This window comes from Sphingobacterium sp. MAE, from assembly GCF_056711605.1.
In genome coordinates this window covers 922,745-980,415 of record NZ_CM160044.1, presented here as the reverse complement: position 1 = coordinate 980,415, position 57,671 = coordinate 922,745, and the positions used below count along the sequence as shown (strand labels likewise).

The 57,671-nt window shown below is 35.9% G+C and carries 51 protein-coding genes (2 of these 51 running past the window's edge); 22 read left to right on the top strand and 29 right to left on the bottom strand.

All coding sequences use genetic code 11. The annotated features are described in order from the left end of the window. Both AC06G9_RS04210 and serS read right to left on the bottom strand, forming a co-directional pair. On the bottom strand, positions 1-787 hold the 5' end (the start) of the coding sequence (locus tag AC06G9_RS04210) for a SusC/RagA family TonB-linked outer membrane protein (protein ID WP_480957562.1). The gene continues 2,423 nt to the left of window position 1, outside the view; the window shows 787 of its 3,210 coding nt (coding positions 1-787); its start codon is at positions 785-787; its stop codon lies off the left edge, out of view. A 566-nt stretch (positions 788-1,353) separates the two neighbouring features. Then, entirely contained in the window at positions 1,354-2,625 is a 1,272-nt protein-coding gene (serS, locus tag AC06G9_RS04205; RefSeq protein ID WP_045752814.1) for a serine--tRNA ligase, read from the bottom strand. 297 nt (positions 2,626-2,922) lie between these two features. Here serS and mgrA point away from each other — a divergent pair, with 297 nt between their 5' ends. The 5 genes from mgrA to AC06G9_RS04180 all read left to right on the top strand — a co-directional run bounded on the left by mgrA (position 2,923) and on the right by AC06G9_RS04180 (position 8,258). After that, the gene (gene mgrA, locus AC06G9_RS04200) at positions 2,923-3,915 is read left to right on the top strand and encodes an L-glyceraldehyde 3-phosphate reductase (protein WP_480957561.1); all 993 of its coding nucleotides are present in this window, start codon (positions 2,923-2,925) and stop codon (positions 3,913-3,915) included. Between the two features lie 139 nt (positions 3,916-4,054). Beyond that, positions 4,055-4,720, top strand: coding sequence for a 16S rRNA (cytidine(1402)-2'-O)-methyltransferase (rsmI, locus tag AC06G9_RS04195; RefSeq protein ID WP_248754674.1), 666 nt, complete (start codon positions 4,055-4,057; stop codon positions 4,718-4,720). Between the two features lie 34 nt (positions 4,721-4,754). Next, complete coding sequence (locus AC06G9_RS04190; RefSeq protein WP_480957560.1) at positions 4,755-5,450, top strand: PH domain-containing protein; 696 nt, start codon at positions 4,755-4,757, stop codon at positions 5,448-5,450. 2 nt (positions 5,451-5,452) lie between these two features. Then, on the top strand, positions 5,453-7,081 hold the full coding sequence (gene lnt / locus AC06G9_RS04185; protein ID WP_480957559.1) for an apolipoprotein N-acyltransferase: 1,629 nt from the start codon (positions 5,453-5,455) through the stop codon (positions 7,079-7,081). Positions 7,082-7,130: 49 nt separating this feature from the next. Further along, the gene (locus tag AC06G9_RS04180; RefSeq protein WP_094773026.1) at positions 7,131-8,258 is read left to right on the top strand and encodes a cysteine desulfurase family protein; all 1,128 of its coding nucleotides are present in this window, start codon (positions 7,131-7,133) and stop codon (positions 8,256-8,258) included. A 48-nt stretch (positions 8,259-8,306) separates the two neighbouring features. Here the strand turns inward: AC06G9_RS04180 and AC06G9_RS04175 are convergent, their stop codons facing one another. Continuing rightward, positions 8,307-8,726: a copper resistance protein NlpE gene (locus tag AC06G9_RS04175; protein ID WP_094773027.1), complete on the bottom strand. Its 420-nt coding sequence runs from the start codon at positions 8,724-8,726 to the stop codon at positions 8,307-8,309. An 85-nt stretch (positions 8,727-8,811) separates the two neighbouring features. Continuing rightward, positions 8,812-9,147 (bottom strand): tetratricopeptide repeat protein, encoded by a 336-nt coding sequence (locus AC06G9_RS04170; protein WP_248754678.1) that lies wholly within the window; start codon positions 9,145-9,147, stop codon positions 8,812-8,814. Between the two features lie 328 nt (positions 9,148-9,475). Between AC06G9_RS04170 and AC06G9_RS04165 the strand changes: the two genes are divergently transcribed. The 4 genes from AC06G9_RS04165 to AC06G9_RS04150 all read left to right on the top strand — a co-directional run bounded on the left by AC06G9_RS04165 (position 9,476) and on the right by AC06G9_RS04150 (position 13,443). Beyond that, the gene (locus AC06G9_RS04165) at positions 9,476-10,213 is read left to right on the top strand and encodes an electron transfer flavoprotein subunit beta/FixA family protein (RefSeq protein WP_480957558.1); all 738 of its coding nucleotides are present in this window, start codon (positions 9,476-9,478) and stop codon (positions 10,211-10,213) included. 21 nt (positions 10,214-10,234) lie between these two features. Continuing rightward, the gene (locus AC06G9_RS04160) at positions 10,235-11,209 is read left to right on the top strand and encodes an electron transfer flavoprotein subunit alpha/FixB family protein (RefSeq protein ID WP_480957557.1); all 975 of its coding nucleotides are present in this window, start codon (positions 10,235-10,237) and stop codon (positions 11,207-11,209) included. A 192-nt stretch (positions 11,210-11,401) separates the two neighbouring features. Beyond that, positions 11,402-12,025 (top strand): bifunctional nuclease family protein, encoded by a 624-nt coding sequence (locus tag AC06G9_RS04155; protein WP_045752804.1) that lies wholly within the window; start codon positions 11,402-11,404, stop codon positions 12,023-12,025. A 44-nt stretch (positions 12,026-12,069) separates the two neighbouring features. Then, positions 12,070-13,443: a nucleoside permease gene (locus AC06G9_RS04150; protein WP_045752803.1), complete on the top strand. Its 1,374-nt coding sequence runs from the start codon at positions 12,070-12,072 to the stop codon at positions 13,441-13,443. A gap of 383 nt (positions 13,444-13,826) precedes the next feature. Here the strand turns inward: AC06G9_RS04150 and AC06G9_RS04145 are convergent, their stop codons facing one another. The 3 genes from AC06G9_RS04145 to AC06G9_RS04135 all read right to left on the bottom strand — a co-directional run bounded on the left by AC06G9_RS04145 (position 13,827) and on the right by AC06G9_RS04135 (position 16,683). Further along, complete coding sequence (locus tag AC06G9_RS04145) at positions 13,827-15,407, bottom strand: calcineurin-like phosphoesterase C-terminal domain-containing protein (protein ID WP_480957556.1); 1,581 nt, start codon at positions 15,405-15,407, stop codon at positions 13,827-13,829. Positions 15,408-15,514: 107 nt separating this feature from the next. Next, on the bottom strand, positions 15,515-16,027 hold the full coding sequence (locus AC06G9_RS04140; RefSeq protein ID WP_244914488.1) for a hypothetical protein: 513 nt from the start codon (positions 16,025-16,027) through the stop codon (positions 15,515-15,517). Positions 16,028-16,125: 98 nt separating this feature from the next. Continuing rightward, entirely contained in the window at positions 16,126-16,683 is a 558-nt protein-coding gene (locus AC06G9_RS04135) for a C40 family peptidase (protein ID WP_411028110.1), read from the bottom strand. Between the two features lie 122 nt (positions 16,684-16,805). Between AC06G9_RS04135 and AC06G9_RS04130 the strand changes: the two genes are divergently transcribed. Next, the gene (locus AC06G9_RS04130) at positions 16,806-17,702 is read left to right on the top strand and encodes an EamA family transporter (RefSeq protein ID WP_045752801.1); all 897 of its coding nucleotides are present in this window, start codon (positions 16,806-16,808) and stop codon (positions 17,700-17,702) included. A 60-nt stretch (positions 17,703-17,762) separates the two neighbouring features. Here AC06G9_RS04130 and mtaB read toward each other — a convergent pair whose 3' ends face one another. Next, positions 17,763-19,082, bottom strand: coding sequence for a tRNA (N(6)-L-threonylcarbamoyladenosine(37)-C(2))-methylthiotransferase MtaB (mtaB, locus tag AC06G9_RS04125; protein ID WP_248754682.1), 1,320 nt, complete (start codon positions 19,080-19,082; stop codon positions 17,763-17,765). 334 nt (positions 19,083-19,416) lie between these two features. Between mtaB and AC06G9_RS04120 the strand changes: the two genes are divergently transcribed. The 3 genes from AC06G9_RS04120 to AC06G9_RS04110 all read left to right on the top strand — a co-directional run bounded on the left by AC06G9_RS04120 (position 19,417) and on the right by AC06G9_RS04110 (position 22,088). Then, a complete protein-coding gene (locus tag AC06G9_RS04120; protein WP_045752799.1) occupies positions 19,417-20,238 on the top strand; it encodes a thymidylate synthase in 822 nt (273 codons plus the stop codon). A gap of 37 nt (positions 20,239-20,275) precedes the next feature. Next, positions 20,276-20,770 (top strand): dihydrofolate reductase, encoded by a 495-nt coding sequence (locus tag AC06G9_RS04115; protein ID WP_045752798.1) that lies wholly within the window; start codon positions 20,276-20,278, stop codon positions 20,768-20,770. 133 nt (positions 20,771-20,903) lie between these two features. Next, positions 20,904-22,088: a serine hydrolase gene (locus AC06G9_RS04110; protein WP_346570538.1), complete on the top strand. Its 1,185-nt coding sequence runs from the start codon at positions 20,904-20,906 to the stop codon at positions 22,086-22,088. A gap of 61 nt (positions 22,089-22,149) precedes the next feature. Here AC06G9_RS04110 and AC06G9_RS04105 read toward each other — a convergent pair whose 3' ends face one another. Further along, entirely contained in the window at positions 22,150-23,154 is a 1,005-nt protein-coding gene (locus tag AC06G9_RS04105; RefSeq protein WP_248754684.1) for a D-alanine--D-alanine ligase, read from the bottom strand. 154 nt (positions 23,155-23,308) lie between these two features. Between AC06G9_RS04105 and AC06G9_RS04100 the strand changes: the two genes are divergently transcribed. From AC06G9_RS04100 to AC06G9_RS04075, 6 genes are all read left to right on the top strand, one after another. Further along, complete coding sequence (locus AC06G9_RS04100; RefSeq protein WP_094773031.1) at positions 23,309-24,127, top strand: PASTA domain-containing protein; 819 nt, start codon at positions 23,309-23,311, stop codon at positions 24,125-24,127. A gap of 2 nt (positions 24,128-24,129) precedes the next feature. Beyond that, a complete protein-coding gene (gene mltG, locus AC06G9_RS04095) occupies positions 24,130-25,170 on the top strand; it encodes an endolytic transglycosylase MltG (RefSeq protein ID WP_480957555.1) in 1,041 nt (346 codons plus the stop codon). A 1-nt stretch (position 25,171) separates the two neighbouring features. Further along, positions 25,172-25,579, top strand: coding sequence for an acyl-CoA thioesterase (locus tag AC06G9_RS04090; protein ID WP_248754686.1), 408 nt, complete (start codon positions 25,172-25,174; stop codon positions 25,577-25,579). A gap of 2 nt (positions 25,580-25,581) precedes the next feature. After that, positions 25,582-26,553 carry a YihY/virulence factor BrkB family protein gene (locus AC06G9_RS04085; protein WP_248754687.1) on the top strand — a complete coding sequence of 324 codons (972 nt, stop codon included), beginning with the start codon at positions 25,582-25,584 and terminating at the stop codon, positions 26,551-26,553. 419 nt (positions 26,554-26,972) lie between these two features. Further along, on the top strand, positions 26,973-28,907 hold the full coding sequence (rpsA, locus tag AC06G9_RS04080) for a 30S ribosomal protein S1 (protein WP_293924529.1): 1,935 nt from the start codon (positions 26,973-26,975) through the stop codon (positions 28,905-28,907). Positions 28,908-29,011: 104 nt separating this feature from the next. Beyond that, positions 29,012-29,845: a sulfurtransferase gene (locus AC06G9_RS04075; protein ID WP_480957554.1), complete on the top strand. Its 834-nt coding sequence runs from the start codon at positions 29,012-29,014 to the stop codon at positions 29,843-29,845. A 166-nt stretch (positions 29,846-30,011) separates the two neighbouring features. Here AC06G9_RS04075 and AC06G9_RS04070 read toward each other — a convergent pair whose 3' ends face one another. The 4 genes from AC06G9_RS04070 to gyrB form a co-directional block, all read right to left on the bottom strand. Continuing rightward, on the bottom strand, positions 30,012-31,913 hold the full coding sequence (locus AC06G9_RS04070) for a RecQ family ATP-dependent DNA helicase (RefSeq protein ID WP_480957553.1): 1,902 nt from the start codon (positions 31,911-31,913) through the stop codon (positions 30,012-30,014). Next, on the bottom strand, positions 31,910-33,994 hold the full coding sequence (locus tag AC06G9_RS04065; protein WP_346574554.1) for a ComEC/Rec2 family competence protein: 2,085 nt from the start codon (positions 33,992-33,994) through the stop codon (positions 31,910-31,912). Before AC06G9_RS04065 ends, AC06G9_RS04070 begins: the two co-directional genes overlap by 4 nt. Further along, on the bottom strand, positions 33,994-36,042 hold the full coding sequence (locus AC06G9_RS04060) for a ComEA family DNA-binding protein (protein WP_248754691.1): 2,049 nt from the start codon (positions 36,040-36,042) through the stop codon (positions 33,994-33,996). The genes AC06G9_RS04065 and AC06G9_RS04060 overlap by 1 nt, the downstream gene beginning before the upstream one ends. A gap of 504 nt (positions 36,043-36,546) precedes the next feature. Continuing rightward, on the bottom strand, positions 36,547-38,505 hold the full coding sequence (gene gyrB / locus AC06G9_RS04055; RefSeq protein WP_045753176.1) for a DNA topoisomerase (ATP-hydrolyzing) subunit B: 1,959 nt from the start codon (positions 38,503-38,505) through the stop codon (positions 36,547-36,549). 190 nt (positions 38,506-38,695) lie between these two features. On the opposite strand from gyrB, the gene AC06G9_RS04050 reads away from it, so the two are divergent. Both AC06G9_RS04050 and AC06G9_RS04045 read left to right on the top strand, forming a co-directional pair. Continuing rightward, positions 38,696-39,307, top strand: a complete 612-nt coding sequence (locus AC06G9_RS04050; protein WP_045753175.1) for an OmpH/Skp family outer membrane protein — start codon at positions 38,696-38,698, stop codon at positions 39,305-39,307. Between the two features lie 114 nt (positions 39,308-39,421). Continuing rightward, complete coding sequence (locus AC06G9_RS04045) at positions 39,422-40,324, top strand: CorA family divalent cation transporter (RefSeq protein ID WP_045753174.1); 903 nt, start codon at positions 39,422-39,424, stop codon at positions 40,322-40,324. On the opposite strand, the gene tsaB is transcribed toward AC06G9_RS04045, so the two are convergent. The 5 genes from tsaB to mscL form a co-directional block, all read right to left on the bottom strand. Then, complete coding sequence (gene tsaB, locus AC06G9_RS04040) at positions 40,319-41,026, bottom strand: tRNA (adenosine(37)-N6)-threonylcarbamoyltransferase complex dimerization subunit type 1 TsaB (RefSeq protein WP_045753173.1); 708 nt, start codon at positions 41,024-41,026, stop codon at positions 40,319-40,321. The genes AC06G9_RS04045 and tsaB overlap by 6 nt on opposite strands. A 16-nt stretch (positions 41,027-41,042) precedes the next feature. Next, entirely contained in the window at positions 41,043-41,297 is a 255-nt protein-coding gene (gene yidD / locus AC06G9_RS04035; RefSeq protein ID WP_045753172.1) for a membrane protein insertion efficiency factor YidD, read from the bottom strand. Further along, a complete protein-coding gene (locus AC06G9_RS04030; RefSeq protein WP_045753171.1) occupies positions 41,260-41,685 on the bottom strand; it encodes a ribonuclease P protein component in 426 nt (141 codons plus the stop codon). Before AC06G9_RS04030 ends, yidD begins: the two co-directional genes overlap by 38 nt. 66 nt (positions 41,686-41,751) lie before the next feature. After that, positions 41,752-41,910: a 50S ribosomal protein L34 gene (rpmH, locus tag AC06G9_RS04025; RefSeq protein ID WP_045753170.1), complete on the bottom strand. Its 159-nt coding sequence runs from the start codon at positions 41,908-41,910 to the stop codon at positions 41,752-41,754. A 186-nt stretch (positions 41,911-42,096) separates the two neighbouring features. Next, positions 42,097-42,504, bottom strand: a complete 408-nt coding sequence (gene mscL, locus AC06G9_RS04020; RefSeq protein WP_045753169.1) for a large-conductance mechanosensitive channel protein MscL — start codon at positions 42,502-42,504, stop codon at positions 42,097-42,099. 252 nt (positions 42,505-42,756) lie between these two features. On the opposite strand from mscL, the gene AC06G9_RS04015 reads away from it, so the two are divergent. Next, entirely contained in the window at positions 42,757-43,398 is a 642-nt protein-coding gene (locus AC06G9_RS04015; RefSeq protein ID WP_045753168.1) for a response regulator transcription factor, read from the top strand. Between the two features lie 22 nt (positions 43,399-43,420). Here AC06G9_RS04015 and AC06G9_RS04010 read toward each other — a convergent pair whose 3' ends face one another. From AC06G9_RS04010 to AC06G9_RS03960, 11 genes are all read right to left on the bottom strand, one after another. Further along, positions 43,421-44,563 carry a sugar phosphate isomerase/epimerase family protein gene (locus tag AC06G9_RS04010; RefSeq protein ID WP_346570551.1) on the bottom strand — a complete coding sequence of 381 codons (1,143 nt, stop codon included), beginning with the start codon at positions 44,561-44,563 and terminating at the stop codon, positions 43,421-43,423. Between the two features lie 183 nt (positions 44,564-44,746). Further along, positions 44,747-46,438 carry a cell division protein FtsZ gene (ftsZ, locus tag AC06G9_RS04005; protein ID WP_346570552.1) on the bottom strand — a complete coding sequence of 564 codons (1,692 nt, stop codon included), beginning with the start codon at positions 46,436-46,438 and terminating at the stop codon, positions 44,747-44,749. Positions 46,439-46,578: 140 nt separating this feature from the next. Next, positions 46,579-47,943, bottom strand: coding sequence for a cell division protein FtsA (gene ftsA, locus AC06G9_RS04000; RefSeq protein ID WP_045753165.1), 1,365 nt, complete (start codon positions 47,941-47,943; stop codon positions 46,579-46,581). Between the two features lie 24 nt (positions 47,944-47,967). Next, a complete protein-coding gene (locus AC06G9_RS03995) occupies positions 47,968-48,810 on the bottom strand; it encodes a cell division protein FtsQ/DivIB (RefSeq protein ID WP_346570553.1) in 843 nt (280 codons plus the stop codon). Next, the gene (gene murC, locus AC06G9_RS03990) at positions 48,803-50,158 is read right to left on the bottom strand and encodes a UDP-N-acetylmuramate--L-alanine ligase (protein ID WP_346574566.1); all 1,356 of its coding nucleotides are present in this window, start codon (positions 50,156-50,158) and stop codon (positions 48,803-48,805) included. The genes AC06G9_RS03995 and murC overlap by 8 nt, the downstream gene beginning before the upstream one ends. A gap of 5 nt (positions 50,159-50,163) precedes the next feature. Beyond that, the gene (murG, locus tag AC06G9_RS03985) at positions 50,164-51,267 is read right to left on the bottom strand and encodes an undecaprenyldiphospho-muramoylpentapeptide beta-N-acetylglucosaminyltransferase (RefSeq protein WP_480957552.1); all 1,104 of its coding nucleotides are present in this window, start codon (positions 51,265-51,267) and stop codon (positions 50,164-50,166) included. A gap of 13 nt (positions 51,268-51,280) precedes the next feature. Continuing rightward, positions 51,281-52,489 carry an FtsW/RodA/SpoVE family cell cycle protein gene (locus tag AC06G9_RS03980; protein ID WP_045753161.1) on the bottom strand — a complete coding sequence of 403 codons (1,209 nt, stop codon included), beginning with the start codon at positions 52,487-52,489 and terminating at the stop codon, positions 51,281-51,283. A 34-nt stretch (positions 52,490-52,523) separates the two neighbouring features. Then, positions 52,524-53,897, bottom strand: coding sequence for a UDP-N-acetylmuramoyl-L-alanine--D-glutamate ligase (murD, locus tag AC06G9_RS03975; RefSeq protein WP_094773039.1), 1,374 nt, complete (start codon positions 53,895-53,897; stop codon positions 52,524-52,526). A gap of 5 nt (positions 53,898-53,902) precedes the next feature. Then, positions 53,903-55,147 (bottom strand): phospho-N-acetylmuramoyl-pentapeptide-transferase, encoded by a 1,245-nt coding sequence (gene mraY / locus AC06G9_RS03970; protein ID WP_248754698.1) that lies wholly within the window; start codon positions 55,145-55,147, stop codon positions 53,903-53,905. 4 nt (positions 55,148-55,151) lie between these two features. Continuing rightward, positions 55,152-56,609, bottom strand: coding sequence for a UDP-N-acetylmuramoyl-L-alanyl-D-glutamate--2,6-diaminopimelate ligase (locus AC06G9_RS03965; protein ID WP_346570557.1), 1,458 nt, complete (start codon positions 56,607-56,609; stop codon positions 55,152-55,154). Position 56,610: 1 nt separating this feature from the next. Further along, a protein-coding gene (locus tag AC06G9_RS03960) for a penicillin-binding protein (protein ID WP_293924551.1) crosses the window boundary here: on the bottom strand, positions 56,611-57,671 show its 3' end. Its footprint extends 1,063 nt past the window's final position; only the last 1,061 of its 2,124 coding nucleotides appear in the window; the start codon falls outside the window, past its right edge; the stop codon is at positions 56,611-56,613.

The window sequence follows — 57,671 nt, the reverse complement described above, 5'->3', positions numbered from 1 at the left end:
CGTTAGAGTTATAAGAAATCTGTGGTTTACCTTGCTTCCCTTTACCACTTTTCGTTGTAATCAAGATGACACCGTTAGAAGCACGCATACCGTATAAAGCTGATGCAGCTTGCCCTTTCAAAATGTTGATACTTTCAATATCATTAGGATCGATATCCAATCCTCTTGAAGAGTAATCTGACCCTGTCACACCATTACCTGTTGAAACATCGGAAGTAGAAGAGATAGGCAAACCATCAACTACATATAAAGGAGAGTTATTTCCTGTAAATGAGCGTGCGCCACGGATCGTGATATTAGCAGACGCCCCCGGCATACCTGAAGAAGGAGTTACTTGTACACCTGATACTTTACCCTGCAATGCCGTTGCTAAATTACTATTTGCAGCTTCTGTCAATTTACTTCCCTTAAGCTCTTGCGTAGCATAACTTAAAGATCTTTTCTGACGCGTTTGGCCCATTCCTGTAACAACAACTTCCTCTATCGCATTAGCATTATCTTCCAATGAGATATTAAAAACTGAAGTATTGTTGTTCACTAAGATTGTTTTTTCGCCAAAACCAATTGAACGAAATACAACTACTTTACCTGCAGGCACATTCAAAGAATAGTTACCATTTGCATCAGTTTGGGTAGCTTGATTAGTTCCTTGCACAACAACAGTAACTCCTGGTACCGCTTGGCCAGTTGTTGATGTAACACGTCCACTAATCTTCTTCTCTTGAGCGAATGCTACTGATGATAGAATCATCCCCCCAACGAGAAAACTAAGTAATGTTTGTTTCATGTTATTTAGTTTGTTAATTAATTTATGTAATATGTTTATGTCCATAAAATAAGATGTGCATTTAAAATGTCTAAACTTTAATTGTCTAAACAATTCAAAAAACACAAATCAAAACCTCCTTCACCTTGACGGATAGCTTTTCATTTGCAAACAGATTTAACAAATTGTAGATCCAACAAATAGTGATAACAATAAGTTCACTATGCTGATCTTAAAAGAATCTGTAAATTTTCTTTTTAAAATTTACGATAAATAACGTGGTAGTATGATCTTTATAGACATTACATCTGTAAAGCGGGTAGCAAATATATATAGACAAAGTTGCTATTACAAGTATTTTAACAAAAAAGTTTTTTTTACATCACAAATGTAAATAAGAGTAATGTATATTATAAAAAACGCAAAGAGCTTGAAAGGAAATTATATTTTCCTAAATCCGAATTAAAACAGAATTTTATACGGCATAACACTATATTAACAAAATTTTAACAGTAAAAGAGAATTTTACTAAACAAAAAAAGGTTGTAAAAAAATTTACAACCTTATCCTAATTTTTATCAATAATATTAATCAATATATTCAAATCCTGTATAGGGAACCAATACCTTAGGTATTTTTATACCCTTATCTGTTTGATTATTCTCCAACAAAGAAGCTACTATACGTGGTAAAGCTAATGCAGATCCATTTAATGTATGCGCCAATTGCATTTTACCCTCTTGGTTTTTAAATCTTACTTTCAGACGGTTAGATTGATAAGTTTCGAAATTTGAAACTGATGACACTTCTAACCAACGTTTTTGAGCCGCACTAAATACTTCTAGATCGTAAGTCAACGCAGCAGTAAAACTCATATCACCACCACATAATCGCAGCACACGATAAGGTAATTCCAATTTTTGTAATAAACTTTGCACGTAAGTACTCATTTCTTCCAATGCAGTATACGATTGATCAGGGTGCACAATCTGCACCGTCTCGACCTTATCAAATTGGTGTAAACGATTCAATCCGCGCACATGCGCACCATAGGAACCTGCTTCACGACGGAAACATGGTGTATATGCACAGTGTCTAATCGGAAATTGCTCTTCTTTCACAATCACATCCCGATAGATATTCGTAACAGGTACTTCCGCAGTAGGAATTAAGTAAAGATCATCATGAGTTACATGATACATCTGGCCCTCTTTATCAGGTAACTGACCTGTAGCAAATGCAGACGCCTCATTAACCATAATTGGCACCTGTACTTCTTCATAACCTACTTTTGCAGCTTCATCTAAAAAGAAGTTGATCAAAGCTCGCTGCAATCGAGCTCCTTTACCTTTATATACAGGAAAACCTGCTCCTGTTACCTTAACACCAAGCTCTAAATCTACAATCCCATATTTTGTTAATAAATCCCAATGAGAAACAGCATCATCAGCTAGTGTAGGAATAGTTCCATGCTCTAAAACAACTTCATTATCGTCAGCTGAAACACCTACAGGAACTGATGTATGAGGTAGATTGGGAAGTTGAACTATTTTTGCATTTAGATCTTGTTCCACAATAGCTAATTCATCAGTCAGGTGTTTAACCTGTTCCTTATATCCTGAGGACTGGGATTTTACGGCTTCAGCTTCTTCCTTTTTACCTTGACGCATCAATTCTCCGATTTTCTTTGCGGATGAATTTGCTTCTGCTGAAACGGCATCTGACTCGGATTGAATTTTGCGACGTTGTTCATCTAAATGGATGATTTCATCAACTAATCCAATTTCCTTGAAATTTTTGACACCTAATCTTTCGATTACTTTATCCCTGTTTTCACGGATATAATTCAATTGCAACATAATTATGTGTATTTTTAAAGAAACAAACTTAGATAAATTTGTTTTATTTACAATTTTAATTGTGTCATTTATACAACAATTTTATTCGTTTGAGTCTTTTTTATGGAGCTCTATTCAAGCTATCCACTTTGCAATCTCTCCCCTTTAGTCAGCTAGTAGTATATAATAGAAATAAAACAAAAGCAGACCATTTGTGAGTATCCTGTAAATATTCAAGTCATTTTTAGTCACATATGTTAAAATATTTAAGATAACTTGTAAATTGCCTTTGTAAACTTTTAAAAGCATAATAACTCCATGCACTATACACCAGATCACAATCGATATCAAGAAATGGAATACCGTCGTTCGGGTCATTCTGGAATTAAATTACCTGCGATCTCATTGGGATTATGGCAAAATTTTGGTCATATCAATGATTTTGAAAACAGCCGCAAACTTATCCAGACCGCATTTGATTCTGGCATCACACACTTTGACCTTGCAAATAATTATGGTCCGCCTCCAGGTTCTGCAGAAGAAAATTTCGGGAAAATACTAAAAACTGACTTTAAAGGATACCGCGATGAAATGATCATCTCTTCCAAAGCTGGCTACACCATGTGGGATGGTCCATACGGAGATTGGGGATCTAAAAAATATATGGTATCCAGTTTAGATCAAAGTTTAAAAAGGATGAATTTAGATTACGTGGATATTTTCTATCATCATAGACCTGACCCAGAAACTCCTTTAGAAGAAACAATGGCCACATTACACCTGTTGGTTCAACAAGGAAAGGCATTGTATGTTGGTATATCAAACTATAAAACACCTGAAGCCAAGCGTGCTATAGATCTGTTGAAACAGATGGGCACTCCCTGCCTGATTCACCAGCCTAAATATTCCATGTTCGAGCGTTGGGTAGAAGAAAGCCTCTTGGATTTACTCGCACAAGAAACGGTTGGTTGTATCCCTTTTTCACCGCTAGCGCAAGGATTACTAACAGATAAATACCTGCATGGCATCCCTCAAGATTCTCGAGCAGCTTCGGGCAGTATATCATTGCATGAAAGTGATATTACAGCTGATAAAATTGAAAAAATAAAAGCTTTAAATGATCTCGCCATACAAAGAAATCAAAAGTTAGCACAGATGGCTGTATCTTGGTTATTAAACAAACCACAGGTTACATCTGTGCTTATCGGAGCGAGTAAAATTTCCCAGATTGAAGATGCAGTTGCTGCAGTAAAAAATCAGCATTTTTCAGCAGAAGAATTATTACTTATCGATCAGATCTTAGCGAAATAGTATTAATAGCATCATTTTTTATATTCGACCATTCATGCTGATAGATACCTGTTTTTTCAATTACATGACAGGTATGTATCAGAGAGAGTGGTCATATAAAGCTTTGATTGCAATTATCAAAAAAAACTTACCTTTGTAAATGCTTTATTTAGTCCCAACGCCAATCGGCAATTTAGAAGATATGACTTTTCGCGCGATACGTGTGTTAAAAGAAGCAGATCTTATTCTCGCTGAAGATACACGCACAAGCGCACCACTTTTAAAACATTTTGGAATCGAAAAAAAAGTATTTGCTCATCATCAACACAATGAACATAAAGCGATTTCAGAAATCATTAAGTTTTTAAAAGAAGGACAAAATATTGCCTTGATTTCTGACGCCGGTACTCCAGCTATATCAGACCCCGGGTTTTTATTGGTTCGAGAAGCAATTAAAGAAGGGCTTGAAGTACAATGTTTACCTGGAGCAACAGCCTTTGTTCCAGCTTTGGTCAATTCAGGATTACCAAATGATCGCTTTTGCTTTGAGGGGTTTCTTCCGGTAAAAAAGGGACGTCAAACACGTATGAAATTCTTAGCAGAAGAAAAAAGGACAATGATTTTTTATGAATCACCGCATCGCATACTTAAAACAATTGACGAATTCATTCAAGTTTTTGGTCCCGAAAGACAAGCTTCCATATCAAGAGAGTTAAGTAAATTATACGAAGAAAATGTCAGAGGAACACTTGCGGATTTAAAATTACATTTTGAAAACAATCCAATTAAGGGAGAATTTGTATTTTGTGTGGGAGGTTTAGAATAGTTTCGCCTTCGTTTATTTTTAAAATATATTTAATATGAACTTTGAACTTTTTGCCATTGACGGCCAAGATATCAAAATCGTTGAAAAGTTAGTCATCAAATTACAAGATATGATGACCGACGGAGAGCGAATTGATTATATCGCAATACAGAAAAAACCTGCAGTAACGATTCTTCCTGATAGTATCACGATCAGTAATAAACGTATTTTCATGTGCGAATTCACCAAACTGGGTTTAGCTACTGATTTTGAAATATTCAGTTGGAAAGACATCAAAGACATTGCTTTTAAAGAAGAGATCTTTGGTTCCAAAGTCACCGTAATCCCTACAACAGGTGAAAACTTGAGTATTGATTATATTCCAAAAGTGCAAGCAAGAAAATTATATCAATTAATTAAGGGCGCATTAGAATCGTCAAAAATAAAGGAACTTGAACTGGAAAAAGAAAAATTTATAGTAACAGTTCCAAAACAAGCAGCACCATCATTTGAAATACATACACCTGTTGAAGAAGAGGTCGTTAGTAGCAATGATCTAGCTTCACCTAAAATAGAAGAAGTCAAAGAAATTATGATCACACCCATCGTTGAGGAATCAGCTCCTAAAGTAGCGGAAGAAGATGATGAAATGACGCTTAAACTAAGAAAATTGAAAAGCTTATTTGACAAACAATTGATTACACAGGCAGAATACGAAAATAAGAAAAACGAAATTTTATCTCAAATTTAATCGTGAGAAATCAATACTTACTGGCACTTTTAAGTGCCTTTTTATTATGGTTAGGATGGCCACCCGTTCCCTATAGTAGTCCCATTTTACTAATAGCTTTCCTACCACTTTTAATTGCAGTTGAAAATATCATTCGGAATAAACATTTTACGAAGAAAGGAAGAAAAATATTTTTAACGGCAGGATTAACAGCTGTTGTTTGGAATACAGCATCCATCTATTGGGTGTATAATTCAATATCTGCCGTGATGCCTTGGTATATTGCTATCTTTATTTCATTGATCCCTTTCCTCTTGGGATCACTATTGATGGCTCTGACCTTTCGCTTATATTATCAGATGAGAAAAAAAACAGCTATTGGTATTTCTCTGTTTGGACTAATGGCTTTTTGGATATCTTATGAATATTTACACCAAACATGGGACTTAGCATTTCCATGGATGACCTTGGGCAATGGATTTGCCAATTTTCATCAACTTATTCAATGGTATGAAGTCACGGGTGTTTATGGTGGAACCATTTGGATCTGGTTAAGCAATATCTTGGTTTTCTTACTTTATTTAAACAAAAAGCAAATCAATACACTGAGTAAACCGCGATACATTAAAATCACGTTGGCACTAACTTTACTCTTACCATCAACTTATTCTATCATTCGTTATTTAACATTTGAGGAACACTTAAATCCTTCTCAAATTGTAACCGTTCAACCCAATATTGACCCATTTGGAAAATTTGGATCTATCAGCTCTGAAGACCAATTAAATACATTGATGCGGCTTTCAAAATCAGTTGCAAAACCGAATACGGAGTTTTTTATCTGGCCAGAGACAGCTTTATCCCAAAGAGGTGATTTCGATGAAGAAGATTTTAGAAATACCAGCACATTTGATTCACTTATCAATTTTTTAAATGATTATAAGAATGGTAACGTATTAACAGGAATTGAGAGCTATCAATTGTATAATGATCAGAGAACAAGTACCGCAAGAGAAATAGCGCCAAACCTATACAAAGACAATTTTAATGCAGCAACCTTAGTTGATGTTTCATCAAAACTACAGTTTTATCATAAATCAAAATTGGTTCCTGGAGTAGAGCAGATGCCATTTGGCAGTGCTATCAATTTCTTAAAGCCACTATTTAGTGCTTTTGGAGGAACCACAGGAGGATATGGAAAGCAGGACAAACCTTCAGTATTCTATTCTCAAAGTGGTATAGGCGCAGCTCCAGTTATTTGTTACGAGTCAATATGGGGTAATTATGTAGCAGAATATATTCAACAAGGGGCACAGTTTATTGCCATTATTACCAATGATGGCTGGTGGGGAAATACTTCAGGTAAAGATCAGCATTTAGAATATGCTAAATTAAGAGCAATCGAAAATCGCAGATGGGTAGCTCGTGCTGCCAATACGGGTATTTCAGGGTTTATAAACCAAAAAGGCGATATTATTCAGCAAACACAATGGTGGCAGCCCGCAGCCCTAACCCAAGAAATTAATCTGAGTGAAGAACTAACCATCTATACAAAAAATGGTGATATTCTAGCCTATATCGGTATTTTTACCGCTTTACTTGCTTCTTTAACATTTTTCAAAAAATCAAAAACAAGCAATTTTATTAAATAATCCAATTCGCACAGATAAGTAAACTTACTTTTACTTAATTTTGTCCATTATGCAAGTATATTTTGATAATGCTGCAACTACAGCGCTAGATCCAGAAGTCATTCGTGTCATGATAGACACCATGGAAAATAATTTTGGGAATCCTTCTTCCATTCATTCGCATGGCAGACAAGTAAAAACAATTGTTGAAAAGGCGCGTAAGTCAATTGCGCAAATCTTACATACTTCTCCATCTGAGATTTTCTTTACTTCTGGTGGTACCGAAGCCGACAATATGGCAATTGTACGTTCCATAGTAGATTTTGGAATCACACATGCAATCACAACTCCTATTGAACATCATGCTGTATTGCATACGCTAGAAGAAATGCAAAAAACAGGAAAAGTTCATCTTGATTTATTGCATGTAGATGCTCATGGTAATATCGATCTCCATCAATTAGAGGATTTACTATCCAACAATCCGAGAACATTCGTATCCATTATGCATGGCAATAATGAATTGGGCAATTTGAATGATATTGAAAAAATAGCTGAAATTTGCCAAAAATATAATGCGATATTCCATTCCGATACGGTTCAGACCATGGGACATTATCCACATGATTTGAGTAAATTAAAAATTGATTTCATTACTGGAGCAGGACACAAATTTCATGGCCCCAAAGGAGTGGGTTTTCTGTACATCAATGCCAATACAAAAATCAAACCCATGATCTACGGAGGTGCACAGGAACGCAATATGCGTGGTGGAACTGAAAATGTATATGGTATCGCTGGACTAGCAAAAGCACTTGAACTAAGTTATGAGCACATGGAAGAACATGCAACTTATATACAAGGCTTAAAATCCTATATGATTGAACAATTAAAAACTGCGATTCCTGATATAAGATTTAACGGCATAATAGAACCCAATAAGTCCCTTTACACCGTACTAAACGTATCATTTCCATGTACTGAAATGGCAGATATGTTACTTTTCAATTTGGATATTGCAGGCATTTCTTGCTCAGGAGGAAGTGCATGTAGTTCTGGTACAGATATTGGCTCACATGTCCTTGGAGCTATAAGAGCAGATGGTAATCGACCATCCGTTCGCTTTTCATTCTGTCGTCACAATACAAAAGAAGAAATTGATTTCGTAGTAAATCATTTAAAAGATATCTGCAAATAAAAAAAGACCTTAATAGGTCTTTTTTTATTAATGTGATTTTATTTATAATTACTCTTGCATTTTCTCTAACTTATAATTTTCTGCCAACTCTCCAACAATATCATTACCTGATAAATCCAATTGCCAAAGTTTTGTTTTTTCTCCCAACTTGAATTTATAATCTACACCTTCTAAGGTAATAATATCATTTTCAAACTTCCATTTACCATCCTTAACAAATACCTCATCACTTTTATTCAGATACTTAGAAGTGTACCTATAGGAAAAATTTTGATTCAATTTTAATACAGTTTCTATTCCATCACAATCAGCACAAGGCATAATACCAGTGTACGAACCACTCAAATCATGTAAAGTAATATTTGGGTGGTCTTTCTTATCTTTCACTGCTTCCGCTCCCTTACGTTGGTTATCGCATGCAGTAAAAACCAATAAGATACAACATAATATAATAAATAGCCTTTTCATCTTCTATAAAACTCACTCTCGAAATCTCCAAAAACATATAGGCAAAATGAATACCAAAAATGAAATTTACAATGTTAAAATAATGTTAATATTCATCTTCATCATCTCCATCAAGTAAACTCAAAGCTCCTCGCAGTTCATTTAAAGCATGCATATTACGTTTCTGTTGGGTAATGATCATACCATTTTTATAGATGGTGCGTGCGTCATCGGGTCTATTCATTTTCTCATATAGTTTACCTAAGTGATAGTATGTCCCCACATAGTCGGCATGATTGGTTATTAAATCCATATAACCTTCAAGTGCCTCCTTTTGCTTACCTAATTTTAAATATTCGGTTGCCATTGCATATTTCAAAAACGGATCTTGTGGAGAGTCCTTCAAAAATTCCTTCAATTGTTCTAAACGTTCAGACATCATCTATTTTTAATTATATCGGTAAAGCTACAAATAATAGAACAAGCTAAAAAACGAGTCCAGAAAACAATTTACTATGCTAGCATATAAAAATGACAAATAATTGACGAATCTTTCGCAAATCAAATTCTCAAAAAACTCCTAATAAAATTACAGTTAACATAAAAAATACATCAATATTTTACAAAACATATAACACTTGAACTATATTGGGCTTTTTATTTAAGAAAAATGAAATTCAACAATTCCTATGCTGGAGTATGTTACTATCCCAAATTATCTTTACATTTAACTTAAATTATAGTAGGTTTGTATAAAACGGTTATAAATTATGAAAATATTAGTGTGTATAAGTAATGTCCCAGACACTACTTCAAAAATTACATTCACGAATGACAACACCGCTTTTAATACTGCTGGTGTACAATATATTGTGAATCCATATGATGAGATTGCCTTATCAAAAGCAATAGATTTAGCCGAAGGTGGCAAAGGCACTGTAACTGTGATCACCGTAGGAGATGCAAGCACAGATGCAACTATCCGTAAAGCTTTAGCAACCGGCGCTGATAATGCAGTTCGAGTTAATGCTTTACCTAGAGATGCTTGGTTTGTAGCAAATCAGATTGCTAACTATGCCAAAGAAAATAACTTTGATCTCATACTAACGGGTAGAGAATCTATTGATTATAACGGAACACAAGTAGGCGCTTTTATAGGTTCTATATTGAATATCCCATCTGTTTCGATCAGTAAAAAATTAGATATTGATGGTAACGCTGCTAGTGTAGAACGTGAGATCGAAGGTGGAAAAGAAGTATTAACACTAAATTTACCTGCCGTCATCGGTACAGCAGAAGGTGTTGCTGAAACTAAAATACCAAATATGAGAGGTATTATGACTGCACGAACAAAACCATTAGATGTCATTGAACCAATCGAAGTTGCTCAATTGTCACGTATAGTTAAGTACGAGAATCCAGAACCACGTGGCGCAGTGACTTTAGTTGATGCTAGCGATGTGGAAAAATTAGTTGCTCTTTTGCACGAGAAAGCAAAAGTTATTTAACCATCATTAAAACGGAAAAACATGTCAACATTAGTATATGTAGAAAATACAGACGGTCAATTTAAAAAATCAGCTTTTGAAGCACTTTCTTATGCCAAAGCTGTCGCTGACCAATCTGGCAGTCCAGTCATTGCACTATCAATTGGAAATGTAGATGATGATCAGCTACATCTTCTAGGGAAATATGGTGCCAACAAAATTTTAAATGTCAATACAGAACAATTAAAATCGTTTGTCAATCAAGCCTATGCTGCAATTATCGTTGATGCAGCCAAATCCAATGATGCATCCATCATTATTTTATCCAATTCTTTTTCAGGTAAAGGCCTAGCTCCAAGAGTTGCTGCAAAGTTGAACGCAGCCTTAGCAGATGGTGCTATTGAATTACCTCAACCAGTTGGAAACTACTTACAAGTAAAAACTGGTGCATTTTCAGGAAAAGCTTTTGCTCTTGTTGAACTTACATCACCAATTAAAGTCATTGCACTGAATCCTAATTCGTTTGAACTGAAAGAATCCGAAACTTCTGCAACAATTGAAAATTATTCACCAAGTATAGATGCAGGAGATTTTAGCACAATTGTCAAAGATATCATTAGAGCGACAGATAAAATCTCACTACCTGAAGCTGACATTGTAGTATCAGCAGGTCGTGGTCTCAAAGGACCTGAAAACTGGGCTATGATCGAAGAATTAGCTGATGTGCTGGGAGCTGCTACTGCCTGTTCAAAACCAGTTTCTGATGCGGGATGGAGACCTCATTCCGAACACGTAGGACAAACAGGAATTGCAGTAAGCCCTAATTTATATATTGCCATCGGAATTTCTGGTGCTATCCAGCATTTAGCAGGTGTAAGCTCATCCAAAACGATTGTCGTTATCAACAAAGATCCAGAAGCTCCATTTTTCAAGGTGGCAGATTATGGCATCGTTGGAGATGCATTTGATGTTATTCCTAAATTAATTGCAGCGTTAAAAGCTTATAAAGGATTGTGAAATTACTGATTCAGAAACTCCATTCTCAATAAAAATGTGAATGGAGTTTTTTTGTTATTCATTATGCACATCTTTTTTAGTTAAAAACGTCCTATGACTGAGAGAGAACGACAAATTTACCTTTATATCACCAGTATCATATTGCTATTCTAAGCAAATTTATCTAAGTTTGTAAACCGTAAAGGTATCATAATGAAGAAAATCAAGTTAGACATCGTTGGTTTATCCTACAGTCAGACACAATCTGGAGCATATGCACTAGTTCTAGGTGAATCTGGAGGTAATCGCCGTCTTCCTATTATCATTGGAAGTCATGAAGCACAAGCTATTGCGATAAGAATAGAAAAGATGGTTCCCAGTCGTCCACTAACCCATGATTTATTTCAGAATTTTGCAAAAGCTTTCCAAATTAATTTAGAAGAAGTACTGATATATAATTTAATAGAAGGCATCTTTTATTCTAAGATTATTTGTTCAGACGGTCAAAAAACAGTAGAAATAGATGCTCGTACTTCTGACGCCGTCGCATTAGCAGTACGCTTCGGAGCACCTATTTATGCCTACGACTTCATTTTATCTTCTGCTGGCATCGTTATCGAAGGTAACGAATTTGCCTTTCTTGAAAACTTAGAAAATGCCGTATCATCAGAGGTTATCCCTGATGATGTAAAAGAAGAAACGACCAAGCCGCAAATCCAAAATCCTTTCTCAAGTCTTACAGATGAACAATTAAAAACCGTTCTCGAACAATCTCTCCATGATGAAAACTATGAGCAAGCGGCATTAATTCGTGATGAAATCTCACGCAGAAAATAATAATCGAATCCTCGACAAAAAACAAACTCAACTATACATTACTTATGTCTATTAAATTAAGGTTGACCATTATGAACTTCCTCCAGTTTTTTGTGTGGGGAGCATGGTTAATTACAATAGCAAATTACTGGTTTGGTACCAAGCAATGGGACGGAACTCAATTTGGAGCCATCTTTGCAACGATGGGTTTTGCATCTTTGTTTATGCCAACTTTAATGGGGATTATCGCAGATCGGTGGGTCAATGCTGAAAAATTATACTTAGTGCTCCATCTATTGTATGCCGCGGTCATGTTTTACCTACCACAAATAAATGACCCGACAACCTTTTTTTATGCTATGCTTTTAGCCATGTGTTTTTATATGCCTACCCTAGCATTATCAAATTCTATAGCATATACCGTACTTACCCAAGGAAAATATGATTTAGTAAAAGCCTTCCCTCCGATTCGTGTTTTTGGAACTATCGGATTTATTGCAGCGATGTGGCTTGTAAATTTGACAGGAAGCAAAGCATCAGAAATGCAATTTTATATCGCAGGAATTTTTGCATTGGCATTAGGTCTATTTTCATTTTCAATACCAAAATGTCCTCCAAAAAATGTGAAAGATGAAAATTCTTCCTTGGCAAGAACACTTGGCTTAGAAGCTTTTAAATTATTTGGAAACTATAAAATGGCTTTGTTCTTTATATTTTCTATGTTTTTAGGAGCTGCCCTCCAATTGACAAACGCATATGGCGATGTATTTTTAGATGAATTTAAATTTTTCCCTAAATACACCGATTCATTTGTGATCAAATATTCGACAATCATTATGTCGATTTCCCAAATATCAGAAACCCTATTTATCTTAGCCATTCCATTTTTCTTAAAACGATTTGGCATAAAAAAAGTAATGTTGATATCGATGTTCGCATGGGTTTTACGTTTTGGATTATTTGCCTATGGAGATCCATCTTCTGGATTATGGATGATCGTCTTATCTTGTATTGTATACGGTATGGCATTTGACTTTTTCAATATCTCAGGCTCATTATTTGTTGAGACATCTACCAGCCCACAAATAAGAAGCTCCGCACAGGGTCTTTTTATGATGATGACAAATGGATTTGGTGCAGTATTCGGTAGCTTAGTGTCGGGATGGATTATTGACAAATATTATTCCATATCCTTTAATAGCATGGGACAGTTAGCGTCCTTTTTAGATACCGATGTCAACAATAACACGTTGGTTTCGTTTGTTAAAGAAAGGGGATTGTCTATCAGTGAAAATGGATTATTCAATACACAGCTTATCCTCAAAGACTGGCATCATATCTGGCTCGCATTCTCTATTTATACATTGATATTAGCCATTTTATTTGCTATTTTATTCAAACATAAGCACGACAAAAACCTACCATTAGGTGCTAAATAAGAAGAAAAGCATTAAATGCAGATTCGGCGGGGATCGATCAATTCTTTTCAGTGAAAAATATACAATTTGGCTATAAAAGCATATATCACAAAAAGATAACATATCTATAAATAGATTGTATCCAATTACAATTAACAAAAGAAAATGGGCTATCCAAAATTTGGACAGCCCATATCTTTTTAAAAAACAAACTAAATTTTAGACGTGTTTCGCAACAGATCCCACATTAACCTTTTACTATATGAATCAAAAATTACTCTGGTACAAATATAAAGCTGCTATATTAAGCTATTCTTAAGTAATGTTTAACCTTTCAATATTATTCATAAAAAAAGCACCCTATAAAGGTTGCTTAACGGTTTTTATATGGCTATTAACTACTTTTATTTACGGACAACTTGAATTTCTTTAATCGCTGTATGTGTTCTATTGAACATATCGATTGCTTTTACTTCAACTTTATAATTTCCCTCTTTTAACTTTGGTAATTTAAATTTCCATAAATGCGTACTAACTGTTCCATCCGACGGTCTTCTCCCCTCTTTGTATGCTGTTGCTAAATCAAATTGCTGCACGGCATGATCGAAAGATGGATCAATCTCACCAACCTGCTCCATTTCCTTCCATTTACCTTCATTGATACGATACAAAACCTGATCACCTTTTTTACCAATGAAAAAGTTTGCATATACAGGATATCGCTGTGCATATTTTTGATCAATAACAGATGGACCATATAATGCAATCTGATAATTTGCATCCTTACCTACGACCTTATAATCAAAAGAATATTCATTATTCTTAATATTTAAGATGGCATATCCTTTTGGTGTTCCATCTCGCATAGTTGACACAGGTATTCCATTTTCATCCAGTTCTCCAGAGTACCAATCGCCAGAAGTCGTTCCTACATTATATTCATAGTGCGGTTTTGCTTGCTTCCAGCCTTCCTTAGCACCAAAGAAATTTTGTTGCTGGAAATGTGTATGAGCCGATAAAGAAAGTGTATGCGGAAATTCACTTAAAATATCAAATAGTCTATCGCGATCTGCTGTACGGAAAACAGAAGCATCATCGTGGGCTAAAGGAATATGAAAAGCCAAGACAATCAACTTATCTTTGGGTACATATTTCAAATCATTAGCAATAAAATCCAATTGATCTTTCCTCAATCCAGCTTTATATCCTTTTCCTGTATCCGGATTAGGATAAATAATATCATCAATTACTAAAAAGTGAGCATTACCATAATTAAAAGAATAAGTTGCAGGACCAAAAGAAGCTTCAAAAGCCTCATCAGAATAAATGTCTTCCTTGGTGTCAAAATTTAAGTCGTGATTACCGATTACATTAAACCAGGGCAATCCCATTAATGCAATTGTACTTTTATAAGCAGGATGTAACGATAAATCATTTCCAACCAAATCGCCTAAGCTTATCCCAAATACCGCGGCATCTTTATTCGCGATACGATCAATAATTCCACGTTTAAAATAATCCATCTCAACCATATCATATGCTTGTGGATCGCCAAATACAAATGCTGAAAAATCTGTAGACTCTTTCTGAGATGTTAATCCAAAATTGATTTCTTTAGGTAACTTTCCTGTAGGAGAAACACCTTTATAAGTCAACTGTGGACTTCCTTCAGGTTTATGGATATAATAGAATTGTGGCTGATGATTGGTATCTATCGGCAAAGCATAGTTCGCCGGTTTGATGACAAAAATAATATTGTCTTTATTCACAGGCAACTTGTACTGCCCCTTAGCATCAGTTTGGACGACATCTATACCATTACTGACAGAGACATTGGGTAAACCTACTTCTTTTTTATCAATAATTCCATTCTTATTGATATCATTAAAAACAATACCTTTCGCAAATTCTTGAGCACTAAGGCTGTAACTCAAAGACAATGCTGCAGCAACAGCAAAAATATTTTTCATTTGAATGTCTAACATAATTAAGAGCGAAGCTACTGCTCCAATGTGAATCAATAATCACCTTATGTTTAACAAACTGTTAATTGCAATAAAAAAGGGAATCATTTTGATTCCCTTTAATTTCTTTATTTACTAGATCTAGATTGGGCTGCTGCCAAGATCCGATTGACCTCCTCAATCATGGATTTACCCGCATCCCGCATTTTAGGATTACCAGCAAAATCAGCATCCATAGTAACTTTTTTTGATTTATCTTTATAGTTGAATTCTAAATAATAACGAGGTACTGTAGCTGTTTCTATATTTTTTTTCGCCTCAGGACCTGTCATATCATCATCCAAATTCCAAAAACCTAATTCCTGAGCTTTGCGATGCAAATAAAGCAAATCATCTTTAGTCATACGAACGGTATCACGTTCTATTTCATTTGTCTTGGTCACATACTGAAAAATTCCTGTATTTGAATCATAATGATTGTCCATATGATTAGGCTCACCGTATCGAAAGACTACAGATTGAAAATCTGTAAAACGGAAAGGTGCATTGCTGATCATATTACTGTAGTAATAAACACAGTAAATTAGAAACGGTACTACAATACATAAACCCAAAAAAATCTTTTTACCCTTGATACTCATCTTTATTTTAGTTTTAGACAAAAATAAGGATTAAAACAGTTTTATAAAGTTTTATATGTTATTTGACACAAAAAAGGGAATTCAGCTTGAAAATTTGATTAAGATTTCGGTGATCCTGCATTTGTAAAGTATTTAGAATACCACGAATCAGCCAGATCTGAGATGATAACTCCCTTTTTGGTCGAGACATGCACAAATTTATTATTATGAAGATAAACACCCACATGATCAATATTACGGCCACCAAATGAAAAGAAGACCAAATCACCTTCTTTTAACTGCGCTGCTCTTTTATTTTTAACGACCACACTCATATCACGCGACGAACGTGGCAAGTCTTCTTTATATACTTTAAGATAAAGCATACCTACAAAACCAGAACAATCAACTCCTTTCTTTGTGGCACCACCCATACGATGTGGTATCCCCATCCATTCGTCAATAAAAGAGTAAAGATTCGGATTGAGCTCCTTTCTCTTTACATGTAGTAGATCAGCATAACTATCTAAAGAACTTTTACTATAATCTATTCCTCTTGCTTCACTAGCATCGGTCAAAACAGCGTTTCCACGACCATAATTATTCGTCTTTTTCTTTACAGAGCAACTACTAAGTAAAAGCAACAGACTGATAAAAAATAATAAATTTCGTTTCAAACACATAGTGAATAGTTAATGTTACCCAAATGTAATAAAACCAAATTTAACAGACAAACACACATATCGTTCTTATTCTACCTTTCCAAGTTGTAATTTTGTCCGAATTTGAAAAAAGAGATATGGAAAAATTAAAAGGTGCTATTGCGGTTTTTATAGGCGCAAGTAGTTTCGGATTGTTATCTACATTTGTAAAAAAAGCATATGCACAAGATTATACCTTAGGACAAGTAACAGGTGTACAAGCTATTTTTGGTATGATCATCCTCTGGATGGTCTATTTGTTCATACAGCTACTCAATCCAAAAGCCAACGAAAGCTTTTCCAGAAAATCGAATAAATGGAAAATTGTCATTAGCGGTATCTCTACCGGCCTAGTAAGTCTTGTTTATTATAAATGTGTACAATTGGTGCCCGCCTCTTTAGCAATCGTTTTATTGATGCAATATATATGGATTGGTACACTAATCGAATTCATTATATTCAAAAATAGACCTTCTGGTCGTCAATTGATCGGTATTGCGATCGTCCTTATCGGAACTGTATTCGCAACTGGTCTCCTAGAGCACGGGATAGATAAGCTCAACTGGACAGGAATGATATATGGATTGTTAGCAGCTACAGCCTATGCTGTGTTTCTAATCGTCAATGGACGCGTGGGCAATGATTATCCTCCCATTCAGAAAAGCGCACTAATGGTCACTGGCTCCTGTGTTATGATCTGTTGCATCTTTCCGCCAACATTTTTGATTTCAGGCGTTTTGGGAGATAGCATATGGCATTATGGGCTTATTCTTTCATTTTTTGGTACAGTTATACCTCCCTTACTATTTGCCTATGGAATACCTAAAATAGGTTATTCCTTGAGTGGTATTTTAAGTTCAGCAGAATTACCTGTTGCAACTGCAATGTCCTATTTCATATTAAAAGAAGCAGTAAGTCCGATACAATGGGTCGGTGTATTACTGATATTAGCCACAGTTATTTGGTTAAATTCGAAAAAAGAAGAAACCGTATAAAAATTAAAGAGGTCCATGGTAATAACCATGGACCTCTTTAATTTTATATTTAAGTTGCACTTAGTGCACTAAGACCTCTTTTAATTCTTCTATTTCGACCTCACAGCTATCGGTAATCGACAGGTATTTCACATGGGCAACCTCATTGACCAACAATGGATCATAAGGAGTACGCACTTTTACATAATTTTTAGAGAACCCATGCATATATCCATCCTTCTCATCACTTTCAAACAGTACCTCACCAACTTTATCTAATTGCTTTTCATAAAAAGCACGACGTTTTTTTTCCGATAAAATATGCAACATTTTACTACGGTCACTACGCTGAGATCCTGGTACTGCACCTTCCATTTGCGCTGCTATAGTATTCTCACGTTCGGAATACGTGAATACATGCAAATAAGAAATATCCATCTCATTTAGGAAATTGTAAGTGTCGATAAAATCTTCACGCGTTTCACCCGGGAATCCCACAATAACATCTACACCAATACAGCAATCAGGCATTAATTCCTTTATTTTCTCCACACGTTGCGCATAAAGCTCACGTTTATAACGACGACGCATCATGCTTAGCACTTTATTATTTCCAGATTGTAAAGGCATATGAAAATGTGGAACAAACCGTTTAGATTGAGCCACAAACTCAATAATTTCATTCGCTAAAAGATTAGGCTCAATCGAAGAAATACGAATTCGGTCAATTCCAGTAACTTCATCCAAAGCTTTTACGAGATCCAAAAACTTATCTTGTCGTTTACCATCCCGAATACCAAAATCACCGATATTAACGCCCGTTAACACAATTTCTTTCACTCCAGAAGCAGCAATTTCTTCAGCTTGTCGTACAATTTCCTCAATTTTACCAGAGCGACTTGCACCACGCGCAAGAGGAATTGTACAAAAAGTACAGGAATAATCGCAACCATCCTGCACTTTCAAAAATGTTCGCGTGCGATCTCCAATAGAATATGCCGATACAAATTGATTTGTTTCATCAATGGGTGCATTATAAACAACTGCCTTCTCATTTTTTGTCAGATCATTAATGTGCTCAATGATATTAAACTTCTCTGCAGCACCCAATACCATATCTACTCCTGGTATCTCAGCAATCTCCGCAGGTTTTAATTGTGCATAACAACCCACAATGGTGATATAGGCATTAGGTGAATATTTAAGCGCTTCCTTCACCACCTTACGACATTTCTTATCAGCATGATCCGTCACCGAACATGTATTAATTACATAAACATCTGCCGCACTATTAAATGGCGTTGTTTCATAACCCGCGTCTTGAAAGACTCGACCTATGGAGGATGTTTCTGAAAAATTCAATTTACATCCTAAGGTATAGAAAGCTACTTTTTTACTCATAATGATTTTGCAAAAATACAACAAAAAGCTCCAAATGAAAATTCTTAATTCTGATTTACACGCTTTTCAATTAATTATGAGATTTTAATGATTCAAATAAAGGAGCCATGGACTTCATATCACTATTTTTCGCCTATTTATAAGATCTCTTAAAAAGAGCCTATTTCAGTTTTACCCGCACGCACTTTTTAGAATCATAATGTGAATACTTCAAAAATATCTTACCTTCGTATATAATATTATATGTTTATATCATGATCAGCTTTAAAGCAATCATAAATTCAAAAAGCTTCGTCATTTCATAATCACAAATAAATAAAAGCAACTATTTACAATGAAACAATACCTTGACTTACTAGAGCACGTATATACAAATGGGGTCACTAAGACTGACCGTACTGGAACAGGAACTAAGAGTGTATTTGGATATCAGATGCGTTTCAATTTAAAAGAAGGCTTCCCATTGGTGACGACAAAAAAGTTACATTTAAGATCTATTCTGCATGAATTAATCTGGTTTTTGAAGGGAGATACAAACATCAAATATTTAAAAGATAATGGAGTAAGCATTTGGGACGAATGGGCAGATGAAAATGGTAATTTAGGTCCTGTTTATGGCTCACAATGGCGATCATGGCCAACACCCGATGGTGGACATATTGACCAGATTGAAAACATCATCAAGCAATTAAAAACATCACCAGATTCGAGAAGAATAATTGTTTCAGCTTGGAATGTTGCAGAAATCGAAAATATGGCTTTGCCTCCATGTCATGCATTTTTTCAATTCTATGTTGCCCCTGCCGATCCTGAAAATGGAATTTTAAAACCACAGTTATCTTGTCAGCTGTATCAAAGAAGTGCAGATATCTTTTTAGGTGTACCTTTTAACATCGCTTCTTATGCATTGTTAACGATGATGGTCGCTCAGGTATGTGATATGGAAGCCGCTGAGTTTATTCATACATTAGGAGATGCCCATATTTACAGTAATCACTTCGAACAAACAGAACTACAATTAAGCCGTGCGCCCAAGACATTACCTCAATTAAAAATCAATCCAGAAATAAAGGATATTTTCGAGTTCAAATTTGAAGACTTCGAATTGCTAAACTACGAGTCACATCCGCATATCAAAGCACCAGTGGCAGTTTAACAATAATGATTCCTATACTTTTGTGTAAAATATAAATATGAGTAAATTGAAAATAACATTAATCGTAGCCGCAACTGAAAATAACGTCATCGGCAAAGGAAATAAAATGCCTTGGCACTTACCTAATGACCTTAAATATTTCAAAAAAAACACATTAGAACACAGTGTAGTCATGGGTAGAAAAACCTTTGAATCATTAGGAAAACCACTACCAGATCGCAGGAATATCATTTTAACTCGTGATATGACAGCAAAATCCGATGAGGTAGATATTGCCAATAGTTTTCAAGAAGTATTGAACTACTGCAGAGATGAAAGAGAAATTTTTATCATCGGTGGTGGCGAAATATTTAAACAAACACTACCATTTGCCGATAAAGTTTTGCTCACTCGACTGCACACAACTATAGAAGGAGATGCTTACTTTCCTGATTTACCAGCACAGGAATGGGAGCTGGAAAGCGAAGAAAAACATGTAAAAGACGAAAAACATGCTTTTGATTATAGTTTTCAAGTATATGTAAGAAAATAATATGAGGCTTCCTAAATAATAGGAAGCCTTAATCATAAAACTACCTTTCGAAAATTATCAGACCTAAACCGATATGTGTAAATACCTCACTCTTTTATTCATAAGTTTCATACCTTATTCCTTTGCTCAAAAAATGGACACGATTTATCTCGAAAAACTTCTAAGAAGCCATCCCGAACTTTTTCAAAAAATCTTAGATCACCCCAATAAAAATGAAGTTCAGATTCTTTATACGCAGATTGACAGAGATAAAAACAATGTACCGCATTTTAGATCATTCAGCTATAGATTAAACCCCAACTGGTATTTTTATCCTGCCAGCACTGTAAAACTCCCAACAGCAATTTTAGCATTAGAAAAAATAAATGAACTAAACAGGGTAGGATTATCAAAAGACACACCGTTAAGAATAGATTCATCTTATGAAAAGCAAACCGCTGTATCAAAAGACCAATCTGCTAAAAATGGGCTCCCCTCAATTGGTCAATATATAAAAAAAATCCTTTTGACAAGTGACAATGATGCTCAAAATAGACTGTTTGAATTTATTGGTCGAGCCGAATTGAATAGCAAATTGATAAAACATGGTACCAAAAATAGTCGCATTGTCAATAGGCTTGCAATTGGAGATAAAGGTATCTGGGCAAAACATACAAATTCAATAACGTTTTATCAAGGAGACAATCCGGTCTATAAACAAGAGGCACAATATGATCCAAATGATTATCCAATTAAGCTTCAAAATACAGTTCAGGGAAAAGGTTATATGAATGATAAAGATGAAATTATTTACGAACCATGGAGTTTTGAGGGGCTCAATGTATATCCCTTAGATGACCAACAAATGATATTAAAAAAATTATTATTCCCAGAAGCATTTAAGTCGCGTGAAAGATTTCAACTTACCAAAGAAGATTACTCGTTTATATATGACTACATGTCTCGGTACCCATTTGAATCTGATTATCCTAAATACGACACAACAGAATTTTGGCCCACCTACAGTAAATTACTTTTTTATGGTCGCGACAAAGAAGCATCTCTAAATCCAAATATCCGTATCTTCAATAAATATGGCGATTCGTATGGATACAATATAGACAATGCATATATTGTTGATTTTGAGAAAGGAATAGAATTTCTACTTGCAGTAGTTGTACAATCTAATGAAAATGGGATTTATAATGATGGAATCTATGAGTATGACACCGTCACTTATCCATTTCTCAAAAACATAGGTCAGGTCATCTATCAAGAAGAACTTAAAAGAGATAAAAAAGTAAAACCCGATCTCTCAAAATTTGATTTTAGAAAATAAAAAAAAACGCTTTACAACCTATCGTAAAGCGTTTTTTTTTTAAAAATTCATCTTTTATCGATTATCTTTTCAGAGCCACTTCAATTAAAGTACCATAAAACTCTTGTTCAGTCATCCCAGTCGCACGTACTTGCTGCGGAATAAAGCTCTGCGGAGTTTGTCCTGGAATGGTATTGATCTCAATAAAATAAAACTTATCCGTATCGTTTTCCAAAAAGAAATCAATACGGACCATTCCTTTGCAATTCAATCGCACATAAATTTCCTTTAATATCTTTGCAATTCGAGATTGTTGTTCTTCATTAAGATCTGCAGGAGTGATTTCTTCTGTTAATCCAGGAATATACTTTGCCTCAAAATCAAAAAACTCACGTGTAGTTTTCACCTCCGTTGCAGGAAGTACAATCAATTCACCATCTATATTACGATAGATTCCTTCAGAAAATTCACGTCCATGTACAAACTCCTCTATGATCACTTGGCTCCCTGTATTCTCCGCATCAAAAGCCTTATCAATAGCGGCCTGTAACTCTTCAGCAACTTTTACTTTTGTCATACCGATACTACTACCCCCAGCATTTGGTTTTACAAAATACGGAAGTGATAATTTCTCTTCCACTAAGGACACACCTTCTGCACGTTGCGTATCAAATAATAACACCGATTTTGCTAAGTTTATATGTTCAATATCTGCGAGTATTGCTTTTGTATATCCCTTATTCATGGTCAGCGCCGAAGTCAAGGCATCGCAAGAAGTATAAGGTATACCCACTAAATCAAAATAACTTTGCAGACGACCATCCTCACCAGGAGAACCATGTACCATGATAAATGCTAAATCAAACTTCAATATGCTATCATTGAGCAATAAGGTGAAATCTTCTTTATTGATAGGACATTTTATCCCAGAATCACTTACATAAAACCAAGCATCCTGTGTAATCGTAATTTGATAGATATCATATTTGTCATGATCCAACTGTGAATAAACAAATGCCGAACTTTTAAAAGAAACTTCCGCTTCGCCTGTATAACCTCCAGTTATTAATGCTATTTTTGTTTTCATAAAATTATAGTGATTCTTATAGCAAATATAATTTGCGATACACAGAAAAACGAATAATTTTGTTCAATAATTAAATGAAGTGTATTCGAAACAAATAATGGCGCTAAACTTGCTTGAAAAGAATACTATAAAATGATTTTTTAAAGAAATATAAATGTCAAAAATATTACAATATTTAAGAACTAATACGTTTAGAAACAATCTTCTAATTGCCATAGGTTTTGTTTTAGCAATTTTCCTATTCATCTATTTAGGTTTAAAAGTATATACGAAACATGATGAGTCCATCGAAGTCCCACAAGTAAAGGGATTACATGTCAGTGCTGCTATTTCAGCATTAGAGAATGCTAATTTAGAATATCAGATTGATTCTGTGTATCAAATGGATGCTAAACCCGGCTTGGTGATTGAGCAAGATCCTGAACCCAAATTTCATGTAAAAACCGGAAGAACAATTTATCTGACCATTATTACACAAGTAGCGCCTGAAATTGCGTTCCCTAAAATTAAGGATAAAACATTAATTGAAGCTTCTTCCATACTAAAAAATCATAATTTACGTATAGGTGATACAACTTATGTGGCTGATATCGCAAGAGACATCGTATTAGATGCCCAATTTGCAGGACAGTCTATTCGTGAAGGCAGAATGATTACAAAAGGATCTAAGATTGATTTAATACTCGGTAATGGTCAAGGTGCAAATGAAGTTCAAATACCAGATTTGTCAGGGCTTACTGTTGCAGAAGCAAAATTTGCACTTCAAGGAATAGGATTATCCTTAGGGACTGTTACATATGATATTGGTGTTTCAGACACCAGTACCGCGCGTGTCATTACACAATTTCCAGGATTAGAAACAGGTATAACAAGTATTGGTTCTAAAATTGACCTCACTTTGTCAAATAGCATTCCGACTACTCCTACAACAACAAATCCTTCTTCAACACAAAAACAAAAAACAAATCCATAAAAATGGAAAATAAAAAGAAAATACCAAGTTGGTTAAAAATTAGCATTCTCCTGATCTTTGTCGTTGGAGGTTATTTTGGTTGGACGGCTTACAAGACCTTCTTAGCGTCAAATGTTACCGACAATCAAAAATATTTATATATCAATACAGGAGACACTTATGCACAAGTATTGCAAAACATCAAAGAACAAAAAATAGTTTCCGATCCTACTAGTTTTGATAGAGCAGCAAAATATCAAAATTACACCGATAATGTTAAGCCCGGACGTTACGCATTGACACCTGGTATGAACAACAGAAGATTTATTGGTAATTTAAGAGGTGGTTATCAGGAACCAGTTAAGTTTAGGTTTGAAAATATCCGTTTAAAAGAAAATTTCGCCGCAAAATTAGCAGATAATTTTGAAGCAGATTCTGTTACATTTTTGACGTTACTCAATAATGAAGATCTAGCAAAATCGTATGGTTTTACTAAGGACAATTTCATTGCGATGTTTATCCCGAATACATACGAGCTGTATTGGAATACAACACCTGAAAAGCTATTTGCCAGATTTCATGATGAATGGGAAAAATTTTGGACACCGGAGCGTTTGGCTAAAGCAAAAGCAATCAATTTGACACCTCAGCAAGTAAGTTCACTTGCAGCAATTGTAAAAGGTGAAGCATTGCATAAAGATGAAATGCCTGCTATAGCTGGTTTATATTTAAACAGGCTGCAAAAAGGAATGTTATTACAAGCAGATCCAACAGTTATTTTTGCCAATAACGATTTCACTATCCGTCGTGTACTAAATAAACACTTGAGAGTAGATAATCCTTATAACACTTACGTCTACAAAGGTCTCCCTCCAGGTCCGATTATGATGCCAAGTATTGTAGCAATAGATGCGGTGCTGAACTACAAGCACCATGATTATATTTATATGTGTGCCAAAGAAGATTTTTCAGGTTATCATGCGTTTGCCACAAATGTTGCCGAACATCAAATAAATGCACGTAAATTTCAAAAAGCATTAGACGAACGAAATATCAAAAAATAATATGTTTCAATTCGAATATCAAACCCGTGTACGCTATGCTGAGACCGATAAAATGGGATATGTGTACTATGGAAATTATGCCGCATTTTACGAAATAGCACGCACTGAAATGCTTAGAAGTACCGGATTTTCTTATCGAGAATTAGAAGATATGGGTGTGATGTTACCTGTCATCGAGATGAAGTGCAAATACATCAAGCCGGCAAGATATGATGATTTGATAACCATAAAAACAACCATCCGTATCAAGCCTGCTGTAAGAATTATATTTGAATATGAATTATTCAACGAAAAACAAGAATTAGTAAATACGGGGGAGACAACGTTGGTTTTTGTCGATATCGTCAAAAATAAACCGACAATGCCACCCGCCATTTTTTTAGATAAAATGTCGAAATATTTTGATTAATCATGTCAAAGATTCATCACTACTTATTGCAATTAAAACCTTACAATCAAGTTGTTGAATGGAGCAAAGCGGTCATTTTACCTGGATTCGGATCTCTACCATTATATACAGTAGCTGTATTTTTTTTTCAAGAAATATCCCGTGATTCAATCTTAAGTAAGGCATCTTCCCTTTCTTATAGTTTCATGTTAGCCATTTTTCCTGGCATTATCTTTCTTTTTACGTTGATTCCTTATATACCCATAGACAATTTTCAGGAACAGCTTTTAGAGTTTTTAGAAGTTGTGATCCCGCGAAATGCCTATGAAGTCGTCGAAACAACACTAGAAGATATTATCAAGAATCAGAATGGCGGTCTCCTATCTTTCGGTTTTATATTAGCCACATATTTTGCGACCAATGGTATGGCATCCATGATGCGGGCTTTCAATAAAGCATCCCTCATGGCGGAAAAACGAACATGGATCAAGCGTAGAATGATTGCACTTGGACTTGCTTTTTTGATCATCACCGCACTAACAGTAGGAATGACCATATTTACGTATGCCGGCATTATTGTCAATTATTTAAAAGACAGTATCGCGATCACCAAAAGCTTCTGGGCATTCGTTATCAAAGCAGCACGATGGCTTATCATATTTGGAATTTATTTCTTTACCGTAAGCTGTCTTTATAAATTTGCCCCGACATCATCCCGTAGATGGAAATTGTTTAGTCCAGGGGCTACACTGGCAACAATATTAGCCATCCTGACCTTTTCTGGTTTTGCATTTTACATCAACCACTTTGGTACATATAACAAACTATACGGTTCTATCGGCACCTTAATTGTAATTATGATCTGGATGTACCTCAATACATTAATATTGCTGATCGGGTATGAATTGAATGCTGCAATTGCATTATCCAAACAAAGCATTAAAATAGTACGACCAAAATCATACAATTCATTTAAAGGTATTAATGAACAATAATCTCCTATCCATTTTCCCGCTCCATAGTCCGATTAAAAAAATTGGGTTATCCACAACAAGCATCCTTTCGCTATCATTAGCTTACTAAATGATATTTGATACATTAAGTATGTGGAAACGGATCCATCCATCTGTTACAATAGCACAACCTTACAAATTATAAATAACTATTTTACAACAACTTATAAATACACAATAATTGGAGCTCTAAATGATATAGATCGTTTTATTACCTCTATTTTAACACGTATACCTGGATATGTGGTCTACTTAACTGATGGTGTATCTATTTATAATACCCAAGAATAAATGTAATGTGGATAACATTTTAAAAAAAATAATATATAAATACTTGTTAATAAAAGTTTTTCGTATTTTTGCAGTCCCTACAAAGTGGGGAAAAGGAGAAAAAATAATTAATGGCAAAAAAACAAGAAGTAGAAAAAGAGTTAGCAGCGAAAAACGCAGAGCTACAAGGCGCTGACACCAGAGTGGTGAAAGACACAGAAAAAATTGAATCAGAGGCTGATTCAAAACTAATCGAAGAAATCAAATCTAACACATGGATCACTCCAGAAGGTGAATTCGACTGGGATGCTAGTGACAAAGGTTTCGGAAATTACAGCGAGGCTGAGCGCGCTAAATTAGAAGAACAATACGCAGGTACTTTCAACCAAATCAATCAAGGTGAAATTATCGAAGGTACTGTTGTTTCTATCAACAGTAAAGACGTTGTCTTGAATGTTGGTTTCAAATCTGACGGTTTGGTTTCATTATCTGAATTCCGTGACTTACCAGAATTGGCAGTTGGCGATGTAGTTGATGTTTTCGTAGAGTCGCAAGAAGATGCTAATGGACAATTAGTATTATCTCGCAAACGTGCTAAAACTCAAAAATCTTGGGAAGCTATCAATGAAGCATTGGAAAATGATGCTATCATTAACGGTTTTGTTAAAAGCCGTACTAAAGGTGGGCTTATTGTTGATATCAAAGGTGTTGAAGCATTCTTACCAGGATCTCAAATCGATATCAAACCTATCCGTGATTACGATGTTTACGTTGGTAAAACAATGGAATTCAAAGTTGTTAAAATCAACCACGAATTTAAAAACGTTGTCGTATCACACAAAGTTTTAATTGAAAACGACTTAGAGAACCAAAAATCTGAAATCGTATCTAAATTAGAAAAAGGACAAGTATTAGAAGGTACTGTTAAAAATATTACAGATTTCGGTGTGTTCATCGATTTAGGTGGTGTTGATGGTTTACTTCACATTACTGATATTTCATGGGGTCGTATCGAGCATCCAAAAGAGGTATTATCATTAGATCAAACTATCAACGTGGTAGTATTAGATTTTGATGATGAGAAAAAACGTATCGCTTTAGGCTTGAAACAACTTTCTGAGCATCCTTGGGAATCTTTAGATAAAGACTTAGCTGTTGGTTCTAAAGTAAAAGGTAAAATCGTAACAGTTGCTGATTACGGTGCTTTCTTAGAAATCATCCCAGGTGTTGAAGGTTTAATTCACGTTTCTGAAATGTCTTGGTCTCAAAACTTACGTTCTCCACAAGAGTTCTTAAAAGTAAGCGATGAAATCGAAGCTGAGATCTTAACTTTAGATCGCGAAGAACGTAAAATGAGCTTAGGTATCAAACAATTGACTCCAGATCCTTGGAAAAATATCGTTGAGCGTTACCCAGTTGGTTCTAAACAAACTGCAGTAGTTAAAAACATGACTAACTTCGGTGTGTTCGTAGAATTAGAAGAAGGTATCGACGGTTTGATCCATATCTCTGATTTATCTTGGTCTAAAAAAATCAACCACCCTAACGAATTCACTAAAGTTGGTGAAAAATTAGATGTTGTTGTTTTAGAATTAGATGAAGAAAACAGAAAATTATCTTTAGGTCACAAACAATTAGAAGAGAACCCTTGGGATACTTTCGAAACAATCTTCACTATTGATTCAGTTCATGAAGGTACAGTATTGAAAGTTGGAGACAAAGGTGATATCGTTGCTTTACAATATGGTGTTGAAGGATTCTGTCCATCTAAACACTCTGTAAAAGAAGATAATTCTGCACTTAAAGTTGATGAAGTTGCTTCATTCAAAATCATTGAATTCAACAAAGAAAACAAACGTTTAGTAATTTCTCACTCTCGTATTTGGGAAGATGAAAGAGCTGAAGCACGTGTTGAAGAATTCAATGCTCGTAAAAAAGAAGCTAAAGTAGCTAACAATGCTGTTAAAAAAGTGAAAGATTCAGTTGAGAAATCTACATTAGGTGACTTAGACGTTCTTGCACAATTGAAAGAGCAAATGGAAGGTGATGAGAAAAACGGTAAATAGTTTTTAGCATCAACTCAATCATATTAAGCCCTAGCAAATTGCTAGGGCTTTTTTGTTTATATCAAAAACATAATTAAATTTACCTAACGTAAATTTAGTAAAAAATGTATTTTCCATCTTCCCTCATTACCACAGCACAGCTGCAAAAAGAATACGAAAAACCTAATGTCATCTTATTAGACTGCACGATTGACAAAGTGGGACAGTCCTTAAAAGATGCGCAATTAGCATTGATACCAAACTCCCTATTCTTCGATATCGAGAACACATTCTCAGATCACAGTAGTCCCCTACCACATACACTCGTTTCGACAGAAGTATTTACAAAAGGCATTCAAGAATTAGGTATTAACCAAAATAGCATCATTATACTATATGATCGGTGGGGTGTATATTCAAGTCCTCGAGCATGGTGGATGTTCAAAGTGATGGGTTTTGAACAAGTTTATGTTTTAGATGGGGGATTGCCTGCATGGCAAGAAAAACATGAGCCAATAGCTGATCAATACATAAAACCATTAGCTAAAGGCAGCGGTGAAGCACGATTTAATAGAGCATGGTATGCAGATAAGGATTATATATTAACGCAATATCAAAATAGCGGAACACGTATTATAGATGCTCGTAGCCAAGCTAGATTTACCGCATCAGCCCCTGAACCAAGAGCAGGATTAAGAAGAGGACATATTCCATATTCATCTAATCTTTCATTTGATCTAGTACTAGAAGGAAATAACTACCGTTCAAAAGAGGAATTGAAAAAATTATTTGAAACATTCAATGCTACCCATGAACAAATCTTCTCTTGTGGTTCTGGAGTCACAGCATCCATATTAGCTTTTGCTAGTCATTTAATCGGTAATCAAAACATCAAAGTATATGATGGTTCTTGGTCCGAGTGGGGACAAGAAGATCTTGATTTACCTATTGCCCAATAGGTCTACACATCCACAAAAACACAAAACAAATAGAGCGGGAAATGATTAGATCCAAAAAAAAATAAAGCAAAATAATTAAACGCTTAGATTAACGGATAATATGGCTATACAACATAGCTATTTTAATAAATAGCAGGTGAAAAATTAAATAGATTTAGATTTCAAATTAGATCTTCGTATTCCAGAAGTAAAGATCCTCAACTATCCGAATCTTATGGCTGTCGATTAAGCTTCTCACCACATCTAATTTTATCTCATCATCACCAATAGAAATTTGTCCGATCAGATCTTGAATAGTTTGTGGTTTACGCAGTAAAATACGTTCAATCTCTAGCTTAATATTACGGTGCATCATCACCTTATGATTCCGAATAAGACAAAGATCACAAACTTGACAAAACAAGGTATTCTGCTCACCAAAATACTGAAGGAGTGATTGACTGCGACAAGGTGAATGCTCAATATAATTGAGCATGGCTTCCACTTGAGTAATTTTGACCTGTTGCCTTTCTCTAATAAAAACATGATCGACATATAGATTTTTATAATCGACACGATCTTGTAAAAACGATAATTGAGGAGCATCAGTAGGTGGTATATAGCTTGCGATTTCCATTTGTACCAAAGCATGGATTAAGCTGACAATCTGCTCATAAGATACCCCTAATTTCTTAGCAAACTCATATTCATTTATGGTAATATAATCATCAAAAACACCACCATAAGATCGTAAAATTGCTTTTATAAGTTTATCGTACCGCTCGTATTGTACTTGGATCTTGTATAATTCCTGATGATTGACTTCAAATTTAAACCTTGAAGGAATAAAAACTGCTTCCGATACCGCTAACCATCCGTCTTTTTCTAAAAATTTGAGCGCACTCAAAGTCGGTATTGTTTCAATTTTATATTTTTTTATAAAAGCGACAACATCAAAATCAAATGTAAGCCCCTCACCCGCTCCATATGGGATTTGAAAATGATTACATAAATGATGGTATACCTGTTGAATAAAAGCGACAGAAGGAAAACTAAGTTTAACATTTTTTAAAAGACGGTCCTTATCTCCCTGTTGATACAATAAGACAGGAAACGCTTTTTTTCCATCTCGACCAGCCCGACCTGCTTCCTGATAGTAAGCTTCTAAAGATTCGGGAATATCCAAATGAATAACAAATCTGACATCAGGTTTATCGATTCCCATCCCGAAAGCATTTGTAGCCACAATGACACGAGTCCGGTTTTGCATCCAAGCCTCTTGCTTGCTATCACGTTCTTTTCCTAATAATCCAGCATGATAAAAATCGGCACTAATCCCATTATTTACTAAATAACGGGCTACCTCCTGTGTTTCTCTTCTATTACGAACATATACGACACCTGAACCACCCAGCTTTTGAATGATTCGGATCATCCGTCCAGCTTTATTTTCTTCTTCTAGGGCCATATAACCTAGATTATCGCGCAAGAAACTTTTGACAAATACATTATTCTGCTTAAACTGCAGTTTATCTTGGATATCTGCGATGACCGCAGTCGTTGCCGTAGCCGTCAACGCAAGGAAAGGTACATCAGAATGTAATTCCTTTAATTTACCCAGTTGCAAGTAAGGAGGCCTGAAGTCATACCCCCATTGTGAGATACAATGAGCTTCATCAATGGCAAAAAGATTGACAGGCATATGTTTGATACGTTCCTGTACCAATTCACTGTAGAGACGCTCCGGAGATAAATACAGGAATTTGATCTGCCCGAAAATGCAATTATCTAAAATAATATCCACTTCTCTAGGCTTCAGACCCGAGTAGATCGCAACCGCTTGGATACCGATATCTTTAAGATGCTGCACTTGATCTTTCATCAGAGCGATTAATGGCGTTACAACTATACAAATGCCTGGCAGCATCATTGCCGGAATTTGAAAACAAATTGATTTGCCACCCCCGGTTGGCAAAAGTGCCAACGTATCTCTCTTCTCCAGAACAGATTGAATGATTTCTTCCTGTAATGGACGAAAACTATCATGTCCCCAATACTGTTTTAAAATGCTGATGCTATCTAAACTCATAATAACTCCTGATCCCAAACATACGCAAAATTATTTTTTATGCTATAATGAGCCACCCCCAAACTATCCAGTTGATGCTCCCAAATTCTGATATTGGCGTCACTGCTTGTACCATCAAATAAAACAAGCTTCGGGTCAACAAGTTTAATATGATCGACAAAATTCCATTTACTATTTTTGCGTACAACCAAGATATCTGTCGGCTGCACCGCAGGAGATCCATGTTCTAGCATTTGAACGGTAAAATTTGATTTCTGAATGAGATAATTTGTCCTGAGAGAATCACTTGAAGCCAATGAAATAAAATCAATATCTTTCCAGTTTGAAAATCGCGTTAAATCCCGATTGACACTATAGACTAAATTTCTAGAATTTAAGGAATCAAAAGAACTAATTAAAGTAACCTTACTCTTATTTATAAAGGCAAGAGTGATTTCTTTTCTCGTATTATAAATACGAAAACCGCTATAATTTAATTGAACATATTGCTGGTAACTAAATAGTATGATTAAAACAAATAAAAAAATAGTGCTGCAATATAAAGCAGATTTATTTCTCCAGTACCATGCATAGCTACCTACCAATACCACTGCAATACTGAGCAGAACCATAAGCGGAGAAAAAATAAGACCTGTCCATGTTGCAAAGGGCAATTGATCCAAGAACTTCAACATCTCGAACATCATTTGGATACACCATTGCATTATATTTCCTAACCAAACATTCACAATTTCAAACGGACTAAACAGCATTCCTATTCCTACATACATGATGATGGTAACAGGGACGATAACGAGCACATTTGCGATCAAAAAGTAATTCGGAAACTGACCAAAATAATATAGAGCCAAAGGAGCAGTCATTATTTGGGCACTTAATGAAATCATGATACTATCCCAACCTATACGTCCAAAGCGACTGCCATCAAGAAAAATTGGACATTTAAATAATGGAAAAAGTAAAACAATACCCAACACCGCACAATAAGATAACTGAAACCCGATATCAAATAGCATATTCGGCTCCAATAAAAGCAGTACGAATGCAGATGATGCCATCGTATTTAACATATTAGCTTCCCGCTGTATCAATCTAGAAATCAAGAAAAAACTAAGCATTATCGCAGCCCTTAAAATCGAGGGAGCCATACCTGTTAAAATAGTATAAGCCCATATTGATAACAGTAATAAAACAAGCCTAAAAACATTAAAAGCATCATTTCCTTTTAATTGCTTTAATATCCACATCAGAAACAAGAACACAATGCCGACATGCATACCCGAAACACTCAACACATGAATAGTCCCAGTATTGCTAAATGTCTGTATAACCTCAGAAGACATCATCGTCCTATATCCGACGATAAGTGCTACAGCAATTTGAAAAGATTCCTCATCTGCCACATACTTTTTAAATTTATCAACTAAATTTTGCCTTATCTGAAGTGCCAAAGCCTTTATATGCCATCCTTTATTATGATTAATAATCTTATATTCATGAGCATTCAAGAAGATATGAGCATGGATACCTTGATGCATCAGATAATTCTTATAGTCAAATTCAAGCGGATTATAAGATGTAGGTATTTGTTGTATCTTATTGACAAACATGAGCTCATCACCATAACCAATCGATGTAGTACTATCCAATACGATAGTCATCATAAGTTTACCCGTAGCTTTTCTAAAAGATACTCCGATCTGCTGTGCTAGCACTTTAACAGGAAATCTGACTATACCATTTTTCACAATAGGCTCATCATCCACAATCCCGACCAACTGTTCACTTGCCTTCCCGTAAAAATGAGCACGATCAATATCAGCGTATGTCCTCCAAATATTCCACATTCCAAATACAGATAACATGAAATAACCATTGATCATAAATAAAACACCCAATCTCGAACGTTGAAAAAAGAAGATAAAATGAATGATAACACTAATAACAAGTGATATTTGAACCATAATAAAACGACTATCGTCAGCTCTACTAGCATTCGCTATCCATATACCTAAACCGTAAAAAAACAGAAATTTAAGAAAAGGAACTTTCTTCATCTGTTCATAAAAATTAGTTCTCATCAGAATTGGAATCTTAACTGCAATTTAATTTCTGATTTCAGATTACCTTGGATCACATCTAAACCTGATCCTATACTTGCTAATCCAGGATAATAAAATGCCGATACTTTGGCCCATACATCAATACCTTGACCTATCCTATATCGCACATTGTTATAAAAGCGCCAACCTTTTTGATAGTATAATGGAAATGAAGAAGCATATAAAACATCATTCTCATAAGCATATATCCGTGTATTATAACTATCCGTATGAAAATAAGCAATACGTAAATTCGTTGTCATTTTACTTTGATCCGGACTAAAAAACAAATCCTGATAGACCATCCAGCCATATTGTTTGTCCCCCAGCCCCTTCTGGTATTGGGTTCCCTCTCCACGACTACGGATACTCCAAACGTTACTCAGTTTATACCTATATTCCAATCTTAATTGAGCTTTGCTTACCTCTGCTAATCCAGTAGCAGCATCGTTGGTACTTTCAGCATTTTCTTCCTTGACACGATAGCGTACACGTAAAGATAAATGTCCTCTTTTATACCAGATATAAGAAAATTGAGATAAGACATCATACCCCGAAGAAGGTTCCGATACACGATAACGAAGCCATGGAAATTTAAAAATGTCAACATAAGTAGTCCACTGAACTTTTCGAGAAGGATGGTAGACCAATCCTGTATAGAGTCCCTTTTCATTGCGCGCACCCTTCGTTTCACCCATTGATTGCGCAAAAAAACTGTGGTAATTCTTCTGATAATCCCGGTATAACAACACAGTAGAAAACTGAGGAGATATGCCAGTGATCGCACCTGCTAACCAAGCATATCCACTATCGAGACTAGTTGCAAGCTCACCAAAAAAATAAGAATTACGAAACGTATAATTATAATAGACACTTGCATTTCGCAGTAAATTTCCCTCAAAGTCGTACTTATTTTCAGGTCTTTTCCCAAGCAATTTGCTTCCATCAAGATGAGTCGCGACAAAATTGCCCCCAATTTTCAATCTATTTTTGCTATACATGATATTATTCCCGTACACCAGCTGCCCAATAGCCTTTCTATACCCTTGTTCAGTAGGAGTTCGATGAAGACCTGAAATTGCCAATGTAGTTATTGCTCTTTCATCATTAATCACTTTCACATTTCCATCAATGAGCCTATAAGAAATATAAGGTGTAAGTTCAAACCGACCAATAGCTATAGTACCCGATATCCCTCTTAAGAAATTAGCCTCATTCAGTGAAGTATATGATCTCAATCCAGCACCCTGTCTAGCCGCACTTTCAATCATGCTACCCTTACCAAAACTTAAACCATTCCACATCGTCAAACCCTGGCCTATTTGCAAAGCAAAATCGCCAATTACCACCTGCTTTACTTTACCAAGATCACGAATAGACAAACTTGCCGAGTAAAAATCAAAACCATAACGCTGTTTATCCCTAAAAAAAGGTTCTCCAGCATCTTTATCCATATTGATGGACAATCGAATCTTATTATTATAATTAAAACGATACCGTATCAAGTATCTATTGGGATCTCCTAGGTAACGAGACCGAGTCGTATCCCTGATCTGATAACCTTTAGCTTGATGCAGTAAACGACCATAGCGCAACATCACTTCCTGTTCAGCTTTTGTCACTAAATTTTTCAATGTAAAGTCCCGATAGTGGATCGTATTCGAAACAGTAACAAATGGAAGTAAATTTTGAACCGTTCGAACATCAAAACCAGCAATACTTTGCAGCTCTTGCACCGAAATAAAATCGCCAGATTCCTTTCGATGTGCCAACAAATTCTCAATTTGAAGCATACTCAGAAATAATAAGTCCTGCAACTCATCACCATCAGTTGTGTTCAGGTTGATCGGATGCTTGATATAATGGGACCAACGCTCAGATATTTCACTTGCATCTACGTCTTGATCCAATTCTTCCAAAAGCTGTTCAAATAATTGGTCTAAGGTCAATTCAGGATTTTCTTGAGCAAAGATATAGGATGGGTCCAGCAGGAAAATCCAAGATAATAAGTAGAGTTTTAATTTCATAGGCTTTTGCTATACGTAGTTACTCATTAGAAATATTGAAAATAGATGATGCTCCATATGTTAAATTGGCATCATGGATTCAACATTATTTCCCGAAAGCTTTGTAAAAAGCAATCGAAAAAAATTAGAGATATACGTTATAATTAAAATAACATATGCACATTTTAAAATGTTGGAATAACTATCACCTCAGGATCAGCAATAACAGACGCAGCATTAGCAAGTATAATAGGGCTTAATTATTCATTTAATAAACCATATTAGGTTAAATAATGAATAATTGGTTCTCGACATAAAGGTTCTAGTTTCCTTTCTTAAACGATTTAATTAGGCTTACCAGTAGTCTTGAATGTATAAAAAGTCAATTTAAATATCAAGAAAAACTAATAAAATATTTAATTTACGGTTATTATTTTAATTACACAAGAGATGTAGTCAATTTATAACAAAAAAAGGTCTAACTACCGAAGCAGTTAGACCTTTATAAAATCTTAATCTTAAATTTTAGATATCTATTTTAGCATAACGTGAATTACGTTCGATAAATTCGCGACGAGGAGCAACCTCGTCACCCATTAACATCGAAAATATACGATCACACTCAGCAGCATTTTCAATTGTAACTTGACGCAATGTACGAGTATCAGGATTCATTGTTGTATCCCACAGTTGCTCTGCATTCATTTCACCAAGACCTTTATAACGTTGTACATGCACACTATCTTCCTTACCACCACCTTTCAACTGTTGAATAGCATTCAAGCGTTGATCTTCATTCCAAGCATATTGATGATCTTTACCCTTCTTAACTAAATATAAAGGCGGAGTCGCAATATAAATATATCCTTTCTCGATCAGTTCTTTCATATATCTGAAATAGAACGTTAGAATAAGCGTAGTAATGTGAGAACCATCGACATCCGCATCGGTCATGATAATAATACGATGGTAACGCAATTTTTCTAGATTCAGCGCTTTAGGATCATCTGGAGTACCTAAGCTGACACCTAGAGCAGTAAACATATTTTTGATCTCTTCGTTTTCATAGATCTTATGTTCCATTGCTTTTTCAACATTCAGGATCTTACCACGAAGAGGCATGATCGCTTGATACTTACGGTCACGACCAGACTTAGCAGTACCACCCGCTGAATCTCCCTCGACAAAGTAAATCTCACATTTTGTAGGATCGTTATCTTGACAATCTGCTAGCTTACCAGGTAAACCAGAGCCGCCCATTACTGTTTTTCTTTGTACAAGATCACGAGCCTTACGAGCTGCTGCACGAGCTTGAGCTGCAATAACGACTTTTTGAACGATTGCTTTAGCCTCTCTAGGATTTTCTTCCAAATATATATTTAAAATCTCCCCTACAGCAACATCAACAGCACCCATTACTTCTGAGTTCCCTAATTTAGTCTTTGTTTGTCCTTCAAACTGAGGCTCGGCGACTTTTACAGAAATAACAGCTGTCAATCCCTCACGAAAATCATCACCCGTAATTTCGACTTTCAAATTTTTCAATAATCCAGAACGATCAGCATATGCTTTTAAAGTACGTGTCAAACCACGGCGGAAACCCGCAACATGAGAACCACCTTCGATTGTGTTAATGTTATTCACATATGAATGCACATTCTCTGTGTAGGTCTCGTTATATTGTAAAGCCAATTCAACTGGAATCCCTTGTTTGATGCCTTCGACATAAATCGGATGTGGAATAATCGGATGACGGTTACTATCTAAAAACTGAACAAACTCTTGTAATCCACCTTCAGATAAAAACACATCTTGACGTAAAGTACCATCTTCCAAAGTCTCCCTTTCATCTGTCAAGGACAACTTGATCCCTTTATTTAAGAAAGATAACTCACGAAGACGGCTCGCCAATGTATCATAGTTATAGACCGTAGTCGTTGTGAAAATTTCACTGTCTGGAGTAAACGTAACAATAGTACCGTTTAGATCAGAATCTCCAATCTCCTTAACCGTATATAATGGCTTACCTTTCTCATACTCTTGCTGAAAAACTTTACCATCACGGTGAACAACTGCTGACAAATGAATAGATAAGGCATTCACACAGGAAACCCCCACACCGTGAAGACCACCTGATACCTTATACGTATCCTTATCAAATTTACCACCAGCATGTAATACAGTCATTACAATCTCCAGTGCCGATTTATTCTCCTTCTTATTGATACCAGTTGGAATACCACGTCCGTTATCCTTGACGGAAATAGAATTGTCTTTATGGATAGTGACAAAAATATCTGTACAATAACCTGCAACGGCTTCATCGATAGAGTTATCGACTACCTCATATACCAAATGGTGCAAACCTTTAACCCCGGTGTCTCCAATATACATGGAAGGGCGTTTACGTACAGCCTCTAATCCCTCTAAAACTTGGATATTATCAGCTGAATAGGATGATGCATTTTTGTTTTCTTCGCTCATTGAAACTAATTAAATACTTGTAATCAAAAATACGAAATTTTAACCACTTTAACAAGTAAACGAGATGTGATCACAAGCAATTTAATACGCTATAATTCCATAATTATTTTATATTTTAGCATTCGAAAATCCGAAATGTAATTTTTTTATAGTAGGTTTGTTCTTATTAAAACGTGTAATCAAATAAACAATGAGTAATATATTTTCAACTTTATCAAAAGTAACCTTGGGACTAGCAATTTCGGTTGCTGCAGTATCTTGTTCTCAAGAATCAAAAACAACAGGTCCGACATCTTCTAAGGACTCTACATCAACAAAAGAGACCTCAACAAAAGTTGAGAAAATCGTATACATCAATTCAGATTCTCTATCTCAAAAATATGAGTACTTCAAAGATATCAGAAGTAAATTAGAAGCTAAAGTTAAAAAAGCACAAGCCGACTTGCAAGGTAAAAGCCAAGCCTTCCAACGTGAAGTAGCAGATTACCAACAAAAAGCTCCTAATTTGAGTGCAGCTGAAAGACAAGCTACAGAAGAAAAATTAGCACGTAAGCAAGATGAATTAAGCCGTTTAGATCAAAACGCATCCTCTTCATTAGCGCAAGACGAATCTGCTGAATTCAACAATGTATATAACAAAATTACTGAATTCTTAAAAAAACACGCTAGTGATAATGGTTACACACTGGTGTTGACATATTCAAAAACAAATCCAACAGTATTGTATGCAGATTCAAAATTGGAAATTACCAATGAAGTGGTGAAACAATTAAATGAAGAATATAAAAAAGAAAAGAAATAACATTTCTAAAATAAGAAAATAAGAAAGCCGCTATTGAGCGGCTTTCTTATTTATACACAATTTGCAAATTGAAAATCTCTTCGCTATCTTAACATCTTAATCCGATTCCATAATATGATATCCACCATAGTAAGTAAAGAGCAGGCGAATTATGAATGGATCGATGTGTTCGAACCAAGTGTGACCGATCTCGAAACCTTGAAAGAAAAATACAAGCTCAATCAAGCATCGATTAAAGATTCATTAGAGCCAGAACATCTACCCAAAATAGAAGAATTTGATAATTATACCTTTATCATATTACGGATGGTATCATCAACATTTAAAGATAATTCAGATAATATTGGTGAGATAACAGACCGTCTTACTATTTTTTATGGTGCAGACTTTGTCATCACCCTTCATAAAAAAAATGTAGATTTTATTCACAAGATGAAATTGCTTGATTTTAGATCAACCAAACTGAGCGACACCAAGCATTTAGCCAATCACATCACGACAGCAGCTCTAGCAACGTTTGAAAAAATATTACCAAAAATATCCACCAAACTTGACGAATACGAAGAAAGCGTATTCCTTGCACGTCAGAAAAAATTAGTACTCAAACATGTCTATTTCATCAAGAGGCAGATTGATGTGGTCAGAAAGGTCATCATTCTATACAAAGAGATTGTAGAACATTTTCACGCCAATCAAAAAAGAAATGTGTATAGCAGAGATTTAAAAGACCTATTTTTAAGAACCAATACGCTGTATGACAATCTTTCGGAAAATACAAGTCAGCTACTCAACATATACTTTAACATCTCATCCAACCATACCAATGAGATCATGCGTATATTGACCATTTTCTCCGTATTTTTTATGCCCATTACTTTTGTAGCCGGCGTATATGGGATGAACTTTAAAAACATGCCCGAATTAGAATGGTACTATGGATATCCATTAGCAATCGCTATTATGTTGGGCATTTCCTTAGCGATTTACTATTGGTTCAAAAGAAAAGGTTGGCTATAACCCAACCTTTTTCTTAGGCGTAGTTGCCACAAAATCTTTTAAATAATAAGGCTCAAAATAAGCTACATCTTCAAATTCACCAGCCTGGTATTTTTCAAATGCAATTTGACTGATATCAACAGCATTTGTCTGAATACCCGCAATGACATCAACGCCATGCACATCGGAAAAAGAAGATTCCAGTTTATCTGCACCAGGGCCAAAGAGGCATATTCGATCATAATGACTCAAGTATTGATCAAAACTAGTTGTATCAATGATCAAAGCCTGCGTATCAACTAGCACCTTTCCAAGGTGATCAAAAAATATACAATAAACTTCCATTCGTCTCGCATCCAGCATCGGGATATACAGGTCATAAGGTATCAATTGTGCCTGACTGGCGCGAAAACCTGTATAGATGCCCGTCAGTGTATTGACAGCGATCAGCGGAATATCTAAAGCGTAGCATAGACCTTTTGCAGTAGAAACACCGATTCTTAGCCCCGTATAAGATCCCGGCCCCATACTTACTGCGATTGCAGACAAATCGCCAAAACCTATATTTTCTCGATCCAATAATGTTTGAATAAGAATCGTTAGTCGAGAAGCGTGAACATGAGGTTCATCTACACTTTCGTGCTGGCGAACCTGCCCAGATTCAACAAGAGCTACTGAACATACAGAAGTTGAAGTTTCGATTTGTAAAATATAAATGCACATAATTATAGAAAAAAAATTAAGGAACAGGATCATGACCATGCCCACCCCAGGGATTACAACTCAAAATACGTTTAATTGCTAACCATCCACCTTTAAATGGCCCATATTTTTGTATGGCTTGATACCCATATTGTGAACACGTAGGTGTATACCGACAATTGGCGCCTAAAAAAGGGGAGATAAAAAGTTGATAAAATCGAATAAGGGCTAAAAACAGCAGACTAAAGAACCGCTTAATTATCTTTTGCCAAATATAATTTAGAACATTCATTCTGTAGTTTTAACAAAGCTTTTCCCATGTGACTATACAAAAAATCATACGCTAACAAGCCCTTACCAACATATTGTATTGTCAATAACAAAGGTAATTGATGCTGCTCTAAAAATGGAAGTAAACTATCATTTTTTTGCAAACGATAACATTCTTTCATTCGCCGTTTCATCAGATTACGATCAACAGCTCTTTTGAATCGTCTTTTAGAAACCGATAAGATGACTTGTGTTGAAGAATTTGCTAGAATGAGACCACTATCTTCTGAAGGTGAATAGAAGACGATACGGTAGGGATAACAAACAAAAGAAGAACCTTTATGAAACAATGCATCAATCAACTTGACACTACATAAACGTTCTTCTTTCTTAAATGTATTTTTAATCATAATCGATGACTGAAAAGTAGGCCACGTTACTACACGAGCCTCCTGGCCACCAGCTACGCAAAAATATTAACCTTTGTGACGACCTTCGTCAGAAACTGTAAGGCGTTTTCTACCTTTTGCTCTACGAGAAGCTAAAATTCTTCTACCATTTGCAGAACTCATACGATCTCTGAATCCGTGCTTGTTTCTTCTTTTTCTTTGCGATGGCTGAAATGTTCTTTTCATGACGCTTAATATGCTAAATTATTTTTGATTCTATTAATAAAACTCCCTAAAGAGGAATGCAAAAGTAAAATATATTTTAGAGAATTACAAACAATAATTGCAACTTCTCCAAAATAGTGGAATATTCAACAAAAAAACAGACAAAGAGAGGTTTTCTTTATCTGTTATGTATATGTTGATATGGGATTACTTGTTTTTAAGTAAATCTCTGATTTCGGTCAAAAGAACTTCTTCTCTAGGTGGAGCTGGCGCTACTTCTGGAGCTTTCTCTTCTTTACGTTTCATAGAATTCAAAGCCTTAATGACCAAGAAAATACAGAATGCAACAATAAGAAATTGAATGACGACATTAATAAAGTTTCCTAGATTAATCGATACTTCAGGTTTCTTAGCCACCTCGTCAGCCGCTTTAAGAACATATTTAATTTGTGAAAAATCAACACCACCCGTTAAATAACCAATTGGAGGCATAATGATATCATCCACCAGAGAAGTAACAATTTTCCCAAATGCACCACCGATAACAACACCGACAGCTAAATCAACTACGCTACCGCGCATAGCAAATTCTTTAAACTCTTTCAAAAATCCCATAAAATAAAATGTTTACTGTTGTAATTTTTAACCTAAATATAAGCTAATTTCGCTAAAATAGACATAAAATCATCTTTTTTTCTCATGTTTTTTCACTAAAACAATCAAGACATATCGCATTATAGAATAAAATAGACAGAAAAGAATTATATCTTTGGCTATATTTACAAATATTTTATTAACTGTATTTCAGTATTTTTATTTATTTTTAACACCACATATTCGCATAGTAATATTTCCTAAACATCGCCCATGAAAAAAATATTAATTGCTGACGACCATAGTATCGTTCGATTAGGAGCATCTGTTATTATAAAAGAAAGTATGCCGGAATGTGTTATTACGCAGGCCCAAGATTATAATGAAGTGCTCAAATTACTTCAAGAAGAAGTTTTCGATTTACTTTTACTAGACATTAACATGCCTGGTGGAAATAATATTAGAGTAGTAAAAGAAATACTAGAAATACAAGAATCTATAAAAATCTTAATATTTTCTTCTTATGACGAATCACTATATGCACTCCGCTATATAGAAGCTGGTGCTGCCGGATTTGTTAACAAAAGTACCGCAATGGCTGAATTGAGCAATGCCATACTTACAATAAGAGAAAGAGGCAAATACATGTCAGATGAAGTAAAAGATTTATATGTTAAAAAATTAACACAAAGCAAATCCAAGCTGAATACCATGAACCCCCTTTCAAGACTTTCCAATCGGGAGGTCGATGTTGCTAAATATCTAATCCAAGGACATGGAATAATTGAAGTCTCGACGACATTAGATTTAAGTCCATCGACGGTAAGTACATATAAGAGTCGAATATTTGAAAAATTAAATGTCTCTAATATTCCAGAACTCATTGAAATATTTAGAATTCACTCTGCAAACTAATCTGCAGAGTGAATTTAAAAAGTTAACGTAATTGATCAATCGTTACCACAGGAATATCTTTGCCACTTGGCGTGATGAGTTCTGTTTCTTGTCGATAGGTGTATCCATTCTTTTCATCCAGATCCCACAGCATAGGAGCAAAGAAATGAACACAAGCACTAAATCCTTGCATTATAGCGGCCATACTACCCGTATCTTTCGAATTTTTAGCCTCATTTTCGATTTCAAATACACCAGAAAAAGAACGACTTTTTAACGTATCCACCAATGCTCTCCAATCCATACTATCCGAACCTCCAAAACCAGGCAGCATAGCCTCATAATGATGACGATCCCAATCATGAGCTGGAATAGCGATATTAGCCGCCTTAGCAAGATCAGTATCTACATGTTGCATTGGATACATACCACCCCAATCTGTTCTTGCTATCGTATTTAAATTGCGTGTAGTCTTTACATGTATGCGATGCAAGCGTGCTATATCCATTGCGTTTATCACAGCAACCGGATCAGTATGCTGCCAGACATCATGCGATGGATCATAGATTTCACCATGAGCCCGACTTGGTATCATCTCGTACATTAATTTTCGAGCAGCTAAAACAGCAGGTAAATTATTATAAGTACTGGTATAACGAGACGATCGCCACCCTTCCATAGGACAATTTTCATACAGAACTGTCACTCCCAGATCTTCAGCATATTTTATAATCGGAGCAAAAACACGCTTATATTCATCTAGATTTTTTTGAAAACCATCAATCTGATTTCCAAGATCATGATTGTAACCAACAAAAGTTCCGACTTTAACATTATTCGCATCGCCCCCCAATAAATGAGCAATCCGGATTAGTTTTAATAAATGGTTTTGATTTTTAATACGTTCCCCCTCTTCTCCACCAATCATATTTTCAAAAGCACCCAGAGATAACTGTAGTTGCGACTGATTGAAAAGTGCTAAAGTGCTTTTTGCGTCTTCACGAGAAAAACCTTCATAATCTAAATGTGTTGCAGTATGATCTTGTCGAGTACCATCTTTTCTAAACACGCATAAATCAATGCCAGAAGCACCTATATCCTTTGTTTTATCTATTAAATCTGGTAATTCCAGCTTATCAAAAGCAGAACTCATTACCCATATTGGATTATTCATTTTATGATTCATATATATACGATTTAATTTTCTGTCATATGGAATAAACAGGTATATAAGCTCATTTTTCACAGCTTATTGTCATGTGTATATTCATAAATATGATGACATTCAATATAAATGGTTAAAAATTAAAGATACAAAAAAAGCTACCTCATACGAGATAGCTTTTATTATAATTTATTCAAAAATAAACTAATCTACATTATCATGTAAAAAAGAATTATTGGGTCTAATCTCTGTATTTCCGTCTTCAAATGACAGGGTAAATCTAGAAACCTGAGATTGAGAAGAATGCGGCGTATCATCTAATGACATCTGCTTTCTTTTATAAGCAGGCTCATTCTCTAATTCTTGAAGTCCATTTGAAGATTTCAATTTCATACTCAATTCTTTTAATCTCAAGATACGCTCTTTAGTACGCACCAACTGATCTTCAAAAGAAACTTGCTCTTCTTCTACTTGCTCAATTTCTGCCTTGTTATTCACTGAAGCTGAAAAATTATTATTTTGTTCTTCTTGAGCAGAAACAGAACCTGTAGCATACTCATCAAATACTGTTGGCATTTGAAATTGAAATACTGAAGGTGATGTTTTTAATTGAAAATCATTCCCCTTTTGCATAGACAATGATTCCTCTTCCACTACTTCTTCAAAATTCAATTCATGGCGAATAATCGCATTTTCTTCTACCTTAACTTGAGCTTGTTGTTGAACAACGTTTTTAGGTGTTGAAAATAAATCGTTTGTCGTCGTAGGTGCAGAAAAATTCTCTGTATTAGTTTGAACAGGATTTACTAAAGGTGTGTTGCTTACCTCTTTTTGAACGAACTGGTTCACCGGTTTTATAAATGATGCAACTTGTTCAGCTGCAGTCAAAGGCATTGTAACTTTCGTATTCTCACGTTCCAGATCTCTTTCCTCAGAAGTCTGGAATCCTGTAGCAATAATCGTTACCGATAATTCCTCACCAAAGTTCTCATCAATACAGTTACCCCAGATTAGATCTGCAGAAAGACCCGCTTTCTCTTGGATATAATCCGTAATAATAGCTACTTCATCCATCGTTACTTCTTTTAAACCAGAAGTAATATTCAATAAAATATAACGCGCACCTTCGATCTCATTATCTTTCAACAATGGAGAAGCTAGCGCACCTTCTACCGCTTTGATGGCACGGTCTTCACCTTCCGCAACAGCATTACCCATAATCGCGACACCACTATCATTCATCACAGTACGCACATCTTTAAAATCGACGTTTACATAACCAGGAATAGTAATAATCTCTGCGATACCTTTTGCAGCAGTTGTTAATATATCATCAGCTTTTGCGAAAGCTGCAGTCATCGTTAAATTACCAAAGATTTCTCTCAGACGGTCGTTTGAGATTACCAAATACGAATCTACATATTTCCGTAGTTCGGACAAACCTTCTTCAGCCTGAGAACGGCGTCGTTTACCTTCAAAAGTAAAAGGAGTAGTAATAATCGCAACAGTCAAAATACCCAATTCCTTAGCAGCTTTTGCTAATACAGGACTTGCACCAGTACCCGTACCACCACCCATACCAGCGGTAATAAAAAGCATCTTTGTGTTGGTACCCAACATACGTTTGATATCGTCAATACTTTCGATAGCTGAATTTTCACCCACATCAGGATCTGCACCGGCACCCATACCTTCTGTCAAACTCATACCCAATTGTACTTTATTAGGTATTGGACTTAATTCCAAAGCTTGAGCATCGGTATTACACACGATGAAATCTACTCCACTAATTCCTTGCTTATACATGTGGTTAACAGCATTACCGCCACCACCACCAACCCCAATAACCTTAATTATTGATGATTGTTCTTTTAACATTTCAAACTGTATTGACATATCTTATCCCTATTTAACTCATAATGACTTCAGTACAAACTTCACCTAAACTCAATATTCGTAATGTAATAATAACATATTTTCAACAATTTTTTTCCACAAATGTTTAAAATGTGGAAAAAAACCTAAAGTGTTGAAAACTATTTTTTATCCAAGAAAGTGGCATCATCAATTTCATTGCCATCCTTCATTAATTTTTTAAACCACGTTAATAAACCATGCTCCTTTTGTTGCTGCTCACCGACCTCTTTAACAGACTCGACATCTTTTTTGACAACCTTAGGTGCTCTTCTTGTTTCCACTTCATCCTCGTGCGCCTGAATACCCTTCATCAACAAACCAATACTGGTTGCATACAATGGGCTTTTCAATTCTTCATACAAAGCTTTCGGCAGGACTTCATTTTTCGCGAGGTATTCATTTGGAAAACCAATACGGCAATCGATACCCGTAATGTATTCGACAAGCTGCACCAGATGTTTTAATTGTGCACCTCCACCAGTAATAACGATACCACCGATCAGTTTATTTTCATATCCTGAAGATTTGATTTCATAATACACATGTTCGATGATCTCTTCCATACGTGCTTGAATAATGTATGCAAGATTTTTTACAGAGATCTCTTTCGGCTCACGACCTTTTAAGCCGGGAACACAAATCACCTCATTTTCCTTATTTTCATCAGCCAATGCCGATCCAAATCGTGTTTTTAATAATTCAGCTTGACTTCTCAATACAGAACAACCTTGACGAATATCTTCCGTCACTATATTTCCCCCCAACGGAATTACAGCAGTATGACGAATGATTCCCTCATGGAAAATAGCTACATCCGTAGTACCTCCACCAATATCAACTAAAACAACACCAGCATTTTTTTCGTCATCATCCAATACAGCTTCAGATGATGCCAAAGGTTCAAGAATCAATTCTGAAACTTCCAAATTTGAATTATCAATACATCTTTTGATATTTCGGATATCCGTAACACGACCCGAAATAATATGAAAATTCGCTTCGATACGACGACCAGCCATACCAATAGGCTCCCTAATACCCGGCTCATTATCAATAGTAAATTCTTGTGGCAACACGTGGATAATTTCTTCTCCAGGAGGCAACACCAATTTATACATATCTGAAATAAGACGTTCAATATCTCTTCTTGTCACTTCATCATCGCTATCAGTCTTGGTAAAAATACCACGATGTTGAATACTTTTAATATGTTGACCAGCAATACCAACATTCACCACCTTGATATCCACATTCGATTGATTTTCGGCTATTTCAACCGCCTCAAGAATGCTGCTCACCGTTTTTTGAATGTTAGCAACTACGCCTCGGCTTACTCCTGCCGAGTCTGCTTTACCAACTCCTAAAAGTTCTATTTTATTTCCGCCGCTCCGTCTTCCCACGGTAACGCAAATCTTGGTTGTACCAATATCGAGACCCACAATAATTGGGTTCTCTCTTTCGATTTCTGCTGATTTTGGGTTCATAATATTCTGTATTGATGCTGTATACTATAATGTGTTATTCTTTATTTTCTTCTCTGGATGATGCAAATCATCAAATGTCCAAACACCACGCTTTTCACAAATGATTTGACCTGCATATTTTACATTTACTTTATTGTAAGCATCAACCCCAACTTTAGGGATGATTTCTTTATAAAATGTTCTTAACAAACTAAATTTTTGTTCCAACGAATCCGCAGTGCCTATAATAAGCTGCTGATTGCCGACACGCGGAACCAATTCAATATCTCTATCATTATTGACAAATACCTGTACAACCTGATTGCTCCATAATTCATCATTTTCAATAAACTGCGTCACGCGAAACAGATCTTTCACTAAAGAAGTGTTGACCGAATCCAAGGGATTTTTATATCCTTCTTCAATATTACCCGTCGCAATCATTACATGTGGCACATACTTTAAAGTAGTCGGTACCTTCAATCCATTTAAGTCGATATAATATTCTCGACCATTTTTATTAATGACACGCATCACCACCTCACGTTGTGCAATATTGATGGCGATAATACCATCCATATCCAAATGCACACTTGCCTTAGATACGTAAGGCAATTTTTTCAATGTTTTTTCAATTTTTTCTAAAGGAATATCAAGTAATCGCTTCCCGATAATATTTCCATAATTTTTGCTAATAAGTGCCGAAATATCACCCTGGTCTATAAAAGCTTCCTTTCCCTCTATAAAAATATTCACCTCACGACAGACCTGTTGCTCATCCTTACGGTTGACCAATGACATCACAATGATTACAGCTATCACTCCAAGAAAAAAGAGTGATAAATATAAGACGCGATTCCATCGTATGTTGTGTAAATATTTAAGCATTTACTAAAATTTCCTTCAATGGTTTTACTAACTTATCAATATCCCCTGCACCGACCGTGACCAACAATTCCAGTTTTTCGTTTTGAGCAATTTCCAATACCTGTTGTGGCGTAACAACAGCTTTTTCTGGCGCTGTAATCTTACTCAACAACCAAGACGAATTTACACCTTCAATAGGCAATTCGCGTGCAGGATAGATCTCCATCAACAGCAAACGATCGGCCATAGATAGCACTTCTGCAAATCCATCTATAAAATCACGTGTTCTGGTGAAGAGATGTGGCTGAAATACAACTGTTAACTTTTTATTCGGATATAATTTTCGCATAGAACTCAAAAAAGCACGCAATTCCTCCGGATGATGTGCATAATCATCTACATAAATAGCAGACGGAGTTCTTACGATATATTCGAAACGCCTTTTAACGCCCTTAAAATTAGCTAAGGCCAATTTTATTTTATCATCTGCAATACCCAAAATACGAGCAGCAGTTATTGCCGCCACAGCATTTTCGACATTATGCGTGCCAGGTATGCCCAAATGAATATGCTCAATCTTTGAATCTGCTGAAATATAATCAAAGTAAAACTCGCCATCTCGAACATGTACATTGGAAGCATATACATCTGCCACATCATGTCCAGAATATGCGATTTGACTGTCAAAAGGTAATCCCTTCTTCACAATACGCGTGCCGCCCTCAACAACTCGATCCAAATACATTTGGAAAGTCGCCAACAGTTGACCCGCATCACCATAAATATCCAGATGATCAGCATCAGCTGAAGTCACAATTGCAATATTAGGATGTAAGGTCAAAAATGAACGATCATATTCATCAGCTTCGACTACGACAACATCATTATTACCATATAACACGTTTGTATCGTAATTAGAACTGATTCCACCTAAAAAAGCAGAACAGTCAAAACCACTATCTTTTAAAATATGAGCGACCATCGTTGAAGTCGTAGTTTTACCATGTGTACCAGCCACACCAATTGTAAACCGACTTTCACTAATAATCCCTAAGACTTCAGACCTTTTATGTAAAGTATGGCCTACTTGCTCTAAATAATGTTTAATCTTCGAATCTTTTGGTATAGCAGGTGTAAAAATGATTAATGTAGCATCATCCGGAGCATTGAAAATCGGATCTATAGTATCGATTTCATCAACATATGAAACAGCAATACCTTCAGACACCAATGTTTTAGTCAATTCAGTCTCCGTACGATCATATCCTTTTACCACACATCCTAAATGAGCAAAATAACGAGCAAGCCCACTCATTCCAATTCCACCGATCCCAATAAGATACACCTGTTTGATTGCGTCAATTTTCATTATTTCTACCTTTTATTTGCCAATTTTATAACTTCTTTCGCGATGACAACATCCGCATCAAGAAGCGCTAATTTCTTTATATTTTGAGCCAAAATAAGTGACTCAGATTCCTTATTTAATAAAGCGATAGCTGTATCAAACAGAGTTGCTTTCGCCTCATTATCCTTTACCAATACTGCCGCTTGTTTATGTACCAATGCCATTGCATTTTTTGTTTGGTGATCTTCCGCGACATTTGGCGAAGGAACCAACACCACCGGTTTGCCTACCACACACAATTCTGAAATGGTACCAGCGCCTGCCCTAGCAATTATGATATCAGCAGCAGCATAAGCATAGTCCATTCGCTGTAAGAAAGCAAGCATATGGATGCGACCAGAAAGTTTATCTTTCAGCTCTTGACTCAGCTGATCAAAATAATAACTTCCACATTGCCATATTACCTGAATATTAGCGTGGTCCAATTTCTCCAAAGATGCCATGACACTTTCATTTAAAGTACGCGCCCCTAAGCTACCACCCGTCACTAAAATCGTCTTTTTATTAGCATCTAATCCAAAAAAAGCCAAAGCTTCCTCACGCTTACCTTCAATCTCAATAGAAGCACGACGAATAGGATTACCTGTTAACAATAATTTCTCTTCTGGAAAGAATTGTTCCATCCCTTCATAAGCAACACAAATCTTAGCAGCCTTATTTCCCAGTCGCTTATTAGTCACCCCGGCATAAGAATTTTGTTCTTGCACCAGAGTCGGTATACCCAAGCGGTTGGCCACCATCAATAAAGGTCCAGAAGCAAACCCCCCAACACCAACAGCCACATCAGGTTTAAACTCACGGACAATTTTACGAGCCTTGTTCATGCTTTTAAAAAGCTTGAATGGTAAAAAAATATTTTTCCAAAACTCTTTTCTATTGATCCCTTGAATATCTAGTCCCACGATTTGATATCCCGCAGCCGGTACTTTTTCCATTTCCATACGACCATTAGCTCCAACGAAAAGAATTTCGTTTTGAGGATCCAATGCTTTTAGTGCATTAGCAATTGCCACTGCTGGAAAAATATGTCCACCAGTACCACCTCCACTTATGATCACACGTATAGCCATTTCTTATTTATTTTTACGCAGAAATTGTACCCACGACCACTCTTTTCTCTTTCGGTCGCTCATCCAATTCCTGTTTACCTTTTAATTCTTCAATATTTCTACTTACACTCAAGATAATACCCAGAGCGATACTTGTAAATAAAATAGACGTTCCACCCATACTTACTAACGGAAGCGGAACCCCGGTTACCGGACCCAAGCCCACGGCCACAGCCATATTGGCAAATGCCTGAATGGTCAAACTAAATCCCAGTCCAGCCGCCAAAAAAGCACCGAATGCTTTTGGACTTAATGTGACTATACGAATACAGCGATACATTAAAGCCAAATAAAGAAAAATCAAGACCACTCCCCCAATCGTTCCATACTCCTCAATGATGATGGCAAATATAAAATCGGAATACGGGTGCGGCAATACATTTCTCTGAATACTATTACCAGGCCCCTTACCAAATACACCACCTGTTGCAATTGCTATCTTTGCATTATTAGCTTGATAGTTTTTATCATCTTGAAATGAAACAGGCATTCCCTCCTGTTTTTCTTTTTCAACCCCTATAAAAGATTTAACACGACTATAATATGTTGCACGTCTAGGACCTACCGAAACGACGATAATGCCTAACAATACGACTCCGGCAGATACAATAGCAATTTGCTTAAAGCTGATACGTCCAATCAAAAGCAGGAGCACACATACCCCAAACAGCATAATTGCCGTAGACATATTTGCCCATGCAATTAAAACAAACACACCACAAACAGCTCCCATTATTGGAATAAAAGACTTTTTAACATCTTTAATTTCCTCTTGCTTTCTTGATAGCATACGAGCCAAAAACGTGATCAGCGCCAACTTCGCCAAATCCGAAGTTTGAAAAGTCTGATTGATCACTGGTATGGTAACCCACCGACTTGCATCGTTCACTTTACTTCCAAAGATCAAAGTATACAATAACAATGGAATTGTTATCGCCATTAATAATTTGGAAATGCCCGCATAATAACGATAATCCAGTTTATGGGATAAATACATCAACACAAAACCAACAGCAATTAAAGAGAAGTGCTTGAACAAATACAATTCTGTCCCCTTTCCTTCTTTATATGCCAGCGTACCTACAGAACTGTAGACGGCCAACAAAGACCAGCCCGAGAGTAGGATCACAATAATCCATATCCATCGGTCGCCTTTTAATTTAGAAAGTAGATGCTCTACCATAATTAATCACTTTAGATTTAAAAACCTATACCCACTACAACTCCATCACTGCAGCTTTAAATTTATCACCGCGATCTTCGTAATTTTTAAACCAATCAAAACTTGCACAAGCTGGAGACAACAATACCGTATCTCCCTTTTGAGCCAAATGAGAGGCCAATTGCACAGCATCTTTCATCGAAGAACTGTTTACGATCAATTCTGTATCCTCCTCAAAAGCCGCGTGTATAGCTGTATTATCTTTTCCGATACACACAATAGCACGTACTTTAGATTTCACTAAATCACGTAACATTTCATAATCATTACCTTTATCAACACCACCTAACATTAAAATAATAGGTGTTGATACACTTTCCAGCGCATACCATACCGAATTGACATTGGTAGCCTTAGAATCGTTGATATAATTAACCCCACCGATACAAGCCACCTGCTCCAAGCGATGTGCAATATTCACATAAGAGCCCATACTTTCCTTCATAGCTTGATTTCTCAACTCTTGAACCTTAGCAATTAGGCCAGAAGCCATATTGTTGTACACATTGTGTTTCCCTGTCAAAGACAACTCTTCCGTTCTCATAGTAAATGTATCGCTATTAGGTATGTTAATTATAATATCTTTAATTGAAGTCAAATAAGCTCCAAATTCCACTTTTTGTTCCTGTGTAAAAGGCAAGTGTATCGCTGGAGTTGAATGTCTCTTCAAACCTTCCATTGTTTGTGGATCATCAAGACAATAGATGAAATAATCATCTTTTGTTTGATTTTGAATCATTCTAAATTTAGAATCCACATAATTCTCCACTTTATAATCATAGCGATCCAAATGATCAGCTGTAATATTCAAAATCACGGCAATATCAGCTCTAAATTGGTACATATCATCCAACATAAAACTTGAAATCTCGAGCACATAAACATCAAATTGTTCACGTGCCACCTGTAAAGCAAAGCTTTTACCAATATTCCCTGCCAGACCTACGTGCTTACCAGCATGTTTCAGCATTTCATAAGTCAACATCGTAGTAGTCGATTTACCATTAGAACCTGTGATACAGATCAACTTTGCATCTGTATATTGTGCTGCAAATTCAATTTCCGCAATCACTGGGATATCTCTGGACTTCAATGCAACAACTAAAGGAGCATGTTCAGGAATACCAGGACTTTTCACCACTAGATCCGCTTGTAAGATCCGCTCTTCACTGTGTAATCCTTCTTCATAAGCGATTTGCTCTTCCTCCAACTGGGTTTTATAATGTTCAGCAATTGTTCCTTTATCAGAAACAAAAACATCAAATCCCCTCTGTTTAGCCAAGATAGCAGTACCGACACCACTTTCACCTGCACCAAGTACGATCAATTTTCCTGACTGTGGATAATATGTTGATGAAATGTTAGCCATGCTGATTATCTAATTTTTAAAGTTACAATGGTCAAAATGGCCAAAATAATACCGACAATTACAAAACGTGTTACAATTTTAGCCTCATGATACCCCTTCTTTTGAAAGTGATGGTGCAAAGGAGACATTAAAAAGATTCGTCTACCCTCCCCATATTTTTTCTTGGTGTATTTGAAATAAGAAACCTGTAAAATAACAGAAACCAATTCCAAAAGAAAGACACCGCACAAAATCGGGATCAATAGCTCCTTGCGGATCAATATGGCAAAAGCCGCGATAATACCTCCTATCGCCAAACTACCTGTATCACCCATAAATACTTGAGCAGGATACGTATTGTACCATAAAAAGCCAACACAAGCTCCAACAAAAGCGCCAGCAAAAATAACCAGTTCACCCGAATTAGGAATATACATGATATTCAAATAGTCCGAGAAAATAACGTTACCAGACACATACGCCAATATGGCCAAAGTAACACCAATAATAGCAGAAGTACCTGTCGCCAAACCGTCGATACCATCTGTAATATTTGCACCATTAGAAACTGCAGTTACAATAAATACCACAACAACCAAGAATACAATAAAGGTTAAGACATTGCTATTAAGTCCAAAAACCTTGAAAACTTTAGCGTAATCAAACTCATTATTTTTATAAAAAGGGATATTTGTTTTAGAAGACTTCACATTTTCTGCATAAGTCTTCTCACCAGTTCCCTGATTGATCACAACTTCAACAGGTTTAGTTGAAGTAGGTGACGCTACATTTTGACGAACCACAATCTCGGGATGAAAATACATCGTACAAGCAATGAAAATACCCAGACCAGTCTGCCCAATCACTTTAAAACGTCCAGCCAAACCCTCCTTATTGTGACGAAAAACTTTAATATAATCATCCAAAAATCCAACAGCTCCCATCCATAGTGTGGAAACAATCATAATGATGACATAAATATTAGTCAACTTCGCAAATAACAAAGTCGGAATTAAAATTCCGGCAATGATGATCAAGCCACCCATTGTTGGTGTACCCTGCTTCTTTTTCTCCCCCTCTAGTCCTAAATCACGAATGGTCTCACCTACCTGCTTATTCTGAAGCACCTGAATCAGCTTTCCTCCAAAAACGGTTGTGATGACCAGTGAAGTGATCACAGCCATCGATGTTCTAAAAGAAATATACTGAAACAAACCAGCTCCTGGAATGTGCATGTATTCGTTTAACCATGTGAATAAATGGTACAACATATTCTTATACTTCGTTAAATGTTAATTCTAAAATTTCTTTATCATCAAAATGGTGACGTACACCATTTACCTCTTGATATTTCTCATGTCCCTTTCCCGCCACGACAATGATATCTCCTGGTTTTGCCAATTGATATGCAACTCGAATTGCCTCTTTACGATCAGCAATAGAAAGAACTTTACTTCTTTGTTCAGCAGCAACACCCGCTTCCATTTCTTTAATGATGGTAAGAGGATCTTCCGTTCTCGGATTGTCAGATGTAATAATCAAACGATCACTATAACGCAATGCAGCTTGTGACATTTCTGGACGCTTAGTTTTATCACGATCTCCACCACATCCCAATACAGTAATGATATGTTGGCTTTGATTACGTAACTTTTCAATCGTCTGCAAGACATTCTCCACAGCATCAGGAGTGTGTGCGTAATCCACAATTCCAAAAACACCATTTGCTGCCTTCAAAGTCTCAAATCTACCCTCAGCACCAGTCAGTACACTCATAGCTGTCAATACACGAACAGTCTCTTGCTCCAACAAAATTGCTGCACCATACACTGCCAATAGATTGTAGGCATTGAATCCTCCGACCAATTTCACCCACACATCATGTCCGTCGATATTCATCAACATACCATCGAAATGACTCTCGACTATACGCGCACTAAAATCAGCTCCTGAATGGAGTCCATAACTTTTTTTATGAGCAAATGTATTTTGCAACATGACCTGACCATTACGATCATCTTCATTGGTCAACGCAAAAGCAGCCGTATCTAAATCATCAAAAAACTTCTTCTTTGCCTTAATATAGCTACTAAATGTTTTGTGAAAGTCAAGATGATCATGTGTGATATTCGTAAAAATAGCACCCGTGAATTTCAAACCTGCTATTCGCTGCTGCACAACAGCATGCGAACTCACTTCCATAAAACAATAATCGCAGCCTTCCTCAATCATCTCACTCAATAAGTGATTCAATTGAATGGGATCTGGAGTCGTATGCGTCGCAGGAATAACCCGTTCCCCAATTTGATTCTGTACTGTCGACAAAAGCCCCACATGATATCCCAATTCCGTAAACAGCTGGAATAATAAAGTCGCGACAGTTGTTTTACCATTCGTACCTGTAACACCGACCAACTTCATTTTCTTTGATGGATTATCATAGAAATTGGCAGCCACTACACCCAAAGCAAGAGCAGAATCAGCTACAACAATATAGACAACAGAGTCCAATGTCTCCACAGGCAACTCTTCTACGATAACTGCTCTAGCTCCAAAAGCAATCGCTTTATCAATAAACAAATGTCCATCCGTATGAACACCCCTAACAGCAATAAACAAACTTCCGAATACAACCTGACGCGAATCGAAGCAAAGCGATACTACCTCAACATCCAGTTGACCCACTACCTCCTGTACAGGAATAGCATGTAATATTGATTTTAAATTCTTCATTCTACTTCAGTTCTATTGTTACAGCTGTACCAATTGGTAACTTTTGATTTGCAATCAAAGATTGCCTGATCACCTTTCCTTTTCCAATCACGCTTGTTTTAAATCCAGAATTCTCCAGTGCAAACAATGCGTCAATCAATCCCATTCCCATAACATTTGGCACTACACCTTCTTTTATTTGATATTCCACAAAAGGAACTCCAAGTGTTGAACTTGTTGAATCATTCTGTGCAATTGAATTCCAATTCATAATTTTTAAACCCAGCTGCTCATACACTTTTTGCGTCGCTTCACGCGAACCTTTTAAGGTTAACGCCCTGGTGTTTAATGCCGAAGTGTTCAATTTTTTCTTATTAAAAGCACTATGCATATTCAAATCATTCGCATACACCATATCAGCCAACTCTTTAAAAACTGGCCCCGCTGTTGACGCTCCGTAATAGCCATTTCTAGGATTTCGAATCACTACAATAATGGAATACTTTGGATCCTCAGCAGGAAAATAACCTGCAAATGAAGATTGGTATTTCCGGTTACGATATCCCATCGCTCCGTCAGCCATTTGTGCAGTTCCGGTTTTACCACCCGAAGTATACAATGGATTTCTTAGGCTCTTCCCTGTTCCATCTTTCATTGTCCCTTCAAGCATTCCCCTAATTTGACCTAAAGCTTTATCAGAAGCAATCTTCTCATTAATAACACGAGCTTCAAATTTTTCAACCGTATTACCCAGATGTCTGATCTCCTTAACAAATAATGGGGAAATCATCTTACCGTTATTAGCCACTGCATTATATAATGTCAACATCTGCAGCGGCGTCAACTTCAGCTCATAGCCATATGCCATTTGTACAAGAGACAATCCACTCCAGCTTTTACTCTTTGGAGTTTTTATTAGAGGCGCTCCCTCTCCTGTTATTTGCAATCCCAACTTACGATCCAAGCCAAAAGCATGTAGTTTAGCCGTAAATTTAGCTGGATTATCCTTGTAATGCTCGTATATCAACTTCGTAATCCCTACGTTAGACGATTGCTCAAAAGCCTCTTGCGCACTCATCACAG

Coding starts and splice junctions, on each gene's coding strand:
- mgrA (WP_480957561.1), top strand. CDS start 2,923: ATGCACTATACACCAGATCACAATCGATATCAAGAAATGGAATACCGT.
- AC06G9_RS04190 (WP_480957560.1), top strand. CDS start 4,755: ATGAACTTTGAACTTTTTGCCATTGACGGCCAAGATATCAAAATCGTT.
- AC06G9_RS04130 (WP_045752801.1), top strand. CDS start 16,806: ATGGAAAAATTAAAAGGTGCTATTGCGGTTTTTATAGGCGCAAGTAGT.
- AC06G9_RS04100 (WP_094773031.1), top strand. CDS start 23,309: ATGTCAAAAATATTACAATATTTAAGAACTAATACGTTTAGAAACAAT.
- AC06G9_RS04155 (WP_045752804.1), top strand. CDS start 11,402: ATGAAGAAAATCAAGTTAGACATCGTTGGTTTATCCTACAGTCAGACA.
- murC (WP_346574566.1), bottom strand. CDS start 50,158: ATGAAAATTGACGCAATCAAACAGGTGTATCTTATTGGGATCGGTGGA.
- AC06G9_RS04165 (WP_480957558.1), top strand. CDS start 9,476: ATGAAAATATTAGTGTGTATAAGTAATGTCCCAGACACTACTTCAAAA.
- AC06G9_RS04090 (WP_248754686.1), top strand. CDS start 25,172: ATGTTTCAATTCGAATATCAAACCCGTGTACGCTATGCTGAGACCGAT.
- AC06G9_RS03995 (WP_346570553.1), bottom strand. CDS start 48,810: ATGCTTAAATATTTACACAACATACGATGGAATCGCGTCTTATATTTA.
- AC06G9_RS04065 (WP_346574554.1), bottom strand. CDS start 33,994: ATGAGAACTAATTTTTATGAACAGATGAAGAAAGTTCCTTTTCTTAAA.
- ftsZ (WP_346570552.1), bottom strand. CDS start 46,438: ATGTCAATACAGTTTGAAATGTTAAAAGAACAATCATCAATAATTAAG.
- AC06G9_RS04060 (WP_248754691.1), bottom strand. CDS start 36,042: ATGAAATTAAAACTCTACTTATTATCTTGGATTTTCCTGCTGGACCCA.
- murG (WP_480957552.1), bottom strand. CDS start 51,267: ATGGCTATACGTGTGATCATAAGTGGAGGTGGTACTGGTGGACATATT.
- AC06G9_RS04115 (WP_045752798.1), top strand. CDS start 20,276: ATGAGTAAATTGAAAATAACATTAATCGTAGCCGCAACTGAAAATAAC.
- murD (WP_094773039.1), bottom strand. CDS start 53,897: ATGGCTAACATTTCATCAACATATTATCCACAGTCAGGAAAATTGATC.
- AC06G9_RS04015 (WP_045753168.1), top strand. CDS start 42,757: ATGAAAAAAATATTAATTGCTGACGACCATAGTATCGTTCGATTAGGA.
- AC06G9_RS04075 (WP_480957554.1), top strand. CDS start 29,012: ATGTATTTTCCATCTTCCCTCATTACCACAGCACAGCTGCAAAAAGAA.
- AC06G9_RS04170 (WP_248754678.1), bottom strand. CDS start 9,147: ATGATGTCTGAACGTTTAGAACAATTGAAGGAATTTTTGAAGGACTCT.
- ftsA (WP_045753165.1), bottom strand. CDS start 47,943: ATGAACCCAAAATCAGCAGAAATCGAAAGAGAGAACCCAATTATTGTG.
- AC06G9_RS04105 (WP_248754684.1), bottom strand. CDS start 23,154: ATGAAAACAAAAATAGCATTAATAACTGGAGGTTATACAGGCGAAGCG.
- AC06G9_RS04175 (WP_094773027.1), bottom strand. CDS start 8,726: ATGAAAAGGCTATTTATTATATTATGTTGTATCTTATTGGTTTTTACT.
- AC06G9_RS04070 (WP_480957553.1), bottom strand. CDS start 31,913: ATGAGTTTAGATAGCATCAGCATTTTAAAACAGTATTGGGGACATGAT.
- mraY (WP_248754698.1), bottom strand. CDS start 55,147: ATGTTGTACCATTTATTCACATGGTTAAACGAATACATGCACATTCCA.
- mscL (WP_045753169.1), bottom strand. CDS start 42,504: ATGGGATTTTTGAAAGAGTTTAAAGAATTTGCTATGCGCGGTAGCGTA.
- gyrB (WP_045753176.1), bottom strand. CDS start 38,505: ATGAGCGAAGAAAACAAAAATGCATCATCCTATTCAGCTGATAATATC.
- AC06G9_RS04030 (WP_045753171.1), bottom strand. CDS start 41,685: ATGATTAAAAATACATTTAAGAAAGAAGAACGTTTATGTAGTGTCAAG.
- AC06G9_RS04180 (WP_094773026.1), top strand. CDS start 7,131: ATGCAAGTATATTTTGATAATGCTGCAACTACAGCGCTAGATCCAGAA.
- AC06G9_RS04145 (WP_480957556.1), bottom strand. CDS start 15,407: ATGTTAGACATTCAAATGAAAAATATTTTTGCTGTTGCTGCAGCATTG.
- tsaB (WP_045753173.1), bottom strand. CDS start 41,026: ATGTGCATTTATATTTTACAAATCGAAACTTCAACTTCTGTATGTTCA.
- AC06G9_RS04010 (WP_346570551.1), bottom strand. CDS start 44,563: ATGAATCATAAAATGAATAATCCAATATGGGTAATGAGTTCTGCTTTT.
- AC06G9_RS03965 (WP_346570557.1), bottom strand. CDS start 56,609: ATGAAGAATTTAAAATCAATATTACATGCTATTCCTGTACAGGAGGTA.
- serS (WP_045752814.1), bottom strand. CDS start 2,625: ATGTTGCAATTGAATTATATCCGTGAAAACAGGGATAAAGTAATCGAA.
- AC06G9_RS04140 (WP_244914488.1), bottom strand. CDS start 16,027: ATGAGTATCAAGGGTAAAAAGATTTTTTTGGGTTTATGTATTGTAGTA.
- AC06G9_RS04120 (WP_045752799.1), top strand. CDS start 19,417: ATGAAACAATACCTTGACTTACTAGAGCACGTATATACAAATGGGGTC.
- AC06G9_RS03980 (WP_045753161.1), bottom strand. CDS start 52,489: ATGGTAGAGCATCTACTTTCTAAATTAAAAGGCGACCGATGGATATGG.
- rsmI (WP_248754674.1), top strand. CDS start 4,055: ATGCTTTATTTAGTCCCAACGCCAATCGGCAATTTAGAAGATATGACT.
- mtaB (WP_248754682.1), bottom strand. CDS start 19,082: ATGAGTAAAAAAGTAGCTTTCTATACCTTAGGATGTAAATTGAATTTT.
- AC06G9_RS04085 (WP_248754687.1), top strand. CDS start 25,582: ATGTCAAAGATTCATCACTACTTATTGCAATTAAAACCTTACAATCAA.
- yidD (WP_045753172.1), bottom strand. CDS start 41,297: ATGAATGTTCTAAATTATATTTGGCAAAAGATAATTAAGCGGTTCTTT.
- AC06G9_RS04150 (WP_045752803.1), top strand. CDS start 12,070: ATGTCTATTAAATTAAGGTTGACCATTATGAACTTCCTCCAGTTTTTT.
- mltG (WP_480957555.1), top strand. CDS start 24,130: ATGGAAAATAAAAAGAAAATACCAAGTTGGTTAAAAATTAGCATTCTC.
- AC06G9_RS04050 (WP_045753175.1), top strand. CDS start 38,696: ATGAGTAATATATTTTCAACTTTATCAAAAGTAACCTTGGGACTAGCA.
- rpsA (WP_293924529.1), top strand. CDS start 26,973: ATGGCAAAAAAACAAGAAGTAGAAAAAGAGTTAGCAGCGAAAAACGCA.
- AC06G9_RS04110 (WP_346570538.1), top strand. CDS start 20,904: ATGGACACGATTTATCTCGAAAAACTTCTAAGAAGCCATCCCGAACTT.
- rpmH (WP_045753170.1), bottom strand. CDS start 41,910: ATGAAAAGAACATTTCAGCCATCGCAAAGAAAAAGAAGAAACAAGCAC.
- AC06G9_RS04160 (WP_480957557.1), top strand. CDS start 10,235: ATGTCAACATTAGTATATGTAGAAAATACAGACGGTCAATTTAAAAAA.
- AC06G9_RS04045 (WP_045753174.1), top strand. CDS start 39,422: ATGATATCCACCATAGTAAGTAAAGAGCAGGCGAATTATGAATGGATC.